Consider the following 55,049-nt stretch of genomic DNA (forward strand, 5'->3'; position numbering starts at 1 on the left):
ATGTCGCGATACCGCGCAATTCGCCGGCTGGCTGGCCAAGAGCGCGGCGCATGCAACGTCCGCAACCCGGTCCAGGCCACGCCGCTGATGTGACTCAGCCGAACAGCATCGCCACGCCAAACAGTCCGACCATCAGGAACGACAGCACCAGCTTGAGCAGGGTGCCGAACAGCAGGCCGAGCCAGGTGCCCACGCCGACGTGGGCGGATCGCAGCACGCTGGTACCCGAGGCCAGCTCGCCGAGGATGGCGCCGATGAACGGCCCGAACAGCAGGCCGGGAATGCCGAAGAACATGCCCACGAGGGTACCGATGGCGGCACCCCACAGCGCCCGCGGACTGGCGCCGACGCGTTTGGCGCCCAGCGTGCTGGCGACGAAGTCGACGATCACGCCGACCGCACCGATCGCGCCGATGATCAACAGCCACCACAGCCCAAGATGGCGGTAGTCGTCGACCGCCGCCGCCAGCCAGATCCCGCCGAACACCATCGGGATGCCCGGTAGCATCGGTAGCACCGAGCCAGCCAGGCCGCCTAGCATCAGCAGGGCGGCGAGCACATATAACGCGATATCGAACATGGGCGTTCCGCAAAAAAACAGGTAGGAGCCCGCTCGCGGGCGATGCCATGGCTGGGTGCACGATGGAAGATTAAACCAACAGCATCGCCCGCGAGCGGGCTCCTACTTCTCCACGAAGGCGCGTTCGACCACGTAGTCGCCCGGTTCGCGCGTGCGCGGCGAGGCCTGGAAACCGCGACCATCGAGCAGTGCGCACAGGTCGTCGAGCATGGCCGGGCTGCCGCACAACATCACGCGGTCGGTCTCCGGATTCAGTGGCGGCAGGCCGGTGGCGTTGCTCATCACGCCGTCGACGATGGCATCGGTGATGCGTCCCCGGTGGCGGAACGGTTCGCGCGTAACGGTGGGGTAGTAGATGAGCTTCTCGCGCACCAGCTCGCCGAGATATTCGTGTTGCGGCAGCTGATGCTCCAGGTAGTCGGCGTAGGCCAGATCGCTGATATGACGCACGCCGTGCGCCAGCACGACCCGGTCGAAACGCTCATACGTATGCGGGTCGCGAATGATGCTCATGAACGGTGCCAGCCCCGTGCCGGTGCCGAGCAGATAGAGATGTTTTCCAGGCTTGAGATCGTTCAGCACCAGGGTGCCGGTGGGCTTGCGCGTGACGATCAGCGGATCGCCCGGCCGCAGATGTTGCAGGCGCGAGGTGAGCGGGCCGTTGGCGACCTTGATCGAGAAAAACTCCAGGTGCTCCTCCCAGTTCGCGCTGGCGATCGAATACGCGCGCATCAGTGGACGCCCCTCCGTTTCCATTCCGATCATCACGAACTGCCCGCTGTCGAAACGGAAGCCGGGATCGCGCGTGGTGCGGAAGCTGAACAGCGTGTCGTTCCAGTGCTGCACGTCGATCACGTGCTCGGTTGCCATTGCCACCATCTTGCTTGGTCTCGTGAGTTTGCTGAACCCGGTTCGACGCCGGCACATGTGCTGCCACCTGGGGGCAGCCGCGGGTAGCCGTTGGTACGGTCTGGTCGCGATGCCGCGCAAGCACGGAGGCGGTCGCGGAAATCGGCCTGCAAGGATACGCCAGCAACGGCAGGCGCGTCCTGCCAGGACGACAGTCCCGATCGGCGAGGTTCCGGACATCGGCCCGGCACCCGCCCGGCGAGCGATCCATCGTGCATCTGGGCAAGCACAGCTTTGTGAAGACCGTGCACCCGGTGCTCGATGTCACGATCGATTCGATCAAATGCCCCTCGCTGCGTTTCACGCTCGAACTGGCGGCCAATTTCCGCGGCGTGGCGTTGTCGATAAGTGATGGCCGAATCGCCGGGGCAGGCGCCGGTGATGGTGACGTCGGCCTACAACTGAAATATGGCGAGGTGACCTTGCTCGACAAGGAAACGCGAAAGGTACCGTTTCCGGCCCGGATCGATTTCAAGGCGCCCGGACTGCTGATCGCCAGGACGCCGGAGACAAAGACGCAAGGTTCACGCTGACGCCCGCGATCGGCGACAATGGCGGGGTCATGACTCCCGCCATTTCCCGCATCCAGCCCGTCGCCTCGTCCTGGCAGCTTTCCGTCGCGCCGATGATGGACTGGACCGATCGGCACTGCCGCTATTTCCACCGGCTGCTGTCGCCGCGTGCGCGGCTGTACACCGAAATGGTGACCAGCGCGGCGCTGGTGCGCGGCGGCCAGCTGCGCCTGCTCGAGCACAGCCAGCAGGAGCATCCGGTGGCGCTGCAACTTGGCGGCAGCGATCCGGGCGAGCTGGCGCAGGCGGCGTGCCTTGGCGCGGCGGCGGGTTACGACGAGATCAATCTCAATGTGGGCTGTCCCTCGGACCGGGTGCAGTCGGGGCGTTTCGGCGCCTGCCTGATGTACGAGCCCGCGCTGGTTGGCGATTGCGTGAAGGCGATGCGCGATGCTGTGAGCGTACCGGTGACAGTGAAGTGCCGCATCGGCGTGGACGACCAGGACGACTACGCCGGGCTGCAGCATTTCACCGAGATCATGCTGGATGCCGGTGTCGAGGTGTTGGTGGTGCATGCGCGCAAGGCGTGGCTCAAGGGCTTGTCGCCGAAGGAGAACCGCGAGATCCCGCCGCTGGATTACGAGCGGGTGTATCGACTCAAGCGCGAGTTCCCCGCACTGGTGGTGGTGATCAATGGCGGCATCACTAGCGTGGCCGAGGTGCAGACGCATCTGGCGCAGCTGGACGGGGTGATGCTGGGTCGCGCGGCGTATCACGATCCCTGGCTGCTGGCCCGGCTGGAACATGCACTGCATGGCGAAGCGCTGCCGTCGCGCGATGAAGTGCTGCGGCACATGCGTCCCTACGTCGAGGCCGAGCTGGCGCGCGGCACCGCGCTGAAGCATGTCAGCCGCCACCTGCTCGGTCTGTACCAGGGCGAGCCGGGCGCCCGCGCGTTCCGCCGCACGATCAGCGAGGGTGCGCATCTGCCGGGTGTGGGGTGGAATCTGCTGGAGCAGGCGCAGAAGTCGTGCCTGCTGGCGGCGTGACAGGCACCGTCCATCCGGTCAGTATTCAGGCCTGATCGCCTAGGGTGGACGATTGAACCGAGGCCGGACAGGATATTCACGCATGCTCAGGTACAAGATCTTTCTGCTGGCTGCGCTGATCCCGTGGGCGGGCGTCGTGGCTGGCCAGTCGGCCAAACCGGCGGTGACGCTGGATCAGGCTGTGCTGAAGGTGCAGCGCGATACCGGCGGCAAGGTACTTTCGGCCGAATCGCGCGGCATCGGTCGCCGGTTCGAGTACAGAATCAAGGTGCTGACCCCGGACGGCCATGTGAAGGTGATGGCGATTTCCTCCGAGGCGAGCAAGAATCCGGCATCTGCCCAGTCAACCAAGAATTCGCCCGAACGGAACACGGGCAGCAAGGAGAAACATTGATATGCGCATCCTGTTGGTGGAAGACGAGGCACCGTTGCGCGAGACGCTGGCCGCGCGCCTGAAACGCGACGGCTTCGCCGTCGATGCTGCGCAGGATGGCGAGGAAGGCATCTACCTCGGCCGCGAGGTGCCATTCGACCTGGCGATCATCGACCTGGGCCTGCCGAAGATGTCCGGCATGGACCTGGTCAAGGCGCTGCGCGAGGCTGGCCAGCGCTATCCGATCCTGATCCTGACCGCGCGCGGCAGCTGGCAGGACAAGGTCGAGGGGCTGAAGCACGGCGCCGACGACTACCTGGTCAAGCCGTTCCACGTCGAGGAGCTGCTGGCGCGCATCAATGCACTGGTGCGTCGTGCCAGCGGCTGGTCCAAGCCGATCCTGGCCTGCGGCATGATCAAGCTCGATACCACCGCGCAGACGGTGACGGTGGAGGGCAAGGTGGTCGACCTCACCAGCTACGAGTACAAGGTGCTGGAATACCTGATGCTGCATGCCGGTGAGTTGGTCTCCAAGGCCGACCTCACCGAGCACATCTACCAGCAGGATTTCGACCGCGATTCCAACGTGCTTGAAGTGTTCATCGGCCGGTTGCGGCGCAAGCTCGATCCGGAAGGCACCCTCAAACCCATCGAGACGGTACGTGGACGCGGATACCGCTTTGCCATCCCGCGCACCGACGGCGACGACGAATGAGCTGACGCCGCCGCGCCGCCCGCTGTCGCTGGCGGCGCGCGCGGCGATCGCCACGGGTTTCGTGCTGGCCGGTTTTCTCGGGCTGGTCGGCCTGGTCCTGTCGCAGGCAAACAACGAGCGCGCCTTGAGTGCGCTGCACGAGCGCCTGTATAGCTTTGCGATCGCTTACATCACCAACTTCGACGTCAACCGCTACGGCAGGATCCTGCCACCGGATACATCGCCGGATCCGAATTTCTCGCCTCCAGGCTCCGGCCTCTACGCGGTGGCCGTGGGCGACAAGGGCTTCCACTGGCAGTCGCCCTCGGCGATCGGCCGCGATTTCAGTTTCCTCACGCCGCTGGCGCCGGGCGTGAGCCGTTTCGTCGGCCCGATCGATACCCGCATGGGGCGTCTGTACTACTACAGCTACGGCTTGACCTGGGATACCGAGGCTGGCAAGTCGGTGCCTTTCACGATCACGGTGGCGCAAACCGAGGATCAGCTCGAAGGCGGCAACGCGGCCTATCGGCGCGCGCTGGTGATCTGGCTGTCGATACTCGGCGTGATGCTGATCGTGCTGCAGATGCTGCTGCTGCGCTGGAGCCTGACGCCGTTGCGCAAGGTGGCCAGCGACATGAGCCGGGTCGAGCGCGGCGACAGCGAGCGGCTGGACAGCCAGTACCCGCTCGAGCTCACCGGTCTGACCGAGCGCATCAACGTCTTCATCACCAACGAACGCGAACAGCGCACGCGCTACCGGCACACCCTGGCGGACCTGGCGCACAGCCTGAAGACACCGCTGGCGGTGATCCGTTCGCAGCTTGAATCGACCACCGCCGACGAGGCCGCGCGACGCAGCAACGTGCTCGACCAGGTGCGCCGGATGAACGAGCTGGTGGCCTACCAGCTGGCACGTGCGGCCACATCCGGTCGCCAGACGTTTGCCAGCGCGGTGCCGATCGCAGCCCATGCCGAGGATCTGGTGCAAGGCCTGGAGAAGGTCTATGCCGGGAAAAATGTGCTGTGCGAATTCGATATCGAAGACGGCGCGGTGTTCTATGGCGAGCAGGGCGACCTGCTCGAACTGCTCGGCAACCTGCTTGAGAACGCCTTCAAATGGGCCAGCCATCGCGTGCTGCTGGTGGTGAAGGTGGAGCCCCGGTCCGGACGCCAGCGACCGGGCCTGTGGGTGAGCGTGGAAGATGACGGTCCCGGCATTGCCGCCGACCAGATCGAAAAGGTTCTGCAGCGTGGCGTGCGCGGCGACGAGCGTGTGCAGGGCCACGGCATCGGGCTGTCGATCGTGCAGGACATCGTGCATGCCTATCAGGGCGAACTGGTTGTCGACCGCTCGCCTGAGCTTGGTGGTGCGCGCTTCAGCGTGAAGCTCGCGGCGAGCTGATTCGCCATTTCAGCGGCGGCACGATCCGGCTGGCTCGTCGCCATCCGCGGGCGAGCGCCCGTAGAACGCTTCTAGCAAGTCGGCGACTGCCGGTTCGGCCTGGCGCAGCGAGGCCGGTTGCGAGTAGTGCAGTTCGCTTACCACGGCGAAGTACTCGCTGGCGCTTTCCGTGGCGTAGTGGTCGATCGGCGAATCCTGGTCGGGCGCAGCACCCGCCAGTCGGTCGTAGGCCAGCTGGAATTGCTCGATCCAGCGCCGGCGTGGAATCTCCACCAACGGTGGCACGCCGTCGGGTGGCCCGTCGAGCATGTCCAGCTTGTGCGCCATCTCGTGCACGACCACGTTGTAGCCGTCCCACGGCTGTTCCAGGTCGAGTTGCACGTCGGCCAGCGACAGCACCAGCGGCCCGTGTTCCCAGGCTTCGCCGATCAGGATCTCGTCGCCTTCGGTGACTACGCCGGTATGGTCGTCGTGATGGCTGCGCCGCACCTTGAACTCGCCCGGATAGATCAGCACTTCGCGCCAGCCACGCAGGCTGGCGGTGCCTTGTTGCAGGGCAGGCAGGCACGCCTGCATCGCGATCAGCAGGCGCCAGTAGTCGTCGAGTACCGCTCCAGCGAGGGCATGGAAGCGTTTGCGTGCCAGAAACAGCGCCGCCAGTTGGCGCAGACGCTGCTGGCGGTCGGGATCCAGTCGGCGCGCCAGCGGGCAGGCGAGCAGCGCGCGTCGCCACAACGGGTCGGCGACCGGTACAGGTTCAAAACGTGCTCGCAGCGATTGCCACCAATGGCCCGGCATGCCGCCGAACGCTTACTGGATCGAACCAGGCAGCAGGGATTGCCAGCCCAGATGTGGCCGGGGAGTGGGCGCCGGCGCCGACGCGGCGGCGCCTGAATGATCGTTGCCGTTGCGGGACGTGCCGGCAGCTGCCTCGCTGCTGTTGATCGTGCCGCTGTCGCGATTCAGCCCCACGGCGTCGCCGCCGCTGTTGTCGCCGTCATGCGAGGTTCGACTGGCCGCGGCGTGCGTGGCGCTGTCCGCATCCTGGGTATCGAGGTTGGCAGCCATCGCCGAGCCCATGAAGGCAAGGCACAGGGCGCAACCAAGGATACGATGGGTGGCACGCATGGCAGTCGAACTCCCCGAACCAGCAAGCGAAGGCCCTGATCCTCGCAGAAACAGGCCAGAGGTGCCAGTGCTGCCGACCAGCAGGCCGATGCCGCAGTGCAGCGGCCGCGGGCTAGAATCCGCGCATGGCCATTCCTGACGATTTTTCACCGCGCTGCTGTGCGCCGCACGCGAGCACCAGCACTCGCATGGGACGCTGATGCAGCCCTTGCAACTGCTGGCCCTGCTGGCTCCGGGTGAACCGGTATCCGGCGCCGCGCTCGCCGCGCAGGCCGGAGTGACCCGCGCGGCGATCTGGAAGCAGGTGGAGGCCTTGCGCGCACGCGGCGTACCGGTGGAAGCCCGCGGCCGTGCCGGGTATTGCCTGCCGTGGCCGGTGCAGATGCTCGATGCCACGCGGATTCGCGCCGCGCTGCCGTCGCCCTGGGTGCGATCGCTTGGCATGCTCGAGGTACATGGCGAGCTGGACTCCACCTCGAGCGAATTGCAGCGTCGTCTCGCCACGGCGGCGGACCTGAGCATGGTGCTGGCCGAAAGCCAGACCGCCGGGCGCGGCCGCCGCGGCCGCAGCTGGTTGTCGCCGCCGGGACTGAACCTCTACCTGTCGTGCCTGAAGCGTTTCGAACCGGGCTTTGCCGCCTTGGGCGGGTTGTCGCTGGCGATCGGGGTGATGGTGCTGCGCGCGCTGGATGAGCTGGGCGTCGCCGGTGCCGGTCTGAAGTGGCCCAACGACGTGCTGGCTGCGGCGAGCCACGGCGGGCGCGGCAAACTGGCCGGCATCCTGGTCGAACTGAGTGGCGAATACCAGGGTCCGTGTGCGGCGATCATCGGGGTCGGCCTCAATCTGCGCCTCACGCCGGCCCTGCTTCGCCAGGCCGGACAGCCGGCCTGCGATCTGGCCAGCCTGACTGCGGGGGCGCCGCCGGACCGCAACCGGGTGGGGGCAGCGCTAGTCGCTGCCCTCGCGCATGGCTTGTGCCAGTTCGAGCGCGAGGGGTTCGCCGCCTTCGTGGCCGACTATGCGCGGCACGACCTGCTGCGTGGCCAGACCCTGCAAGTGAGCGGTGCGTTGGGAAAGTTCGAAGGCATGGGTGCAGGCGTCGACGCACGTGGTGCCTTGCAGGTACGCATGTCCGACGGTGGCCTGCGCCGCATCGACAGCGCTGACGTCACGGTGCGGCGCACATGAAGCTGCTGCTGGACCTGGGCAATACGCGGCTGAAGTGGGCGCTGCAGGGCCAGCCTCCGGGATGGTTGGCACATGGCGCACTGGACTGGCAGGACGACCTCGCCGGGAAGCTGCCCGGTGCCTGGGCAGGCTTGCCGCGACCAGACCTGGTCGTGGCCGCGTCGGTGGTCGACGGCGCGCGCGAAAGCCGGCTCGCGGACATCGCGCAGCAAGTGTTTGCCCGTGCACCGCACTGGCTGCGTACGCCCGCCGTCGCCTGCGGTGTGCGCAATGCCTATGCCGAACCGCAACGGCTGGGCGTGGATCGGTTTCTGGCGATGGTCGCCGCCCATGCTGCGCATCGCACGCCGTGCGTGCTGGCCAGCGCCGGCACCGCGCTGGCGCTGGACGCGCTGGGCGCCGATGGCCGGCACCTCGGCGGGCTGATCGCGCCGGGCGTGCGGCTGATGCAGCAATCGCTGGTGGACGCGACGGCCTTGGTGCGCCCGCAGCGCGCCGGCGACATCCTGGAGCTGGCCGACAATACCGCCGACGCGGTGACGTCCGGCTGCTGGCAGGCTGCCGCCGCCCTGATCGAACGGTTCCACGCGCACATGTCGCGGCAACTCGGTGCGCCGCCGACGCTGATCCTGGACGGCGGGGACGCGCAGCAACTGGCGTCGATGTTGTCCGTGCCGGCCCTGCTGGTTCGTGATGGCGTGTTGCAAGGCCTGGCGCTGTGGGCGGAGGCGCATCTCGCGTCGCCACCAACCGTCTAGAATGGCGTCACCGATCGTGTCGATGGGGGTTCGATGTTTCTGCGTCTGCTGTTCATCCTGCTTGCTGCGCTGAATATCGCGGTGGGTGCGTGGCTGTTGCTGGGCCAGCCGTACGCGCACGTCGGCAGTCCCACCGATCCCGGCGTGCCGGAGCTGCGCCTGCTCTCGCAAATACCGGCATCCGCCGCCAGCTCACCGGGACCCGAGACACAGGACGCGGTGGCCGCCGACGCCACGCACAGCTACAGCTGCATCACGCTGGGGCCGTTCGACACGCCGCAGGACCTGCGCAATGCACGTCAGGCACTCGCCTCGCGAATCGCGCGCTCGCGCTCGCGTCAGGAGCAGACCAGCCAGACCACCGGCTGGTGGGTCTATCTGCCGGCGGCGGCGAGCCGGGGTCAGGCACTGGAGCAAGCCAGGCAACTCGGCGCGCACGACATCAGCGACTACTTCGTGGTCGGCTCGGGCGACCAGGCCAATACCATCTCGCTGGGCCTGTTCAGGGATCCGGCCAATGCGCGCAAACGCCTGGACCAGGTGCTCGCGGCCGGCTTCCCCGCGCGGATGAGCGAGCGCAGCGAAAGCGTGCCCGAATACTGGCTGGATCTGGTCGTCGCCGACGGCAACCACCTCGACTGGCGCAGATACGTCAGCGCCAGCGGCATCGGTTCGCGCAACGCGGGCTGTTTCTGAGCACAGCCGTTGGCGTGCCTGCTAGAATCCCGACGCTTCGCCGGCATAGCTCAGTTGGTAGAGCAACTGATTTGTAATCAGTAGGTCCCGGGTTCGACTCCTGGTGCCGGCACCAAGTCACGCTCCAACGTAGTCCAGCGAAGGCCGGTAAACCTAGCTACAGCAAAGGCTCCGGCCTTTTTTGTGTCCAATACCGTCCAATGCGGTGCATTGCAATCTGCCCCCAGCCGGGGGCATGATCGGGGGCATATCCCCTTTGCCGCAAAGGCGATGCCCCCAATGCCCCTGACTGACACCGCGATCCGCAAGGCCAAGCCCGCCGACAAGCCGCAACGCATGTTCGATGGCGGCGGTCTGTACCTGGAAGTCTCTCCAGCCGGGGGCAAGTTGTGGCGGTTGAAGTATCGCCATGGGGGCAAGGAGAAACGGCTGGCACTGGGGGTATACCCTGATACTGGCCTCAAGGATGCGCGCGGCAAGAGGGACGCGGCGCGCAAGCTGCTGGCCGAAGGCATCGACCCCGGCGAGGTGCGCAAGGCCAGCAAGGCAGCTGGTGAGGAGCGTACCGCGAACAGCTTTGCCGTCATTGCCGAGGAATGGCTCGCACAGCAAGCCCCTCGCATGGCGCCAGCCACGCTGGCCAAGGCCCGATGGACGCTGGACGATCTGGTCAACCCGTGGATTGGAAGTCGCCCAGTCAGCGAGATCGAGGCACCGGAGATGTTGAAGCTGCTGCGCCGGATCGAGGAGCGGGGCGCCCATGAAACGGCGCACCGCACAAAGCAGCGTTGCAGCCAGATATTCCGCTACGCCATGGCCACGGGACGCGCAAAAAGCGACCCCACGGCCGCCATGCGTGGTGCATTGGCTCCGGTAGTGAGCAAGTCCCGCGCTGCGATCACCGACCCGCTCAAGATGGGCGAGCTGCTGCGCTCCATTGACGGCTACAGCGGCAGCTTTGTCGTGCGCAGTGCCATGAAGCTGGCGCCGCTGGTGTTCGTGCGCCCCGGTGAGCTGAGAAAAGCCGAGTGGACGGAATTTGATCTGGACGGCGCTGTTTGGCGCATCCCTGCCGGCAAGATGAAGATGCGCGAGGAACACATCGTGTCGCTACCTGTGCAGGCCGTGGCGATCCTGCGTGATCTGCAGCCGCTGACCGGGCGCGGGCAGTACGTGTTCCCCGGCGAGCGCAGCACCAGCCGTCCGATGAGCGAGAACACAGTCAACGCCGCACTGCGCCGCATGGGTTTCGACAAGGACACCATGACCGGGCACGGCTTCCGCGCGATGGCGTCGACTCGCCTAAACGAAATGGGCTGGACGCCGGACGTTATCGAGCGCCAGCTAGCCCATGCCGAACGCAACAAGATACGTGCCGCCTACAACCGCGCGCAGTACCTGGACGAGCGCACACGCATGATGCAGGCGTGGGCCGACTACCTGGACGGTCTGCGCAAAGGATGCAAGGTCTTCGCGATCAAGCGAAAAGCTGGCTGATGGGTAAAAGTGCTGCACGGCTGGCACAGACGTTTACAGCCGATGCGGCGGATTCCATCGGGACAATCACAGAGGGGGCGTGACGATGCGAAAGCCTCATGAGAAGACCAGTAAACCGGCTGGCTGCAGTAGGGCACTGCCGCGCGCAACTGGCTTGCCGCCGCTTGAATCCGACGATTACAAAAAATTTTTGGAGTATTTGCAAAGTGGGGAACGCATCAAGTTCGCCAAGCCAACAGATCATCCCCCGGAAGCCGTGATGGCTCCGCTGCGCCTTGCCCACGTCATTTGTGCTTTGCGTGAAGGCAAAACCATCGAGCCATCGGCTGCTCACTGGTTAGCAGGCGCGCTAGAAAAGGCTGTAAAGAATCCGGCCAAGTCTGCGGAGGCGCTCGGTATCCATAGAAAACGAGGAAGGCCCGAGTCTCTCAATGACCGACGCCATCTCCAACTGGCACTCGACGTCCACTACTTGCATGTGGAAAAGGGGCTGACCATGAAGGACTCGAAAGTCGGACTCGATACAGCGTCACTGATATCCAAAGTCCGCCACGTTTCAGTCAGATCGGTTGAGCTGGCGTGGGAAAAATGGCGTGACACCATCGATATGTGGTTGGCCTTCCAAGCAAGCGAGTCGAAGGAATTGTCGGCTGAAAAATCTTGAATTAATTGCGCTGCCCTATCAATCCCATATGCGTCCAATACGTCCAGCTGAATTCATCGGACATTGGATATGCAAAATTCAAGCAATATGGATCTCTCGTATCGGGTACTTCGACTCCCTGACGTCCTCAACATTACCCGCCTTTCGCGTTCCCAAATCTATCGCATGGAAGCGGAGGGCAAATTTCCTAGCCGGATCAGACTCACGCCGAGGACGACAGCATGGTTGGCTCATGAGGTTGATGCGTGGCTCAGTAATCGCGTTAAACAGTCACGAGGGGAGGTTGCATGAGCTCCCTGAATCCGAAATTGGAAGGGCTACCCAGGCATGCGGCGTTTGCCAGCGCGCCAGAGTCACTACGCCGCCCGCTCCCTCCTGCGGCTAAATACCCGTTGAAGGCGCTTGGGTCACTGCTGGGCGGTGCAGCACAGCGGCTCCATTCTGTTGTGCAGGCGCCTGCCGGACTGTGCGGTCAAGCGATTCTGGCGGCGGCATCGTTGGCAGCGCAGTCGAATGCGGACGTTTCGATTTCCGGCAACGCGGAGCCATTGAGTTTATGGCACCTCACCATCGGAGCATCCGGCGAACGCAAGAGCGCAGTGGACCAGTGGGCACTGCGCGCGCACTTAGATATCGAGCGCGGGAGGACTGATGCACATCGCTTGGCGATGGCGTCCTATGAAGCCGAACTGACCGCTTACAAGGCAGCGACGAGGGCTGCAGAAAGGAAGAAAGACGCGACCGCGATACGCGGCGCCTTGCGGGATCTTGGCGCACCACCAGAAGCTCCGTTGCAACCGTGGCTGATCGCCAGTGATCCGACCATGGAAGGGTTGCACAAGGTCTTTCAGGGCGGGGGGCCGGCCATTGGCTTGTTCAATGATGATGCGGGCGATTTTCTGGGCGGATACGCCATGAACAACGAAAACCGCACAAAGTCCGCAGCAGGACTATCCAAGCTATGGGATGACGGGCGCTTTGATCGGGTACGCGCCGGTGATGGTGCAAGCAAGCATTGCGGGCGACGACTTGCGCTACACCTGATGATGCAACCGATCATTGCTGAGTCCGTCTTGTCTGATGACCTGTTGATAGGTCAAGGCTTTCTGTCTCGCTGCTTGCTAGCGTGGCCCGCATCCAGCATCGGCACCCGCAAGTATCTAGACGTCGACCTTCGTAGTGATCCTGATCTTGTCCGCTACTGGGCGCGCATGCGCGACCTAGTGGAAGCTCCGCCGCGCCTGCGCTATGGGACCCGCAACGAATTGGAGCCTCGTGCGCTGACTTTGACACCAAGGGCAATGGCTTATTGGATCGAGGTCAAGGACACGATAGAACGCGCCATGCTGGGTGACTATTCGGGCATACATGCTTGGGCGAGTAAGGGTGGCTCTCAAGTGGCTCGTATTGCGGGCGTCCTGACGTTGGTAGAAGACCCCGACGCGGACGTTATCGAACTGGATGCGATCGAACGTGCAACGGAGATCGTCACCTATCACTTGGACGAAGCAGCGCGGATCGTAGGCACGTCCAGTGCGCCGACCAAGATCAAGCATGCCGAACTGCTACTGAGGTGGTGCTGGGAAACTGGCCGCACATTGCTTTATTCCAGCGACGCCCTGCGTAACGGCCCGAACGCGATCCGCACTGCCGATGTTTTCACTGCCGCCGTCGAGCAGTTGGAGTCGGCCGGCTGGGCGGCACGGGTCAATGGTGGCTTGGTACTGGACGGCAAACACCGGGCGCGCGTCTGGCGTATCCGGCCGGAGAGCGACGCATGAACGCACTGGCAGAATTGCGAAAACGCGCGCATATCGCTGCGAACCCTGCGAATCCCGCGAATCAGGGAATACGAAGGTTGGCAAATTCGCAAGATTCGCAAACGGTAAAAGCAAAAAACCACTTTTCCCTCTCGGCCGCACTGGCCCCGTTGGCTGACACCAGGGAATCGCTCCGTGCGCAGTTGCTGACGCTGGCGACTGTAGGGAATATCGGCGCGAAGCATGTTCACCGTCTACAAGATGCTGACCTGACCGGCTGCATCGGTCTGGATGCGCGCCAGCTTGCTGTCTATCTGCAAATGCTGGCCGATACGGCCGACCGCCACGCCGGGCGTGTACCCGCAGGCGATACAGCAACGATCTACTGCCAGCGGTGTGGTCTGGTCTGTGTGCATCCAGATATTGCCAAGGTGTTGCCCGTGGTCGATGGCTGGCCGCGTGCGCTGGGCTGTCCTTGGTGTTCTGTGCGCAAGGCTGGCGGATCTATTCCACGCCCTGGACACGCCATGTCGCATCGAGCACAAACTGACGCTTGAACTCATGGAGGCTGCCAGATCGCGCTCGGTGTGCCGTCACACTTGTTCTGTGTGACGGGATGCGTAGGCTGTATTGCCCTGCAGGAATTTGTTGTCTCGCAATATGCGGCATTCGTAGCCAGTCACGCTACTAGCCGCATCGAACTTGCCTAATGATTTCGTATTCAGCGGAGACATCGCATGAGCGGTGGACGACGATTTGGAGCAGGTCGCCCGAGAGAGAGAGCCGAGACGACGGCGTATCCGTCCGCCAGTGTGCAAGACGTGAGAGCACGGCTTGGCTTACTGGACGACAAGATGGGTGTGGTGCTGATCTGCAATGGGAGCAGCGAGTCATTGACGTGCGAGGTTCGGTTGACTCGTACGTTATGTCACTTCGGCGGGCAAAGGGTCTGGTTTGTCTGTCCACGGTGCGAGCGTCGGGTTGCCGTGATCTATTTAGCAGATGCGCCTGGCTGCCGATGCTGCCTTCAACTTAGGTACCCATCGCAATCGAAGAACGCCATTGAATGCAGTTGGCGAAAGCGCACGAAGGTAGAGGAAAAGCTCGCCCGTGGTTCAATGCCTTGGGACCATCGGCGCCCTAAGGGGATGCACCGAAACACATACGGGCACCTGTTGGGGGAATTAATCCAAGCCCAGCAGCAGCAGACAAAATCCGTGTTGGCCTTCTTGGCGCGATATGAAAAGGAAGCGCGGCCTAGTCGGGGCTAATTCCCCTTCAAACGACGCGGCTTCCATCAAGAAATGTGCCTGAGCGGAACCTTCAGAACTGCCTCCAACTCTCCACGATGAACGTCCACTTACGCGCTGTGTCGGCGATGCCTTGGTTGCAGCCAAGCGAAGAAGCGGCTATCACGACGGCAAGCAGTAACTGGCCGTGCACTCAAAATCGGGCGTCGTCTGCGCCAAGAATCTGCTCTGGAAACATGAGGGCATGTTCAGCCATTGGGAGAGCCATCAACGCTACTGGAAACGGGTTCTTCAACCGATTGAGCCTGTTTGCCTGCTCGAAGCAGATCACCAGAATCTGGCGGCGCAACTCGGCGGCTTCCTCTGGGTAAGCCGCCTTGATCCTTTTATAGACTGAGTCCCCGAATTCCCGCAGCAGCCATACCAGGAAGCCGACATTGGAGCTGGTGTGTACATGAAGTCGGCGGACGGTTTGTCGCAAAGTTCCAGATGCATCCACCGCCGCAACAGTTCGACGGCCTCACCTGCATCTGTAGGTGAGGCGCGGGTCTTTGCCATGTTTTCCAATGCTGCGTGATCGTCGCTGTATTTGTAGCTGTCGATGCGTATGGTCGTTACTTCCGTGAGGCAACAGAATGATGGAGAACAATCGCCTGTGCTTCACCGCTCAGCTCGCTGACAGTGCCAACTCCGCGCGAAAGGTCGCGCAGTGTACTTTGCAGGCGGGCGTGACGTGCGGATTCGCGAAGCAGGAAATACTCGCGCTGAGTCGGCCTGAGGCTATGAATGAAATCAGCATCATTGAGAAGAGGTGTGCTCATCGCGAAACTCCTTGATGGGATACGGTCGGCTGCACGCACGGCAGTGCCGAATGTGGCGAATGCCAAAGCAGCACTCGACAAGGTCGCCCCAGGGAGTTCCGCTTTAGCAGCATTTTTACCCCGCCCTGCAAGCTGGATGCTCAACTCGGCGGCGGTGGAATCATATCACTTTATAAGTGATATGCAATGGACGTTTAGACGGCCATTTACTGTTCAGCAATGTCCTTGTATGTAGGGGCAAGGAAGCTTCTGATGAAGCTAATGCGTAACAGAAATGTTGCAGCGATGATGCGCCCATAAGCCTTGCAGGTTTGCGAAATCTCAGTGCCTCCCATGTCCAGGTAGACGTGAGATGATGCCCACGCACCCGATGAGGCGAGAGTCAATCATGACGACATACAGCTACAACCTGACGCTCAATGACGGCGAGGTCAGTGCTGTCAAAGAAGCCATGGAGCGGTATCAGGCTTTTTGCAGGGAGCAATTGTCAGATGGGCCGAAAAGTCCCTATTGGGCGCACCTTCGTTCGCTTGAAAGCGCGCTGCCGAAGCTATTCGCCAATGCAAAGATGATGAGTACAAGCTCGTCATGCTGGCCGGTAAAGACAGATCCCGAATAGCATGCGGTGCATGGATGCGGCGTGATTGTCAGGGTGAAGATGACTTCGGCAACGCCGCCGCCACATCACGGAACGATGCCAGCGCCGCCTCCAGATGCTCCACGATTTCCAGCGCCAGTACATCGGGCGGCGGCAGATCGTCGAGGTTGTCGAGGCTGTCGTCCTTCAGCCAGAAGATATCGAGGCTGGCCTTGTCGCGGGCAACCAGGGTCTTGTAGTCGAAGTACTTGAACCGCTCCGACTCCTTGCGCTTGTGCCGGTTGGCCGGGTGGTAGCAGTCGATGAAGTCCTGCAGATCGTCGCGTTTCAGCGTGCGGGTTTTCAGGGTGAAGTGCTTGTTGGTGCGCAGGTCGTAGATCCACACGCCCTTGGTGTGTACTTTACCGTCCTTCGGCTTGGCGTCGAAGAACACCACGTTCGCCTTCACGCCCTGCGCGTAGAAGATACCGGTAGGCAGGCGCAGAAGGGTATGCACGTCGCAGGTTTCCAGCAGCTTGCGGCGGATCTTCTCGCCGGCACCGCCCTCGAACAGCACGTTGTCGGGCAGCACCACCGCGGCCTGGCCGGTGGTCTTGAGCATCGAGACGATGTGCTGCAGGAAGTTGAGCTGCTTGTTCGAGGTGGTCTGCCAGAAGTCCTGGCGCTCGTACGTCAGAGCATCGCGGTCCTCGTCGCCGTCCTCGTTGGTGATGGTCATGCTGCTCTTCTTGCCGAAGGGCGGGTTGGCCAGCACGTAGTCGAAGGTCTTGATCGGCTCGGCGATCAGCGCGTCGGCACGGTCTACCGTGGGCGCGCCGTCGAGTTCGCCGATGTTGTGCAGAAACAGGTTCATCAGGCACATGCGGCGCGTGCTGGCGACGATCTCGTTGCCGTAGAACGCCTGGTGCCGCAGGAACTTCGCCTGCGCCTTGTTCAAGGTCACGCCGTCACGGGTCAGCCACTCGTGCACGCCGAGAAAGAAGCCGCCGGTGCCGCAGGCCGGGTCGGCCATCGTCTTCATCGGCTCCGGCTGCACGCACTCCACCATCGCCTGGATCAGCGCACGCGGGGTGAAGTACTGGCCGGCGCCGCTCTTGGTGTCCTCGGCGTTCTTCTGCAGCAGGCCCTCGTACAGATCGCCCTTGACGTCGGTCTCCAGGCTCAGCCAGTTCTCCGCATCGATCATCTGCACCAGCCGCGCCAGCTTGGCCGGGTCCTGGATCTTGTTCTGCGCCTTGAAGAAGATCGCGCCCAGCATGCCCGGCTCCTCGCCGAGCCTGCGCAACACGGTCAGATAATGCGCCTCCAGCGGCTCGCCAGTCTTCGATTTCAGACTGTTCCAGTCGCAGCTGCGTGGGACGTTCGTGTCGCGGCTGTGCGGCGGCTGCGCGTATTCATGCGCCAGCTTCAGGAACAGCAGGTAGGTCAGCTGCTCCAGGTAGTCGCCGTAGCCCACGCCGTCGTCGCGCAAGGTGTTGCAGAAATTCCAGAGCTTCTGGACGAGGGCGGAACTGTTCATGCGGTGGTCCTGGGTTTGCGGCCGCGCTTGCTGGCGGTGTCGCTTGTTGCGCGCTCGGCGCGGATTCGTTCCAGCAGCGCGTTGGCGGGTTCGTCGTTGGGGTCTTGTGGCACCAGTTGGCCGGCGAAGGCAGCTTTGAGGATGTTCTTTCTCTGAGCGGCGGACTGTCGGAGTCCGCTCTGCACGGTAGCCTCTTGTTGATCGACCGCTCTTAGAAATTCCACGAGCATTTCGTCGATAGCTATCTGTTCTTCCATCGGCGGGACAACTACTTGCAATGGGAAGAGGTCTTTGGCGTAAACAGCCGCCACGCTAGTAGTCGCCTTCTTGACCTTTTCCATGCGTCCGCGAAATACGACGGAGCACATTTGATGGCATGCAAATGCTGGCGTGATAGATCCATCAAACCTGAGCCGCATGAGGTTGTTGTTGTAGACGGTCGTCGGATCCACTTCTTGAATCATTCCGGTCTTGCCGACAAGCTCTCTGCTATTTCGTGTATTGAAGAGGAGATCTCCAGATGCAAGGGAGTAGCGGTCGATCTCCTCAGGCGAGGCATCAACCCTAACGAGGGCAGACGTGTCGACAGATCCCTCCATGGAAATGTTATTCATCTTGATGTAACTGGCGTTGCCATCGACGAGTGACTGATGCTCCTTGCCGCGATCAATCCCGAGCAAAGACTCAGCGACAACTTGATCAAGGCTTCCCCATACCCACCCACTCGGTAACACGGGCAGATTGGCAGTCTTGGGCGCCACCGGCTCCTTGTACTTGGCCTGCCAGTTCTTGGGCGGGGCTTTGCCCTGTTCGGCGAAGAGGGTGAGCTGGCTGGCTTCCCAGCGGGCGCGGCGTTCGGTGAGGATGCGTTGCAGCAGCTCGGCGCCGGTTTCCTGCGGCCCACCGGTCTGCGCGCGGGCAGCGCGCCAGTCGGCGGTGAGCGTGCCTTCCACCGCGGCCTTCAGCAGCGATTGGCGGTACTGCGCCAGCTTGCGCTGAGCCGCCTTCAGCTCGGCCACACCGGCATCGAGATCGGACAGCAGCTCTTCGAGCTTTTCAATGATTCGGGTTTGTTCGTTGAAAGGCGGAAGCAAAAGCGGCATGCGCTTCATGGCTGCGCTGGTCAACTTGAGCCGGGTTGAGCCGGAAACGAACTGCTGATAATCAGCAATGTTCAACTGATGTGCCAGAAGCCGGTTTTCCATTAAGCCGTCGAGGCCTCGAAGCACATGAGCGTGGTTGTTGACCCAATATCTGCCATCGACGAGATAGGCCTTGTCGCGATTCGGGTCGAGAAAAGGGGCGCCGTCCTCACCGAGCAGAACCTGCTGGCCTGCCGAGCGGTAAGCGTCGATCCAGCCCACTTGTCCTGTAGCTCCGTAGTAAGGGTACAAATCGGATTGGGACTTTCCGACAAGTCTTTGGTTGCGTTCAGTTGAGTTGATGGGGTCGCGTTCGAAGTCTCGAACCTCAACCACATCCTCCAATTTGACCTCGATCCAGCTGTCGGGCACAGAACTACTCAAGCCACCAACTCCTCATTCATTTCCTCAAGCAGCCCATCGAGCTGTTCGCCAAACACATTCCACGCCTTCTGCAGTCCACCCTTGCTGGCCAGCTGCGCATAGTCGAAATCCTCGCGACTGATCGAGCAGCTGGTGGCGATGTGATCCTTGATCAGGCGCAGCCACTGCGTCTGTTCGTCGCTGAACGCCGTGGCGCGCTGCGCATTGTGACGGAAGATCCATGCCTGGAACCGCTTGTCCACGCTATCGGCGAACGGGCGCAGTTCGTCGTCCATGCCAAGCGCAAAACGCACCAGTGCGACCAGGTCAGTGAGCTGGCGGCGCACGTCCGCACCGCCGATCTTGCTGGCCTGCACGCGGGCATAGGCGGACCACAGCCGTTCGGTGGTGAGCATCAACGGCGGGCGCGCCAGTGCGTCGTGCAGCTCCTCGATCATGGCAAAGGTGAGCGCGCGGCGGCGGTAGGGTTGCTGGTAGAAGAAATCCAGCGCGGCGATCTCGTTGCGATGGGTGGCGAGGTAGTCAGCAAACGCCTGCACGGTGGCCTGCGCCTGGCTCTCGGCCAGTGCGCTATAGCCGCTGAAGGTGACCTGGTCCGGGTTGACGTGGTCGATGAGCTGCTCGTGTTCGCGCCGCGCCGATTCGATCAGGTCGCGTAGCTTGGGATCGTCAAACGGCTTGCAGGCGCTGGCCACGCGTTGCTGGCGGGCGGCGTCCAGTTCGTCGGTGGTGAGCGTGTTGGCGTTGCGGGTGATGCCGGCGGCTTTGGCCGCGTCCAGCGCATCGGCGGCGATGCGGTCGGGGTCCACCGCCTGCACCAGTCCACGGGCGAGATCGTTGAGCGCAAACCCACCGGCGGTCTGCTTGATCCGCGCCAGCGCCTTGTCGTCGAGCTGCTTGGCCAGCCGTACCAGCCGGCTGCCGAGGCTGAGCACGGTGTCGTCGTCGCGGCTGCCGATGGCGACGCCTTTGAGCAGGCCGTCCAGGCTCACGCCGGGTTTCTTCTCCAGTGGGCGGCTTTCAGTCTTCAGTGACTTTTCCACGCCGACCGCGTCGATCAGCACGAAGTGGGTCTTGGCGCCGTCGGCGCTGTTGCTGACCTTCTTCAGCGATTCGCCGTCGAGGCTGCGCACGCCGCGGCCCTTCATCTGCTCGTAGTAGCCACGGCTGCGCACGTCGCGCATGAACAGCAGCACCTCCAGCGGCTTCACGTCGGTGCCGGTGGCGATCATGTCGACGGTGACGGCGATGCGCGGGTAGTACTCGTTGCGGAAATTGGACAGGATGGTGTCCGGGTCTTCGTCGGCCTTGTAGGTGACCTTCTTACAGAACGCATTGCCCTCGCCGTAGACCTCACGCACGGTCTGGATGATGTCGTCGGCGTGGCTGTCGGTCTTGGCGAAGATCAGGGTCTTGGGCACTTCCTTGCGCTGGGGGTAGATGGTGGTTTCCACCGCGGCTTTCATGGCCCTGATCACTTGGCGGATCTGGTCGGGATTGACTACGGAGCGGTCCAGCTCCTTGCCGGTGTAGGCGGTGTCCTCCTCGATCTCGGCCCAGCGTTTGGCGCGGGTCTGCCGCTCGCGGTGATCCACCCATTCGGTCGCCTTCAACTCGGCACCGGCGCGGGTGACCTCGGTCTCGATCTCGTAGACGTCGTACATCACGTTGACGCCATCGACCACCGACTGCTCGTAGCTGTATTCGGCCACCACGTTGCCGTTGAAGAAACCGTAGGTGCGATTGTCCGGCGTGGCGGTCAGGCCGATCAGGAACGCGTCGAAGTAGTCCAGCACCTGCTTCCACAGGTTGTAAATGCTGCGGTGGCACTCATCGATGATGATGAAATCGAATTCCTCGATTGGCACCGCTGGGTTGTAGCGCACCAGCTTGCCGGCGCCGGATTGCGGCACCTCGCCGGCCGAAATGTCCTCGGCCGACTCGTCGATCTCCTCGCCACTGAGGATCGAGTACATGCGCTGGATGGTGCAGATGCAAACCTGCGCGTGCGGGTCGATGCGGCTGCTGCTGAGGCGCTGCACGTTGTACAGCTCGGTAAACTTGCGGCCGTCATCCGGTGGCGAATAGGCCATGAATTCCTGATGCGCCTGCTTGCCCAGGTTGCGTGTGTCGACCAGGAACAGGATGCGCTTGGCCCCGCCGAACTTCAGCAGGCGATACACCGACGTGATCGCGGTGAACGTCTTGCCGGCACCGGTGGCCATGTGGATCAACGCGCGCGGTTTGGCCATCGCCAGCGACTTTTCCAGGCCGGTGACGGCGCTGATCTGGCAGTCGCGCAAGTTCTGGGTGGGCAACGGCGGCATCTGCTCGGCCAGCCGGGCGCGTAAGGTGTTCGGTTGTGCCACCCAAGCCGCCAGCGTCTGCGGCTGGAAGAAGCTGAACACCTCGCGGGCGCGGGGACGTGGGTCGCCACCGTCGGTGAAGTGGACGATCTGGCCGGTGCTCTCGTAGAGGAATCGCAGCGGCGTGCTGTCCTTGCGCCATTTCAGCTTGGCGCTGGCGTAGCGTTCCGTCTGCGTCTCGTGCGCGGTGAGGTTCTCGCCGGCCTCGTCGCGCTTTGCCTCGATCACGCCTACGGGCTGGCGATCAAAAAACAGCAGATAGTCGGCGGGGCCGGTGTCGGTCGGGTACTCGCGAACCGCGACGCCCGAGGCTGCGCCCAGATTGATCTGCTTCATGTCCTGCACGACCCAGCTTGCCGCGGCAAGTTTTTGGTCGATGATCTGCCTAGCCTTGGATTCTGGCGTCACGACTCCCCCTGAGTGGTCCACCAAGCGCCTGGCTTCAGTGCTTCTTGCCGCAGTTGTCGCGTCACTGTACCAATTGGGCGCCGGCAACCCAAACCTTCAGGGAATTACGTGCCACATGGGGCTTGTTGGAATGAAGGCCCCCAATATGGACGAGCTCGCGCGGTTTGGCGTTCTGGCACAGAGGGCGTACGGTAGCCAGCAGGACGAGGTTCCGACAAGCGCACGGCTACCGGAGCGACGTTTGTCTCTGCATCACCGGATCGCTTCATGGATGAAGTAGCGATGGGTGCACTCGGTCGCATCTACGGCTGGCCGGCGAATTAGGCGTGTTCGTGGCGGCGCGTGGGCATTCTTGTAGTCCGATGCTCACCCAGTGATAGCTGGAGTCTTCTGGGGGCATATTTGGGGGCATTGTCAATAGATATTCAGATTGAAATGGCTACATGAAGGGCTTTGAGTGGCATGATGTGATTCCTGGTGCCGCACCACCACATGATCGCGCGCCAAGGCCGTCCTTCGGGCGGCCTTGGCCATTTGTGATCCAGGCGGCCTGCGAATCGGGTTGGATTGCCTTGTCCGAGGGACTGCCCCGGTAGCGGCTTCAGCAAGCTGAATGTCGCACAAAAATTTGACAAGGGTATCGCGATCTCTCCACCCGCTGCTGCGCAACCTGACGCCTTCGAACCTCGAGGGTAAAGCCGTGGAAACACTTTACGTCGTGCAGGGTTTTTATGGAATGGGGCAGGGCATGGTTGCCGGCAAGCCCATCCTGCATGGCATGGAGCAACTGGCGCGCACGCGCGGCGAGGCGCTGGCGGGCCAATGCGATGGCGTGCTGGTGTATGCGCAAGGCGCAGATGTGGATCGAGGCGAGTATTCGGCGCCGGTGATCCTGGCGAAGTATGGTGAGGTGCCACACCCGGAAACGCAGAGTCTGCGCCAGCCGGTACCGGAATCTGCGCACGAGCGCGTGTCCTGGTGGGGTCTGCCGGGATTCCGCGGTAGCCACGCACAAGCGCTGTAGGCCGACACCGACATACCGGAGCCTGCGCGCGCTGCATATTGGTCAGGTTCGGAGTCGCCTGCATGCGCTTGCTGGATGCGCCAGGGGACTACCGGCGGTGTCTCCCGGCAGAGGGCTTGGCAATGGGTGTCGTCTTGACGATCAGGGAAAGCAGCCACGGCCTGTGGTGCATCTGCAGTGGCCCGGAGATCCTGTTCGACCGCCTGCACTTTGCTCATGCCATCCGCCTGGGTCGGGGCCTGGCTCGCGAGGAGCACGACAGTTCAGGCAGTGCGGCTTGTGTCGAGATGGTCTGCAGCGAGTTCAACATCCCGCTGGTGCAGTACGCCGATACTGCCGGGGTGCGGGCGGCGAGCGTGGCGTGACCGGATGACCCTCCGGGCCGGTGGCCCCGGAAGTTGGCTGCCTCGGGCTTCCGCGCGCGGAGAATCATCCGTTCCGCTCAGGATGGGGTCAACCGGCTGCGGCGAATGCGGCCCACGCTATCGAGGCAAGCGTGTCGCTGCTGCCTGGGCCTTGGTGCGTACAGGGATCCAGGATGCCCGAAGAAGACATGGACGTGTCGTAAAAATTTGCTACGATCAACCCGACGGCTGCACAGGGGCAGCCGGGAGAGATCGACATGCAGACGCCTTTCGCACATCCCGCCGTCTGGCGCGGACTGGTGCTGTTTGCAGGGATGCTGTTGGGGAAGTTCACCAGGGAAATGAAGCCCGATACCGCGCCGCCCCAGGTGGGCAACCTGGTGTCGTGGTCCCCCGGTGCACGATCACGCCGGGAGGATGAACTGGAGCGCATCCGCCAGGCGGAATCGAGCTAGCCGTGTAAACCCAGGATATCCGTGCGCGGCACGGCGCGACATGCCGATCCTGTCGTGGCCCAGTTTGTGTGCGGCGTGGGTTGACGAGGGCCATGGCCCAATCCGGTAAACTCCAAGGAGGCGTGGCGCTGTATGCCGCGCACGCTTTCTTGCGCCCGCCACGGCAAATTGCGCGGGATCCGGGCAGACTGCCATGGGCGCCGAACCATCATTGCGCCTCTGCGTCGGTTTCCATCGGTGCGGACCGGACGTCACCACAGGTACGACAACCATGAGCAAGCAGACCATTTCGTTGATAGGCGTGCCGACCGATATCGGCGCGGGACATCGTGGCGCCTCGATGGGGCCGGAGGCCATGCGGGTCGCCAACCTTGGCGCCAGGCTGGAGCAACGCGGCCTGACCGTGATCGACCGGGGCAATCTGCAGGGGCCGTTCAATCCCTGGCAGCCGCCGAAGGACGGCTACCGGCATCTGGATGAGGTGGTGGCGTGGAATATGGCCGTCTATACGGCTGTACACCAGGAGCTCCAGGCAGGGCGCCTGCCGATCATGCTCGGCGGCGATCATTGCCTGGCCATCGGTTCGATCAGCGCGGTGGCGGATCATTGCCGCGAGATGGGCAAGCAACTGCGCGTGCTCTGGCTGGACGCGCACTCGGACTTCAACACGGCCGAGGCGACGCCATCGGGGAACATCCACGGCATGCCGGTGGCCTGCCTTTGCGGCCACGGCCCGAAGGCCCTCGTCGAACTCGGCGCCCACGCGCCGGCGGTCACGCCGGACATGTTTCGCCAGATCGGTATCCGCTCGGTCGACTACGGCGAGAAGCAGCTGGTCCGCGAGGCCAACGTGGGCATCTACGACATGCGCCGGATCGACGAAGAAGGCATGAAGCGGGTGATGGAACAGGCGCTGGAAGGCGTCGACGAGAACACGCACCTGCATGTGAGCTTCGATGTCGACTTCCTCGATCCCGGCATTGCACCCGGCGTCGGTACTACCGTGCGTGGCGGCCCCACCTATCGCGAGGCGCAACTGTGCATGGAGATGATTTCCGACAGCGGGCGCATGGCTTCGCTCGATCTGGTCGAACTCAATCCCGCCTTCGACCGGCGCAACGCGACCGCCAAGCTGGCGGTGGATTTGATCGAGTCACTGTTCGGCAAGTCGACCCTGATCCGCTGAATTGTTCGCCGGGATCAGGGCGCGGGCCGACAAGATCGTTGAACACGGGTTCGCCGTTCGTGCCGGTGAAGATGACGAACTTGCCAGCCATCATGACGCCCCGTCCGCAGCACCGTCTTGCGCCATGGCTCCTTGTGGATTGCCTTGTCGATGGTATGCCGTAAACTGAGGCTTTACTTGCGCGACACAACATGCAGACCCGAGTCCTCACCGGCATCACCACCACCGGCACGCCGCATCTGGGCAACTACGTGGGCGCGATCCGCCCCGCGATTGTTGCCAGCCGGCGCGATGACGTGGACGCGTTCTTCTTCATGGCCGACTACCACGCGCTGATCAAGAGCGATGACGCGTCACGGATCGAGCGTTCGCGGCTGGAGATCGCGGCAAGCTGGCTGGCGGCCGGCCTCGATCCGGCGCGGGTCACGTTCTACCGGCAGTCGGATATCCCTGAAATTCCGGAACTGACCTGGTTTCTGACCTGCATCGCGTCCAAGGGCATGCTCAATCGGGCCCACGCCTACAAGGCGGCGGTGGATCGCAACCTGGAGGCCGGCGAGGATCCCGACGCGGGCGTCACCGCAGGCCTGTACATGTACCCGGTGCTGATGGCGGCCGATATCCTGGCGTTCGATGCGCACCAGGTGCCGGTGGGGCGCGACCAGATCCAGCACATCGAGATGGCGCGCGACCTCGGCCAGCGTTTCAACCACCTGCATGGCCGCGACTTCTTCGTGCTGCCGGAGGCGCTGATCGAGGAGCAGGTGGCCATGCTGCCCGGACTCGACGGCCGCAAGATGTCGAAGAGCTACGACAACACGATTCCGCTGTTCGCCGGTGGCAAGAAGCAGCTGCGCGAGGCGATCATGCGCATCGTCACCGACTCGCGGGCGCCCGGCGAGCCGAAGGATCCCGACAACAGTGCGCTGTTCACCATCTTCCGCGCGTTCGCCAGCGATACCGAGACCGAGGCCTTTCGTCGAGGCCTGCTGGACGGGCTGGGCTGGGGCGAGGCGAAGCAGGTGCTGTACGAGCGGATCGAGACCGATGTGGCGCCGATGCGCGAAAGTTACGAGGCCTTCATGGCCAACCCGGCTGCGATCGAGACCATCCTGCAGGAAGGCGCGCGCAAGGCGCGTGCGATCGCCACGCCAAAGCTGGCCATCTTGCGCGACGTGCTGGGCTTGCGTGCCATGCGGACCGCGCCGACTCCCGCGGCCAGGTCGGGCGCGGCGCCGAAACAGGGCCGTGTGCCACGCCTGGCCAGCTTTCGCGACGCCGATGGCAATTTCCGTTTCCGACTGTTTTCCGCCGAGGGCGAGGAGTTGCTGCTGTCGGTGTCGTTTGCTGATCCGAAGGCTGCCGGGGCGATGCAGAAGCGCCTGAAGAGCCCGGGCGCGGCCGGCGCGGTGGTGCAGACGCGGGCGCTTGGCATGGTGCTGGAGATCGACGGCGAAGCGGTGGCCAACACGCCCGACTATCGCGATGAAGCGGCGCGCGAACAGGCGTTGGCGCAGTTGCGCGATGCGCTGGATCAGCTCGCGGCGCAGGACTGACGTCGAAGCGAAATCGAACGGAGAACCTGGTGCGCTATCTGTCCATCCTGTTGCTTGCCCCGTGGTTGCTGGTGCTCTGCGGGATCTACTGGGCGTATCCGAGAGATCTGCCGCGAAGCGCGCGTCGGCGCAGTTTCGACGTGGTTGTCCTGCTGCTGGCGGCGGTAGCGACCACGCTTGCCGCCGTGGCAGGTTTCGACACGGCCGAGCTGCCACAGGTCGGCGAATTCGGTCGCTTCAGCGGGGGCATCTGGCAGCAGGTACTGCCGGCCCTGTATGGCTATGGCGCGTTTGTGGCGGTACTGCTGCCGGCGCTGTGGCTGCGCCAGCGTTGCTGGGGCCGGCGTCGAAACGCTGAAGGCGAACACTGACCGGTAGTGCCAGAATACGCCGCATGGTTCCGCTCAAATATCTCCAGGCCTACCCCGAGGTCCTGCAGCAGCAGGTGCGTCACCTTGTTGCGCAGGATCGCCTGGGCGAGCATCTGGCCGCACGTTATCCGGATCGTCATGCGGTGCAGAGTGACAAGGCGCTGTATGCCTACACGGTTGCCCTGAAGCAGCAGTTCCTCAGGAACGCCCCGGCCATCGACAAGGTGCTCTACGACAGCAAGCTCGACGTGGTGCAGCGCGCGCTTGGCCTGCACACCGCCATTTCGCGCGTGCAGGGAAGGAGGCTCAAGGCAAAGAAGGAGATTCGGGTGGCTGCATTGTTCAAGGCGACCGCGCCGGAATTTCTGCAGACGATCGTGGTGCATGAGCTGGCACACCTCAAGGAAATCGACCACAACAAGGCGTTCTATCAGCTGTGTACCCACATGCTGCCGGATTACCATCAGCGCGAGTTCGACCTGCGCGTCTATCTGACCTGGCGCGAACTGCCTTCGACACGAACTGCCGGGAGTCAGCATGGATAGTGCGGCACTCCAGAAACAACTGCTGCGCCTGTTCGAGCGCCACGACGTCGAGCTGGATCCGGACGAGGACGGCTGGCTGGTCACCGACGGCGACTTTCCGGCCATCCGCGCGGAGTGGCATGAAGGCAAGGCGGGCGAACCCGGGCGCCTGGACATCGACGTGGTGCTGGGCGAGGAACGTCGCATCGAGGAAAGCTTTGCTGGCCTCGGTGGCGGCGACGCCGGCTGTCGCGATGCGCTGCACACGTTCGAGCAGAATGTGTTCCACCTGCTGCTGGCCGCCTGCTGGTACGTCACCGACGATCGCAGGATGCGCATTGCCGCATGGGACATCGGCGTGCGCACGTGGGACGTGTTCATCGGTCCGTTCAGCGTGCGCGGCGGAGAAGTTGCGAGCATACCGGCCGACGCGCTGGTGTCGATCGAGGCGGCGCTGAAACGCGAAGCGCTTGCCCCTGAATTGCACTGGTTGCGACTGGTGCACAGCCATGCCGAACAGGGCGACTCGCGCTGCGAGGCCCTGCTCGATAACGAACTGTGGACGGCGGGGACGCTGGCCTTGAATGAAATTGCCTGGCCGCGTGGTGGCGACTACAGCGCCCGCTGCTTCATGCTGTTGGACGTGCGCGATTATTGATTGCTGATGACAGAAACAGACAGGGCGCCCGAAGGCGCCCTGTCGGATTCACGAGTGCAGCTGGATCAGTTCGGCAGGGCCAGATCGTCCAGCATCGCCTTGAGGAACCTTGCAGCCTCGCCACCGGTGGCGGCGCGATGGTCGAAGGTCAGCGACAGCGGCATGCGGCGATGCACTTCGATGCCGCCGATCACCGCGACCACGTCGTGGCTGAGCTTGCCGGCACCGACGATGGCGACGGTCGGCGGTACCACGACGGGCGTGGCGTAGCGGCCGGCGAACATGCCGAAGTTGCTGAGGCTGATGGTGTAGCCGGACAGCTCCGAGGCCGGGATCGAACGATCCTCGACCTGCGTGCGCAGGCGCTTGATCGCGGCGCGAATGCCGGTGCCGTCGAGCACGTCAGCATTGCGCAGCGCCGGCACGAACAGGCCGTCGTCGGTGTCGACCGCGATGCCGATGTCGACGTGCGGATGCAGGGTGCGGGTGAGGTTCTTGCCGTCGAACCAGGCGTTCAATGCCGGCACCGTCTTGCAGGCAAACACGATCGCGCGGATCAGGCGGGCGGTGATGTCCTGCTTGCCGATCCAGGCGTGCAGGTCGGCGTCGTCGACCAGGGTGGTCGGCACGACCTGGGCGTGGGCGTCAGCCATCACGCGGGCCATGTTGCGACGTACACCCTTCAATTGTTCCGGTTGGCCGCTGGCTTGCTGCGACGGCGGCGCAGTACGCACCGGTTTGCCGGCGAGCGATACCGGTGTGCGGGTGGCCTCCGGTTGCGGCAACTCGGGCGCCAGGTGGCGACCGGCGGAGGCCGGCACAGCACGTGCCGGCGCAGCGCCGAGCGCGGCCGAACCGTTCGCGGCGGCGTCCTTGACGTCCTTCATCGTGACCACGCCATCGGCGCCGCTCGGACGCACGCGGGTCAGGTCGACCTTGAGCTTCTTCGCCAGCGCACGCACGGCGGGCACGGCTTTCACGCCGCCGATGCTGGCAGCTTGCTCGACGTGCACGGTGTTGCCGCTGACCATCGCGCCGACCACGGTGCCTTCGTCTTCGCGATCGGCGGTGGCCGCGGCAGGCGCAGGTGCCGGCGCGGCTTCGGTCTTTTTCGGGCCATGCTGGTGGCCGGTGTCCTGCGACTCGGCGCGCTGCTTCGCGTTCGGATCGGGCTCGAACTCGGCCAGCGCAGCGCCGGTTTCGATGATGTCGCCCGGCGCGCCGTGCAGCTTGGTGACCTTGCCGGTGTACGGCGAGGGCACGTCGACCACCGCTTTGGCAGTTTCCATCGAGCACAGCGGCGCGTCGAGCTTGATGCTGTCGCCCACCTTCACGTGCCACTCGACCACGGTCGCGTCGGGCAGGCCTTCGCCGAGGTCGGGGAGGTAGAACGTCTTGATGTCAGCCATTTTTTTCGTCCGGGATTCGGGAGACGGGATTCGGGATTCGGAAAAGCGGGGCGGCCTATCGATTTTGGCGGTTCCCGCTCTTGCTCTTGGGCAAAAGCGCCAGGGAGTCGGTGAGACGAGCGGGCTTGCTTTGACGAATCCCGAATCCCGTCTCCCGATTCCCGGCGGTCAGCTCAGCTGACCGCCATCGTACGCTTCGCCGCGTCGACGATGCGTTTCACGCTGGGCATGTATTTCATTTCGAGGCGGAACAGCGGCGTGTGCACGTCGTAGCCGGTGACGCGCTCGACCGGCGCAAGCAGGTCGTACAGGCATTCCTCGGCCACGCGCGCGGCGATCTCGGCGCCGAAGCCGGCGCTCTTCGGCGCTTCGTGCACGATCACGCAGCGGCCGGTCTTCTGCACCGACTCGGCGATGGTGTCGAAGTCCAGCGGGGTCAGCGTGGCGACGTCGATCACCTCGGCGCTGATGCCCTGCGCGGCCAGTTCGTCGGCCGCTTCCAGCGCTTCCTTCACCTGCGCGCCCCAGGTCACCAGGGTCACGTCGGTGCCGTCGCGCAGCACGAAGCACACGTCCAGCGGCAGTGCTTCGCCATCGTCCGGCACATCTTCCTTGTACTGGCGGTAGATGCGCTTCGGCTCGAAGAACATCACCGGATCCGGATCGCGGATCGCCGCCAGCAGCAGGCCGTAGGCGCGCGCTGGCGACGACGGCATCACCACGCGCAGGCCGGGGATGTTGGTGAACAGGTGTTCGTTCGCTTCCGAGTGATGCTCCGGTGCGCGGATGCCACCGCCCCACGGCGCACGGAACACCGCCGGCACGGTGAGGCGACCGCGGGTGCGGTTGCGCATGCGTGCGGCGTGGCAGGCGATCTGCTCCATCATCGGATAGATGAAGCCCTCGAACTGCGCCTCGGCGACCGGCTTCATGCCCTGCACGGCGAGGCCGACGGTGACGCCGGCGATGGTGGTTTCGTCCAGCGGCGTGTCCAGCACGCGCAGTTCGCCGAACTTTTCCTGCAGGCCCTGGGTGGCGCGGAACACGCCGCCGTTGACGCCTACGTCTTCGCCCAACACCACGACGCTGTCGTCGTGCGCCATTTCGTAGGCGAGCGCCTGGGTGACTGCTTCGATGAGAGTGATTTGTGCCATGGCTTAGTGGGCCTTCTGATCGAGCGAAAGGACGTAGTCGCGCTGTTTGGCGAGGTCGGCGGGGACTTCGGCGAAGGTGTAGTCGAACATCGCCGTGACCGGCTGGGTCTTGGTCTCGAGGTAGGCGTTCACCTCGTTGTCCATCCACTCGTCGCACTCGGCCTTCCAGGCTTCTTCCCTGGCGTCGTCCCAAACTTTCTTTTTTACCAGCCAGTTGCGCAGGCGCTTCATCGGCTCCTTCGCCCAGCCGTCCTTCACTTCCTGCTCGCCGCGGTAACGGCGTGCATCGTCGGCGGTGGTGTGGTCGCCGAGGCGATACGTCACCAACTCCAGCACGCTGCCGCCCTGGCCGCTGCGTGCGCGCTCCAGCGCGTCTTCCATCGCCTTGCGCACCGCGATGATGTCGTTGCCGTCCACCTGGATCGAGAACAGGCCGGCGGCGATGCCCTTCTGCGCCAGTGTTGGCGCGCCGGTCTGGATCTTGCGCGGCACCGAGATCGCCCACTGGTTGTTGACGATCACCGCGACCAGCGGCAGGTTCTGCGCGCCGGCGATGTTGATCGCGCCGTAGAAGTCGCCCTTGGACGAACCGCCGTCGCCGATGGTGCACACCGCCACGCGCTTCTCGCCGCGGATCTTGAACGCCAGCGCGGAACCGGCCGCGTGCAGGCACTGCGTGGCGATCGGCACCGACCAGGCGAAGTCATGGCGTGCCGGCTCCTTCTGATAGTCGTTGCCACGCTCGTCGCCGCCCCAGTACATGTAGACCTCGCGCGGCTGCACGCCGCGGTACAGTTGCGCGCCGTATTCGCGATAGCTCGGCGCGTACACGTCTTCGGGCTTCATCGCGCTGCCAATGCCGACGTGCGCCGCTTCGTGACCGAGGCAGCTGGCATAGGTGCCCAGCTTGCCGGTGCGCTGCAGCGCGATCGACTTGGCGTCGAAGATGCGGGTCGACAGCATCAGTTTGTAAAGCTCGACCATGTGGTCGAGATCCTTGGCGAAGGCGGGCAGGTCCTTGCGGACTTCGTTGCCTTCGGCATCAAGGTATTGCAGGTATTCGATTTCAAACTTGGCGGCGATGGTCACGACTCGCTCCGGGGTGATTGCCAATGGGGAAACTGGTTGCACGTGCCCCGAGTGGATTTGCGGGGCACAAATGACTGCACAAGACCGCGCTTGATAACAGGCCGGCATGTTGCGCTGCAAGGTACAGCGCAGCATTCGAGGGCGTATGGGGAGCGATTTTTACCTGCGCTGCGAGAGCGCCAAAGCGCGCGCCACAACACTTTCTCGCCCGCAAGCGGGCTCCTACGCGGGGTGACCGACACGGTCTGGCGGGATCGGGATGCTTCTCTTGTCTCCAGCTTCTCCACACCCGCTCCCCGCCCCATGTCCTGGGTCAAGATTTGATCGGCGCTCAACCGTTACCATGACTGTTCTCGAAATTACGTGACGGAACAGCATGAGTGACAACCAGCGCGATCTCGAAGCGGGCATCCAGACCGACCTCAACGGGCAGATCACCTATGGCGGCTATCTGCATCTGGAGACGTTGCTGTCCGCACAGCAGCCGTTGAGCGATCCGCCGCATCACGACGAGATGCTGTTCATCGTGCAGCACCATGTGTCCGAGTTATGGATGAAGCTGCTGATCCACGAGCTGAAGGCCGCGGTGGCGCATCTGCAGCGCGACGATGTCGACGCCTGCCTGAAGATCCTGGCGCGGGTGAAGCAGGTGCAGCGGCAGCTGTTCGAACAGTGGGCGGTGCTGGAAACCTTGACGCCTTCGGAATACCTGGAATTCCGTGGCGTGCTGGGGCCGTCGTCCGGCTTCCAGTCGCTGCAGTATCGCAAGATCGAATTCCTGCTCGGCAACAAGAACGCCGACATGCTCAAGGTGTTTGCGCACGATCCGGTTGCCCAAGACGAATTGCGCGCGGTGCTGGAAGCGCCGAGCCTGTACGACGAATTCCTGCGTTACCTGGCGCGGCGTGGCCACGCGGTGCCGGCCGAACTGCTGCAGCGCGACTGGACCCAGGCATATCGGCGCAACGAGGCACTGTTGCCGGTGCTCAAGCGCATCTACCAGGAACGCGCGGCGTTCTGGCCCGAATACCACATGTGCGAGCAGTTGGTGGACGTGGAAGAGAGCTTCCAGTTGTGGCGCTTCCGTCACATGAAGACGGTGGAAAGGATCATCGGCCATCGCCGCGGTACGGGGGGGTCGTCCGGGGTGAGCTTCCTGAAGAAGGCGCTCGACCTGGAGTTCTTCCCCGAGCTGCTGGACGTGCGCACGGTGCTGGAGTGAGTGAACGTTTGCGCCGCGTCATGATCTGAGGGTCATCCAGTCGAGACACAGGGGAACGCGCATGAGCAACGCCGTCGCTGCGGGGCAGCCGCAACCAAGCACGGATGATCGCTGGGGCCATCCCCGCCAGTTGTGGATGCTGCTGGGCGTCACCGTCGGCCTCAATTTCGCGTTCTACGGCTTCCGCGCGTTCCTCGCGCCCTACATCGCGCAGAGTTTCTACGGGCATCTCGGTGCGGCCGAGGCGCAGCGGCAGGCGTACCTGCTGACCAGCGGCTTCCTGGCCTTGATGTACGCCACGCCGATCATTGGCGGCTACGTGGCCGACAAGATCCTCGGCGAGACGCGGGCGCTGGCGATCTCGCTCTGGCTCGGCATGCTGTCGCTGCTGTTGATGGCGCTGCCCAGCCTGTTCGGCTTCGAGCTGGGACTGGCGCTGTTCGCTCTGGCGGCTGGCCTGGGCATCCCGCTGACGGTGCTGGTGGGGCGCAACTATCCCGCCGGGGACTCGCGCCGCGAGGGCGGCTACACGCTGTTTTACCTGGCGATCAATCTGGGTGGCTTCGTCACGCCCTTCATCTGCGCGGATCTGATCGGCCATCGCTACGGCTATCGCTGGGGTTTTGTCGCGGCGGCGGCAGGCATGGCGGTGGCGGCGCTGCTGTTCCAGTGGCGCAAACCACGGCTGGATGCGTTGATGCCCGGTGCCGATCACCTGCATGGTCCGATGTCGACGGCCTGGGCGCTGCTGGTCATCGCCCTGTTGCTGTATCCCACCGCCTTGCTGCTGGCTCTCCCCGCCGTGCTGAGCTGGGCCATGTATGCGCTGATGGGTTTGCTGGTGCTGTATTTCGTGGTCAGTTGCGTACGCCGGCGCGAGCGGGTGCAGACTCACCGCTATCTGGCGCTGCTGCTGCTGTTCGTGGCGCTGGTGGTGTTCTGGGCGTTCAGCCTGCAAGGCGTGACCTCGCTCAATTTCCTGGCGCGCGATCACGTGGATGCGCCGTTCGACTTCAGCTGGTTCCAGTCGGCCAACCCGCTGTACATCCTGATCCTGGCGCCGCTGCTGGCGCTGCTGTGGCCGTGGCTGGAGCGGCGCGGCCGCGATCCTTCCACGCCGCGCAAGTTCGGCATCGGCCTGCTGCTGGTGGCGCTGAGCTATGGCGTGCTGGTGTACACGATCGGCCATCTGCAGCATGCCGACGGGCGCATCGGATGGTGGTCGCTGGCGCTGTGCTACCTGCTGCAGACGCTGGGCGAGCTGGCGCTGATGCCGATCGGCTATGCCCTGGTAGGCCAACTGGCGGCGCCGGAGGAGGCCTCGCTGGCGATGGGCGGCTGGTTCTTCGGGGTGGCCCTGGCCTACCAGCTGGCCGGCTGGATCGCCACGCTGACGATCCAGGTGCCCACCGCCGGATCGGCGCTGACCGGCCTGGCCGACTACGCCCACGTCTACGGCCGGTTGTTCGGCTGGGGCACCGCGGTGGCGCTGGTGTTCCTGCTCACCGCGCCATGGATACGCCGCCTGATGCACGGCCTGCACTGAGCCGTGCGCCGCGCGCGGGCGTGACCTTTCGCCGCAGCGTCCCCGCCCTGCGCCACGGTTGACGTGAGCCAGCGCTCCGGGTACATCTGGCTGTTCGCAATATCTTGCGACAGCCATCGAAGGGGCATGCATGAGCCAGCTCACCACCCGCGGCGCCACGGCGCCGCCCGAGTATCCGCAGCTGCTCGGCCATCCCCGGCCGTTGTGGATGCTGTTCATGTCGGAGTTCTGGGAGCGCTTTGCGTTCTACGGCATGCGCTGGGCGCTCACCCTGTACATCGTGGCGCAGTTCTTCGGTGGCGACGAAGCCGGCCAGGCATCGGCCAGCCGCACCTATGGCGCCTACCTGGCGCTGGTCTACGCCACCGCGGTGTTCGGTGGCTACGTCGCGGACAAGATCATCGGCTACCAGCGTTCGATTCTGCTCGGCGCGGTGGTGATGGCGGCCGGCCTGTTCATGGTGATGGTGCCGCAGCATGAAATCTTCATGCTCGGCCTGGCCACGATCATCGTCGGCAACGGCCTGTTCAAGCCGAACATCTCCTCGATGGTGGGCCAGCTGTACGCCACGGGCGACTCGCGCCGCGACCGTGGCTTCACCCTGTTCTACATGGGTATCAACGCCGGCGCGCTGATCGCGCCGGTGCTGACCAGCATGCTGGCGACCAAGGTGTTCGGTACGCCCGGCCACCAGAACTACCACGTGGTGTTCGCCGCCTCCGGCGTGGGCATGCTGATCAGCCTGGTGTGGTTCTGGTTCGGCCGGCGCCAGCTCGGCCCGGTGGGCATGCCGGCACCGGAAATCGCCAATCCGATGCGCGTGGTCTACGTGGCGCTCGGCGTGCTGGTGGCGATTCCGCTGGTCTACCTGCTGATGGACCGTGCCGGCGCGGTGGTATTGCAGTGGCTGCTGACGGCGCTGTTCCTGGGCGTGGGCGTGATGCTGGTGGTCGAGGCGATTCGCACCGGCCGGGTGCAGATCCAGCGGGTGATCGCGATGCTGATCATCTTCGTGTTCAACGTGCTGTTCTGGATGTTCTTCGAACAGGCCGGCAGCTCGTTCAACTTCCTCGCCCAGCACATCGTCGATCGCAACCTCGGCGGCTGGGAGTTCCCGATCGGCTGGTTCCAGTCGGTCAATCCGGTGGCCATCGTGTTGCTGGCGCCGCTGATCACCCTAGTCTGGGCGTGGCTGGACAAGCGCCGCGTCGAGCCGTCGATCCCGCGCAAGTTCGGCCTCGGCCTGATCGGCAATGCGCTGGGCTTCGCGGTGTTGATGTACGCACTGTCCAGCCTGGTCGACGGCAGCGGCATGATCCCGCTGTGGACGCTCGTGCTGTGCTACGTGCTGCAGACCGCCGGCGAGCTGTGCCTGTCGCCGATCGGCCTGTCGATGGTGACCAAGCTGGCGCCGGTACGACTGGTCGGCCTCGGCATGGGCGGCTGGTTTCTGTCCACCGCGATCGGCAACAACCTGGCCGGCCTGTTCGCCGGCCACGTCAGCGGCGAGGGCGGGATGACCGTGGGCTCGGCGCTTTCCGGCTACAGCATGGGGTTCTGGATCCTGCTCGGCGGCGGCGCGCTGTTGTTCCTGATCGCGCCGCTGATCAACAAGCTGATGCATGGGGTGAGGTGAGCCGGTCGGCGCGCGGCGCATCCATGCGTGCGCCGTCCGCTAGGAGCGTGGGCCGCAGAAACGTTCGAGGCGAAGAGCTTCACAACAGCGAAGCTGGTCAAAGTTGCCTGCGCCGGGGCAGTTTTTCGACGATTCGCCGGCCCATAGTCGTTCTATGGGCCAAGAATCGGCGGATAGTGAACCAAGCAGGCGACTTTGCAGCCCGGACGATTTCTGCGGCCCACGCTCCTAGGGGCCCTGGTCGATCTGCCGACAGGCTTCGAGGAAGTTGCGTCGTTCCGGCTCGCCATCGATTTCCGGCGCGAGCCGCAGCGCGATGGCATGCAGATCGCCGCCACCCCTCGCCGCACCCCGGACGAGATGTCCGGCCACCGGTCCGATGCAGCGCGCGAGTTCGGTCTCCAGACGCCGCAGCCGGACGGCGTCGACGGCGCCGGGCGGATGCATCGGCGCCGCTGCCAAGGACGCCCGGTGTTCGGTCGGCGGCGGCTGGGCGGCATGTTCGCCGAGGACGGCTTCGAGATGCTCGCACAGGCGGTCGATGTGCGGCTGCAGCGGCGGCGGGAACGCATCCATCCAGTGTTGCGCACTGAGGAAGTACTCCAGGCTTTTCGACGGCAGCACATCCTCGATCCGGAACGGCAGGATGCGCAGCCGCTTGTGCACGGCGCGCTCCACCTCGCGCCGCACCTGGTCCGAGTCGTTGCTGTTGCCGGAGAACACCAGCAGCATGAGTTTCGCGCCGGCGATCGCATCGATGATCTCGGCGGCCCAGTCGGCCGCGGGCGAGACGTCGCGCGGTGCGATCCAGGCACTGAGGCCGCGCGCTTCCAGCTGCTGCACCAGGGCGAACGCGCTGTCGCGATCCGGTTGCGAGTAGCTGACGAAGATGTCGCGGGCCATGGCTCAGTTGCCCAGCATCCGCAACGCCTTGTCCAGGCTCTTGCGCATGCGGTTGAGTGCAGCCGACAGCGCGGCGACCTCGCGCCCGCCGCCGCCAGGGAACTCTGCAGCGGTGGCATCGCCCAGGCTCACCTGGTCGGCGATCCGCGCGATTTTCCGCACCGGACGGATGACCAGCAGGTAGAGCGCGCCGTTGACGATCAGCAGCACGCCCGCGAACATCGCGGCGATCGCGATCAGCACCCCGTGGCGGATGCGGCTGGCGCTGGACTCGGCCGTGGCAAGCGGCACCGAGATGATCTGTGCACCGACGATTTCGTTGGGCTGCCAGCCGAATCCGTGGTCGCTTCCGTAGCGCGCAATCATCGTCGCCGGGGCTGCCGCCGGCAGGCTGTGGCATTGCAGGCAGCCTGGCTCGACGTGGATCGGGCGCGCCATGAACAGGCTTCTGCCGATCGGGGTGTCACGTATGCCGGTGACTTGCCGGGTAGTCGCGTCGTTGCGAAAGCGCTGCACGATATCGGCTTCCCAGTCGGTCGCGCGATCACGGGGATTGGTCGGGTTGAGTGTCGCTTCCTTGTAGGCGTAGTCCGGGTGTTCCGAGTGCAGCTTCAGGAAGTTCTGCGTCGCGGCGTAAAACGGCACGCTCTGCGGGCGGAACGCCGTTTTCATCTTCTCATCGAGCAACGGTCCGATCTCGGTCTCCGTGTAGGAGCGGATGGCCGCCGCACTGTCCAGCATCAGACCGGCCTGGGCCAGCACTTCGCGGGTCGCGTTCTCCTGCAACATCGAAGTCACGACCAGCGAGATCGCGAACATGCTGAACGCGAATGCGGCAAGCAATATCAGGTTGATCCGCAGCAGCACCCTGGTCTCCCGTAGCGGAGCGCAAGTCCACGGACCGCGGCCCGACTGTGTTGATTGCCGTTGGCGCCTGGATGACGTCCCGCATACGCCGGCCGTCCCGACGGGCGGAGTATGGCGCAAACACCGGAGAACCACTCGAAAGCAGCAGCATCAGCCTGGATGTTTCGGGGCCCGGGCGAGGCGGTGGAGTCCGCGTCGGAAGCCTGGCGCGACCGGCTTCGAGGTGCATTCGGAATTTCTCGCGCTGCCATGCGCCCAGACCAGCGTCGCCGCTAGGAGCGTGGCTCAGCCCTGCAGTTTGTCCAGGATCCGCTCCAGCCAGATCCGTTCCTCGGCATCGAGCCTGGCCAGTACTTCGCGTTCACGCGCCCGCGCCATGGGCGCCACTTCATCGTGCACGGCCCAGCCGGCGTCGGTGAGGCTGAGCACCGAGCGGCGCTTGTCGCCGCCATGGGTATCGCGGTTCACGCGCCCGGCCGCCACCAGCCGCGCCAGCGCACGGCTCACCGCCACCTTGTCCATCGCGGTGCGTTCGGCCACCTCGCGCGCCGACAGCCCTTCGAAGCGCGCCAGCACGGCCATCACCCGCCATTCCGTCATCGAGAGGTCGTAACGGCTCTGGTAGTCGCTGGCGATCGCCTGGCTGACCGTGTTGGACAGGATCGACAGGCGGTAAGGGAGGAAATGTTCCAGCTGCAGCGGCGCGTGTTCGGCGCTGGCGGAGGCTGGCTTGCGTCTGGCGGGCATCGCGGGTGGGCTCCTTGCAATTGGTTTCAATTGTAACTATAACGTGGGACTTACCTTGATGGTGGCACGCTTGGCAGCTGCCGACGTGCACCGACACACAGGAGAGCGCCATGAACGCCCAGCCCAATCTTGGCATGCAGGTCACCACCTTCGACAACCCGATGCGCATCGATGGTTTCGAGTTCGTCGAGTTCGCGGCACCCGCGGGGCGCGCCGGCGAATTGCATGATCTGTTCAAGCGGATGGGCTTCGCTGCAGTACTCAAGCACAAGACGCGGGCGATCACCGTGTACCGGCAGAACGGCGTGAACTTCCTGCTTAATGAAGATCCGGTTTCGTTCGCGGCCGAGTTCGCCGGAAAGCATGGTCCCAGCGCCTGCGGTTTCGCGATCCGTTTCAGGAAGCCATCCGCCGAAGTGCTGGCCACGGTGCTCGGCAATGGCGGCGAAGCGGTGACCGACAAGGCCGACAGCAAGGCAGTGAACGCGCCGGTGGTGAAGGGTATCGGCGACTGCATGCTGTACCTGATCGATCGCTACGGCGCAGCCGGCAGCATCTACGACGCCGATTACGCGCCGATTCCGGGCGCCGACCAGAACCCGCAGGGTTTCGGCCTGACCTTCATCGATCACCTGACCCACAACCTCTACTTCGGCAACATGCAGAAGTGGTCGGATTACTACGAGCGCTTGTTCAACTTCCGTGAGATCCGCTACTTCGACATCAAGGGCGCCAAGACCGGCCTGGTGTCGAAGGCGATGACCGCGCCGGACGGTGTCGTACGCATTCCGCTCAACGAATCCAGCGATCCGAAGAGCCAGATCAACGAATACCTCGACGCCTACCATGGCGAAGGCATCCAGCACATCGCCTGCTTCACCGACGACATCTACACCACGGTGGAGAAGATGCGCGCGGCGGGCGTGGAATTCCTCGATACGCCAGACGCGTATTTTGAAGTGATCGACGTGCGTGTGCCGAACCATGGCGAAGACGTGGCGCGGCTGGCGAAGAACAAGATCCTGATCGACGCCGACCTGGAGACCAAGCAGCGCAAGCTGCTGCAGATCTTCACCCAGAACGCGATCGGCCCGATCTTCTTCGAGATCATCCAGCGCAAGGGCAACGAGGGTTTCGGCGAAGGCAATTTCCAGGCGCTTTTCGAAAGTATCGAACGGGATCAGATGAAGCGCGGGTTCCTGTAATTGAAAGTTGGCTACAGCTCTTCGACTTCGCCTGCAGAAAGCGCAGGCTACGCTCAGAGTGAACGGTTCCATCGATGCCGTTTGCCCTAGAACGTAGATTCCCTCACCGTTCGCCCTGAGCGTAGCCGCGCAGCGGCGAAGTCGAAGGGCAGTCGGACGAGCAGGCCAAGGGTCGGCAAGGAAGCTTGAAAATGGAATTCACCCTGTACATCCCCGAATGCGCCGACGGGTCGTTCTACATCGGTCATGCCGACGACTTGGGCAAGCGACTCGCTCAGCACGATGAAGGCAAAGGCTGTATCTGTGCCTTGACGCGACGCCCGTTGAAATTGATCCATAGCGAAGGGTTCGAGACGCGCTACGAGGCATTGACCATGGAACGCAAGTTGAAAGGTTGGAGTCGGGCAAAGAAGTTGGCGTATATGGCAGGCGACTGGAAAGGCGTCGGTGTCCTGGCCAAAGGCAAACACCGGCATCAACGCTTGCCATGAGGCGCTTCGACTCCGCTTGCTGAGCAAGCTACGCTCAGCGCGAACGGTTGTCTGGAATGCATGATCAGGATCATTGACCGATGAATTACCAATCCGGTTTCGGCAACGAGTTCGCCAGCGAAGTGATCGCCGGTGTCCTGCCGCAAGGGCAGAACTCGCCACAGCGGGTCGCACACGGTCTGTACGCCGAACAATTGTCCGGCACAGCATTCACCGCGCCTCGCCACAGCAACCGGCGCAGCTGGCTGTACCGGATTCGTCCGGCGGCAGTACATCAGCCATTCGAGCCGCTGGCGCATGCCACGTTCCACAACCGTTTCGACGAGGCACCGGCCACGCCGAACCAGCTGCGCTGGAATCCGCTGCCGATGCCGTCGCAGCCAACGGATTTCGTCGATGGCCTGGTGACGCTGGCAGGCAATGGCGGCCCGGGCGAGCAGGCGGGCGTAGGCATCCACGTCTATACGGCGAATCGCTCGATGCAGGGCCGGTTTTTCTACGACGCCGACGGCGAGCTGTTGATCGTGCCGCAGCAAGGGGCCTTGCGACTGGCCACCGAGATGGGCGTGCTGGACGTCGAGCCGCAGGAGATCGCGGTGATTCCGCGGGGTGTGCGTTTTCGCGTGGAGCTGATCAGCGAGGCCGACGCACATGGAAGTGCGAGTGCCGCGAGCGCAGGGAGCGCAGGAGCGGCCCGCGGTTACATCTGCGAGAACTTCGGCGCACTGCTGCGTCTGCCGGATCTGGGTCCAATCGGCTCGAACTGCCTGGCGAACACGCGCGATTTCCTCACCCCGCATGCGGCATATGAGGATGTCGATGGCGCGTTCGAACTGATCGCGAAGTTCCAGGGCGCGCTGTGGTCGGCGAAGATCGATCATTCGCCGCTGGACGTGGTCGCCTGGCACGGCAACTACGCGCCGTACAAATACGATCTGCGCCGCTTCAACACGATCGGCTCGATCAGCTACGACCATCCGGATCCGTCGATCTTCACGGTGCTGACCTCGCCCAGCGACAGCGCCGGCACGGCGAATATCGATTTCGCGATCTTCCCGCCGCGCTGGCTGGTGGCGCAGCACACGTTCCGTCCACCGTGGTTCCACCGCAACGTGGCCAGCGAGTTCATGGGCCTGATCACCGGCGTCTACGACGCCAAGGCCGAAGGCTTCCTGCCCGGCGGCGCGTCGCTGCACAACTGCATGAGCGGGCACGGGCCGGATGCGGCCACGTTCGAGAAGGCGTCGAACGCCGACCTGTCCAAACCCGACGTGATCGGCGGCACGATGGCCTTCATGTTCGAGACGCGCAAGGTGATTCGCCCCACGCGGCAGGCCTTGGCCTCGCCACAGCTGCAGGACAACTACCACGAATGCTGGCAGGGCATCGCCAAGCATTTCGATCCGTCGCAGGCGTAAGCCGCCGCACCGTTCTGTCTGGAGAAACGCATGAAGCTGGGAAGTCTGAAAGAAGGCGGCCGCGACGGTACGCTGATCGTGGTCAGCCGGGATCTGACGAAGGCCGTGAAGGCCGGCGCCATCGCGCCGACGTTGCAGGCCGCGCTGGACGATTGGTCCAACAGCGCGCCGCGACTCAACGCGTTGTCGGATGAATTGAACGAGGACAAGGCGCGCGGCGCGTTTGCGTTGGACATGACCGCGCTCGCCTCGCCGCTGCCGCGCGCGTACGAATTCGTCGACGGCTCGGCCTACCTGCCGCACGTCGAGCGCGTGCGTCGCGCTCGCGGTGCCGAGGTGCCGAAGTCGTTCTACACCGATCCGCTGATGTACCAGGCGACCAGTGCTGGCTTCCTCGGTCCGCGCGATCCGGTGGTGGTGCCGAGCGAGGATTACGGCATCGACCTGGAAGCCGAAGTGATCGTGGTCACCGACGACGTGCCGATGGCGGTGACGCCGGCGCAGGCGTCGGAACACATCCAGCTGGTTGGTCTGGTCAACGACGTCAGTCTGCGTGGGTTGATCCCGGGCGAGCTGGCCAAGGGTTTCGGTTTTCTGCAGTCCAAGCCGCGTTCGGCGCTGTCGCCGGTACTGGTGACGCCGGACGAACTGGGCGAGGCGTGGCAGGGCGACAAGCTGCACCTGCCGATGCGCACCTGGTTGAACGATGCGTGGTTCGGCGCGGCCGAGTGCGGCGTCGACATGCAGTTCAGCTTCGCCGAGCTGGTGGCACACGTGGCCAAGACGCGTCCGCTGACCGCCGGCACGATCGTCGGCTCCGGCACCATCGCGAACGAGGACACCGGCAAGGGTGCTTCCTGCCTGGCCGAGCAGCGCACGGTGGAAACCCTGCGCGATGGCAAGCCGAGCACGCCGTTCATGAAGTTCGGCGACCGCCTGAAAATCGACGTCACCGACGCCGCGGGCGCCTCGATCTTCGGCTCGATCGAGCAGCATATCGAGCCGCTGGGAGGCTGAGGCAGCCCGGTCTGGGGCGTGCGCCGACGCAAGCGTCGGCGCAGGGTCGCTGCCTGGCCTGCGTATCCGTGCCGCGGCGCATGGCCGCGATCCTCGCGGGGCTTGATCGGGATCAAGGCGGCGCGGCAGCCTGGGCGACAGACTTGCTGCCATGACCCCTGCCATCGCTTCCCCCGAATTCGACGCGGCCCTGATCGCGCGCCATGACGTCGCCGGCCCGCGCTACACGAGTTACCCGACCGCGCCGCACTTCCGGGCGGACTTCGACGAAACGGTGTTGCGCGGTGTCATTCGCGCATCCAACGAGGAACCGATCCCGCGGGCACTGTCGCTGTATGTCCACGTGCCGTTCTGCATGAGTCCCTGTTTCTACTGCGGCTGCAACCGGATCATCACGCGCGATGTGACGCAGGCCGAACGCTATCTCGAGCGCCTGTATCGCGAGATCGAGCTGATCGCGCCGCTGTTCGATCGCGACCGGCCGGTGCGCCAGCTGCATTTCGGCGGTGGTACGCCGAATTTCCTCGATGCCGCGCAGATGGGCGAGCTGATGGAATCGCTGGCGCGGCACTTCAGCTTAAGTCACGCGACGGATCGCGAATACGGCATCGAGATCGACCCGCGCTTTGCCGACGGCGACTACGTGCACGCGCTGGGCGAGCTGGGCTTCAACCGCATCTCGGTGGGCATCCAGGATTTCGATCCGGTGGTGCAGAAGGCGGTCAATCGCATCCAGAGTTTCGAGCAGACCCGCGCGGTGCTCGACGCCGCCCGTGCCTCCGGGTTCCGTTCGGCGAGCGTCGACCTGATCTATGGTCTGCCGTTCCAGACCGTCGATGGCTTCAGCCACACGCTGGACCAGGTGGTGGCGCTGAAGCCCGATCGCGTGGCCGTCTACGGTTACGCGCACCTGCCGGAGATGTTCAAGGCGCAGCGGCAGATCGCCGCGGCGGATCTGCCGGATGCGGCGACGCGGCTGGCCTTGTTCGGCTGTGCTGTGGCGAAGCTGTCTACGGCGGGCTACGTCTATGTCGGCCTGGATCACTTCGCCAGGGCTGGTGACGAACTGGTGCAGGCGCAGTGCGCCGGCACACTGCAGCGCAACTTCCAGGGCTACTCGACGCATGGCGATTGCGACATCGTGGGGCTAGGCGTAAGCGCGATCGGGCGCATCGGCGACAGCTACAGCCAGAACGCGCGTGACCTGATCGGCTACTACGCGGCGCTGGATGCCGGGCGCCTGCCAGTGGTACGAGGCCTGGAACTGGACGAGGACGACCTGATCCGGCGCGAACTGATCGGCGAGTTGATGTGCCAGGGCCTGGTCGACAAGCGGCAATTCGGAGCACGCCACCGGCTACTGTTCGATGAGTATTTCGTGCGCGCACGGCAGCGGCTGGCGCCGCTGGTTGAGGATGGCCTGGTGCTCGAGAACGCCCGCGAAATCCGCGTAACCTCGCGAGGGCGGCTGCTGTTGCGTATCATCGCCATGTGCTTCGACGCCTATCTCGACGACGCGGCACAGGCGACGCGCTATTCGCGCGTGATCTGATCCACGCAGCCCCAACCAGGCAACCGACCAGCATCATGCAATCCAAGTACCCGGCAGGCCGCCTGCCCGAGCCGCCCAACCCGATTGCCGACGACGGCGACGAGACGCGTTTCTGCGGTACCTGCGCGTTCTCCAGCGCCTGCATCGCCGCCGGCTATGACAAGCCCGAGCTGGCGGAACTGCAGTGCCTGGTCGAGCATGTGGGACCGTTCCGCGCGGGCGAGCACATCTTCCGCACCGGCGACCCGTTCCGCGCGATCTACGCCGTGCGCGGCGGCACCGTGAAGACGCGCATGGTCGACAAGGAAGGCCGCGAACAGGTGCTGGGTTTCTACCTGCCCGGCGAGGTGATCGGGCTCAACGCGATCTACCCCGAGCATTTCCCCTGCGACGCGGTGGCGCTGGACACCGCCTTCTTCTGCCGCTTCTCGTTTCCGGCGATGAGCGCGCTGGCTTCGCGTGTGCCGGCGGTGCAGAAGCACCTGTTCCGCATGCTCAGCAAGGAACTGGGTACGGCCAGTCTGCTGGCCGGCGATCACAGTGCGGACGAACGCGTGGCCGCGTTCCTGATGGATCTGGCCGGGCGCTATGCCGCGCGCGGGTTCTCTCCCACGCGCTTCCACCTCAGCATGTCGCGCGGCGATATCGCCAACTACCTGCGGCTGGCCGCCGAAACCGTGAGTCGCGTGCTGAGTCGCTTCCGCGCACAGAAGCTGATTGGCATCGAGGGTCGCGAGCTGGAACTGCTCGACCCGGTTCGTTTGCGGGCGATCGGGCAGGCGTTGCTGCCGGATTGAGGCGGGTCTGCTTCCGCCCTGGCCGGCGTGTCGCCGAGGCATCAGTGACCACGGCGCGGCATCCTGCGTCGCCCCGACAAGTCGGGCGTAGCTATTCGGCAGCCATCGTTGCGATCACCACGGGTTGCGCGCGCGAGCGGCGATAGCTGGCGACGATGTGACCGTAGTGGATGACCCGGCCGATCGTGTAGGTGGTGATGCGGGTGACATCGCGCACCGGACTGAGGTGGCTGGGACGGAACGGGCCGTGGTAGCGCGAGGCGATCGGCACCGAGACGATGCCCAGATGCTTTTCGCGGGAGGCCGCGATCAGGATGGCCGCCTCGAACACGAAGTTCTCCGCCGGCAGCTCGACCAGTTCCAGTGCCGCTCTGGGGTACCAGCGCTGGCCGCTCTGAGTATCAGCGACCGGCTGTGCGCAGGCCCAGGAGATGCCCCAGTCGGCCACCGCATTGGCGCGGCGACGCCCCCTGGGTTGTTGCGCCTTGTCCAGCAGGCGTGCACCGATCACGATGTGATCCCGATGGCTCGTGGCCGCTGCCACGATGCGCGGAATGTCGCAGGCCAGGTGCTGGCCATCGCCGTCCATCGTGAGCACCGCGTCGTAGCCCTGGCGCGAGGCCTCGCGAAAACCGTGGCGCAATGCCTCGCCCTTGCCGCAGCGCCGGGCATGACGCAGCAAGGTCACCGGCAGCGCCGCGACGATGTCCGGGGTGCGGTCGTCCGAACCGTCGTCGATCACGATGACCGGCGCGCCGAGGGCGAGCACGGATTCGATCACGGACTGGATCGCCGCTTCCTCGTTGAGGCAGGGAATCAGCACGCACCAGCGAGTCACCGCGGCGCTCATGCCGCAAACTCCCGCTCGACATGCCGCACATCGATCTGCAGGCCGAGCGTGCCCGATGCTGCCAACCGGCAGCGACCGGAGCCCTGGCTCAGCGATGCGAGCAAGGCCAGGCTGGTGGCCGAGGGATTTCCATGGCGCCACCCGGCCAGCGGCTCGGGCAACGGCGTATCGGCGTGTTCGGCAAGCAGCTGCAGGTCGAGCGCCGCGATGCTCGATGGAGCGGCGGCCGGTGCCAGCACCAGGGCGCAGCCGAACACCTGCGCGCAGCCGGTGACTTCGCGCAGCGGTCCGCTGCCTGCAGTGTCGCTGCACACCAGCAGCACCGCGCACCGTTCGGCCAGCACCTGGCTTGCCGCTTCCAGCAGGCCGGCACCGAAGCTGGCGCGCTGCGCGGCGACCGCGGTGGATGGCGCATGGCAGCCGCTGGCCATCGTCCAGTAGCCGACCGCCGCGTTGTGCACCGAGTTGTGGAAGCGGATCGGCGACAACTCGGCTGGCGCTTGCGCCAGGGTGGCGCACATGTAATCGGTGATCGGCTGGTCGCCGTGCGAGGAGGCGAACACGCAAGCGAGGGTGGCCGCATCGCGCGTGCTCATCGTCACCGCCTGATCGGCGACCTCGACGGCCAGCAGCACGCTTTCCGGTGCTCGACGACGTTCATTCGGCGGCAATCTGGCGGCCGCGGGCCGCGCCGGCGGAGGCGTCGGCACGCCGCCGCCGAGCACGCTCCCCAACGCCGCGAAATCCGCCAGTTGCGGCGACCACAGGCCCACACCTTCGACCCACACCCGCAGCGTGCTCATGCGCCGAATCCCGCCCGTGCGAAAGCCAGACAGGCGTTGTTGCCGCCGAAGCCGAACGAATTGCTCAGCGCCACATCGATGCGTTGCCGTTCGTTGCGCCAGGCGAACGAGGCGCCACAGTCCGGATCGGGCGACTCGCCGCCGAGGTTGCCCGGCACCAGCCCATGCTCGATCGCAAGCAGTGCCACCACGGCCTCGACGATGCCGGCGGCACCGAGCGTGTGGCCGGTGTAGCCCTTGGTGGAACTGGCCCGCGTGGTAACCGGAAAACTGCGGTTGACCAGCGCCGCCTCGACCTCGTCGTTCTTCCGGCTCGCCGTGCCGTGCAGGTTGATGTAGTCGACCTGGGCCGCTTCCAGTCCGGCGCGCGCCAGCGCGTCGCGCAGCGCGAGTTCCGCGCCGAGTCCCTCCGGGTGCGGCGTGGACATGTGGTGTGCGTCGCTGGCTTCGCCGTAGCCGAGCAGTTGCGGCGCATCGGCAGCCATCCCGCTGCGCTCGAGCAGGGCAAAACCGGCCGCCTCGCCGATCGAGATGCCATCGCGCGCGACATCGAAGGGCCGGCACGGCGCCGTGGAGACCAGCTCCAGCGCGTTGAAGCCGAACAGCACGCTGTCGCACAAGGTGTCGACGCCGCCGACCACCGCCGCATCGACCAGGCCGAGCCGGATCATCCGCGCGGCACTGGCGAATACCTTGGCACTCGACGAGCAGGCGGTGGAAACGGTCAGGCACGGGCCGGTCAGTTCGAGTGCGGCGGCCACGAAGGCGCTCAGCGAGTGCGGCGTGTGGATCGCCGGTCGCAGCATGTCATCGGGCAGGCCGCCGTCGGCATCCAGCCGTCGATAGGCTTCCTCGGTGGCGCCGATGCTGGCGGTCGACGTGCCCAGCAGCAGGGCGATGCGGGCGGCGCCATAACGTGCGCGGGCGATCTGTATTTTTTCGATGAAACCGTCCTGTTGCAGGCCAAGCCAGGCAAGCCGGTTGTTGCGGCAGTCCCAGTCGGCGAGGGCCGGCGGCAGGGCGGTGGTCTCGACGCCCTCGACACGGCCGATCCAGCATGCCAGCGGTGCGCTGCCGATGTCGTTCGGGCGCAGGCCGCTGCGACCGTGGGCAAGCGCATCGAGTTGTGCCGTCAGGCCGTGGCCGAGCGCGGAAGTGGCGGTGTACGCAGTGACCGCGAGTGGTGTCGTCAACATGGGCATCATGAAAGCCTAGCGGGCGTATCCGGGATTGCCTAGCCTGGCGGCAGGCACCCGGGCATCGTCCGCAGCGCGGCATGAAGATGCCGCGAACGGCGCGGCACCGCGCCGCAGCGATCGGCCGGGTCGATCTTGCTAAGCTCGCGGCATCGAACCGACCGGATCCACGATGAGCCAGCAAGCCGATCTTGCCGAGAGCTTCCTGCGCGAGCTGCAGGAGCGCATCTGCGCCGCCATCGAGCAGGCCGATGGCGGCGCGCGTTTCGTGGAGGATGCATGGACGCGGCCCGCCGGTGGTGGCGGGCGTACCCGCGTGCTGCGCGACGGCGCCGTGTTCGAGCAGGCCGGGGTCAATTTCTCGCGCGTGTCCGGCGATCAGTTGCCGCCCAGCGCCACCGCGCACCGGCCCGAAATGGCTGGCGGCAGCTTCATCGCCACCGGCGTGTCACTGGTATTGCACCCGAGGAATCCGCAGGTGCCAACCACGCACGCCAACGTGCGTTATTTCGAAGCGAGCAAGGAAGGTGTGGAACCGGTCTGGTGGTTCGGCGGCGGTTTCGATCTGACCCCGTTCTATCCGCACGACGAGGACGTGCGGCACTGGCATGCGGTGGCGCGCGACCTGTGCGCGCCGTATGGTGCCGACGTCTATCCGCGCTACAAGCAGTGGTGCGACGAGTACTTCTACCTGAAGCACCGCAACGAGACCCGCGGCGTGGGCGGGCTGTTCTACGACGACCTCAACGAGGGCGGCTTCGAGCGCTGCTTCGCGTTCACCCGCGACGTCGGCCAGGGTTTTCTCGACGCCTACCTGCCGATCGTCGAGCGTCGCAAGGAAGCCCCGTTCGGCGAACGCGAACGCGAGTTCCAGCTGTACCGGCGCGGCCGCTACGTGGAGTTCAACCTGGTCTACGACCGCGGCACGCTGTTCGGCCTGCAATCGGGCGGGCGCACCGAATCGATCCTGATGAGCCTGCCGCCGCGCGTGCGTTTCGAATACGCATACACGCCCGAACCCGGTTCCGAAGAGGCCAAGCTGGACGCATACCTGAAACCGCGCAACTGGCTGCCGTAGGAGCCCGCTCGCGGGCGATGCTTTTGCGTCGGGATGACCAGACATTCGTCTGTTGAAAACCGGGATTCGGGATTTGCAAAAGCATCGCCCGCGAGCGGGCTCCTATGGGGAGTTGCCGCGTTACGGATTCGCGCCGCTGAACTTCACCACCGTGGCACCCTTCACCGGGCCGATCTGCGCGCTGTCGCTGACCTTCAGCACCACCTCGCGCCGGAATTCCAGGGTCCCCTGCACCACGGCGTGCGGGCCGATCACGATCACCGGCGTGCGCTCACTGCCCCAGTGGAACCTGCCCTGATTCGGCTTGTCGACCAGGATGCCACCCTCGACATGCGAGTTCGCGCCGACCGTGATATCGCCGGCGACCGTCGCGATGCCGCCGGCGACGTGGGCCCCGTCCAGCACGATCGCGCCATTGACGTTGTCGAGTTTGCCGCCGACCTCGGCACCGTTGCCCAAATGGATGCTGCCGTTGACGGTGCTGACTTCGCCGCTGACCTTGCTGTAGCTGCCCAGGCTGATCGAGCCGTTGACGGTGCCCAGTTTGCCGGCCTGGGCCTTGTCGCCCAGCTCCACCGCGCCGTTCACGGTGCTGGCCTTCTGCACGGTCGCGCCGTCGTCGATGTGCAGCGCGCCGTTGACCGAACTGACGTTGCCCGCCTGCTGGCCTGCTTCGACGTGCACCGAGCCGTTGACCTTGTCGATGTTGCCGTCCCGCGCAGTGGCCAGCAGCGGCAGGCCCAGGGCGAGGGTGGCGAGCATGAGTACCGTGGGGAGTCGACGCATGGGAATCTCCTTGGATGGCTGGTTGGTGGTGATCAGGGCATCTGATGCAGCAGCGGCCCGATCGGTTTAGCGTGACCTGTGGCAGGGGGTGCATTTGACGCTGGCGGCAGCGCGCTTCACCATTCCCGTTCTGTCGCCCGCGATGAACGTCAACATGCACAAGCTCGTACTGATCCGCCACGGCCAGTCGCAGTGGAACCTCGACAACCGCTTCAGCGGCTGGGCCGACGTTGATCTCACCGAACAGGGCATGGCCGAGGCGCGCGAGGCCGGCCGGCTGCTGCAGGCGGAAGGTTTCAGCTTCGACGTGGCACACACGTCGGTACTCAAGCGCGCCGTGCGCACCTTGTGGGGCGTGCAGGATGAAATGGGCCTGATGTGGCTGCCGGTGCTCACCGACTGGCGCCTCAACGAGCGCCACTATGGTGGGTTGACCGGCCTCAACAAGGCCGAGACGGCGGCGAAGTACGGCGAGGACCAGGTCAAGATCTGGCGCCGCAGCTACGACATTCCGCCACCGCCACTGGCGCGCAGCGCGAACGAGTCGGTGCACGATCCGCGCTATGCCAGCCTAGATCCGAAGGAGATTCCCGACACCGAGTGCCTGAAGGACACCGTGGCCCGCGTGCTGCCTTACTGGCACGGAGTACTGGCCCCGGCGATCAGGGCTGGCCAGCGGGTGCTGGTCGCGGCGCACGGCAACTCGCTGCGCGCCCTGGTGAAATACCTCGACAGGATTTCCGACGAGGCGATCGTCGAGCTGAACATCCCGAACGGCATCCCGCTGGTCTACGAATTCGACGACGAGCTGAAGCCGCTGCGCCATTACTACCTCGGCGATGCCGACGCGATCGCGGCGAAGATGGCCGCGGTGGCCAACCAGGGCAAGGCGAAGTAGGCCATGCCGGCGGCGATTTCTCCCCGCCAGGCGGCCGCGGCGCTGACCGAGTACTGGTCGCCGCGCGTGATTGGCGAACTCGACGACAGCTATCTCAAGGTCGCCAAGGTGCTGGGCACGTTCGGCTGGCATTGCCATGACGACGAGGACGAACTGTTCGTGATCCTCGCCGGTCACCTGCGCATCGAGCTGGAAACGGGTGCGGTCGAGCTGGGCGAGGGCGAGCTGTTCGTTGTGCCCAGGGGCGTGCGCCACAATCCGGTGGCCGCCGCCGAATGCCTGGTCCTGCTGATCGAGCGCAAGTCGACCCTGCACACCGGAAGTGAAGTGACTGCACGCACACGTTCGATCGCACAGCAGCTTGGTGGCGTCGACCCGGCCGACGCTCCGGTGCAGGGGTGACCAACGCGCGTCGCGGGCATCCGTCGGGCCGTGTTGCGCGGCAGCGGCAAAGCAGTTCCCACCAAGGTCACCATCCATGCCTACATCATTGATCATCGCCGACGACTTCCTCGAAAACGCGGATGAATTGCGTCGCGCCGCGCTGCGGATGACGTATCCACCCCAGGAGGGTCCATATCCGGGGCGAAATTCGCAGGAGCGCATCGACATCACCGGGCTCGCGCAACAGGTCTCCCACCTCGTCGCCGAGCCTCTGAAAATCAGGACGCCGTTGGAATCGCATGCCAAATGCCGGATCGCGCTGGCGGGAGACAAGGGGCACGCGAAAGTGCACATCGATCCGGGTACCTACTGGTCAGGCATTCTGTATCTCAGTCGGCCGGAGGATTGTGTCGGTGGCACCGAGTTCTTCCGGCATCGCCGCACCGGCACCGATCACGCGCCCATCGACCCGGCGGAACGCGCACGGTTGGGTTATGCATCGGATGAGGAGATGCATCGCGACATCATCGAGAAGGACAGCAGCGATGACTCGAAATGGGAACTCACCATGCGCGTACCCATGCGATTCAATCGACTCGTCCTGCTGCGGCCATGGCTGTGGCATACCGCCGGGTCCTCGTTCGGCGACAGCATGGAAAACGGACGCCTGGTCTACCTGATGTTTTTTTCGTCGGCCAGGTCGTAGCGGAAACCGCCATTGCCGACCAGGGCGTTCACCCTTGAACAGGGTGACAATCGTCAGTCGCAAGCGACCATCCACCAGGCTAGGCTGAAGGCTGTTCATCGACGCGACCACGCCATGCCTGCCCATCTGAACCAGTACCTGATCATGCTGCCGCTGCTCGCCCTGATCGTGTGGCGACGGGTCAGCCGCAGCTTCGGGCGGCAGCCGATCCGGCGCAAGCGGATGATCGCGCGCATCGTGATGTTCGCGGTCATCGGTGGCCTGCTGGCGCTCGGCGGATTCCACCAGGTGGCACTGGCCGAGGGTTTGTTCGGCGGCATCCTCATCGGCGGCGCGATCGGGTTGCTCGGCCTGCAGCTGACCCGCTTCGAGGTCGACCCGGTCAAGGGCGACTGCTACGTGCCGAACCCGTGGATCGGCGCCCTGCTCACCGTGCTGCTGCTGGGGCGGCTGGCCTGGCGTCTGCTGGTCGTGTGGCCGCAGATGCAACAGGCCTCTGCGCTGGCTGCCGCCCACGGCCCGGGCATGCAGATGCAGCCGATGGGCTACGCGTCGAGCCCGTTGACGATGCTGGTGATCGGCCTGCTGGTGGGTTACTACATCGTCTACTACAGCGGCCTGCTGGTTCACCACCGGCGTTTCCAGCGTACGCATCCGGCCGCCAGCGCTGCCCACATCGAGTGACGTCTGCGGCATCGACCAGGCAAAGGAGGCGTCCCCGGTGGTGATCGCGGTGATCTACATACTCACCGTGCTGGTGCTCGAAACCCGCTGGCGCGCATTGCGTCGCAGCTGATCCGCGTCGCGCATCGGGTGCTGCCGCAGATGCCGGCATCGCTCCCCACCGACCAGTGCGGCGGTCACGACGCCGCGTGATGCGAATGCTTGCCGAGTGGTGCGCCAGGGTCGCGCAGGCACGCCTCGGTCAGCGATCTCACCAGCTGGGCGGCGATCACGGTCGTGCTGAAATGCCGCTGCACGAATTGCCGCGCCTCCGTGCCCATCGCTTGCCGGGTGGCGGGGTCGCACAGCGTGAGGATCGCTTCCCGCCACGCCTGGCTGTCGCCAGGCGGCAGCAACAGGCCGGTGACGCCAGCCTGCATGGTTTCCGGAATGCCGCCGATATTGCTGCCCAGTACCGGCACTTCCGCCGCCTGCGCCTCCACCGAGACCCGCCCGAACGTCTCCGGCGCAAGCGACGGGAATGCCAGCATCGACATCGCGCTGTACCAGGGATGGACTTCGTTGATCCAGCCGGTGAAGTGGTGCCGTGACGCGAACGGGCCAGCGGCGGCCTGTTCGCGCAAGGCCGGCGCATCCGGGCCGTCGCCGAGCCAGAGGCAGTGCAGTCCGGGTTCCTCGGCCATTGCCGCGGTAACCGCCTCGAGCAGGGTGAATATCCCCTTGCTCGCGTGCATACGGCCGGCATATCCCAGCACGATCGCATCCTCGCCGATCCCCAGATCGCGCAGGATCATGGCACGTCGTTGCGCGTCGGGCTGGCAACGCGTCATGTTCACGGGGTTGTACAACACTTGAACCCGCGCGGCGGCGATGCCGCGGTCGAGGTAGGCCTGGCGGGCATGATTCGACACGGCGAAAAAACGCCGCGCCAGCCGCGGCAGCAACCACGCCGACAGCTTCTTCATCGGCGGCGTGCGATGGCGGAACAGTGCCACCGGAATGCGGAGCAGGCGCCCGACGACGATCAGTGGCCAGTATTCCTTGCCGAAGTTGCCGATCAACCAGTCGGGGCGCAGCTGCCTGGCGGCCACGTAGACTTTGGCGTAGCCGCGCAGATCAAGGACGTTGCGGAACCTGCCGTGGTGCAGGCGCACGCGGGTACCGGCCAACTCCTGCGCGATCAGGCTGCCCGGAGAAGCCACCACATCGACTTCGTGGCCGGCTTCCACGAGTGCTTCGGCCAGCGCCACGAAGTGGGTGGCGGCTCCGGTGTTCTCGGGATTGGTTCCGACCAGCAGGAATTTCATGCGCGCCGATCCTCGTAACCGGTCAGGGCGCGCATGGCGAATTGCGGCAGCAGGTGATGCCGCGCAATTTGCACGCGGGGCAGGCGCCACAGGTCGGTGCCGGGTACCGCGCGGCCGCGCCGTGTGCTGGTAGCCGCGGCGTAACCCGCCGCGCGGGTGGCGGTGACCACCCGATCGTCAAGGGCGCCGTAGGGGTAGCAGAACTGCGTTACCGGCGTGCCCACCAGGTCCTCCAGCTCGGCCTTGCTGCCGCGGATTTCGTCGTGCAAAGCAAGGTCGTCGCAGCCGGTGAGTCGCGGATGGCTGCGCGTATGCGCACCGATCTCCATGCCGCCGTCCGACCATTGGCGCAGTTCTGCTGCCGTCATCAGGCGCTTGCGGATACCCAGCTTCTGCGCATCCCAGGTGTTGAACCGGCCGATGTTTCCGCTGACGGCATAGACCGTGGCGGTAAAGCCGAACTTCTGCAGCAGCGGCAGTGCGGACTCGAGATTGTCGGCATAGCCATCGTCCAGCGTGATCACCGCCACGCGGCCTTCGCGTTCGCCGCGGAGATAGGGCATGGCTGCCGACATCGACAAGCCGGTGTAGCCGAGCCGATGCAGCAGCCACAGCTGCCGCGAGAAGGCGTCCGGACTGACGTACAGGCTCCGATACACGGACAGGTTGCGCGGCGCCCGGGCGATGTTGTGATACATCAGGATGGGCAGCCGGTTGGCAGGCTGCGCCGGTGTCGTGTCCATGTTCCGCTTCCGTGGTCGCTGGCAATGACCAGGCAAGTCGATCAGGCAGGGAGCTGCCTGCTCCCGCCATGGCGGGATTCCCCGAGTTCGCCCGAGTACTCAGGTGGTGCACTCTGGATGAGCCAGTCTTTCAGGACGCTGTTGGATGGCTCAGGCGAAAGGCGGGTGTTAAGCGAGTGGACAGCTATACCCGGGCGTCCAGGAACGAACCGGTCGGGCGTGTCCGCGTGTCATTCCGCCCGATGCGCCAGCGCGAGGTATTCCTCGCTCTGCATCTCGATCAGGCGCGACTCGGTGCGGCCGAATTCGGCGCGCAGGCGCTCGCCGTCGTACAACTCGGTGATTGGCGCGGCGGCGCTGAGCACCAGTTTGACCCGGCGGTCGTAGAACTCGTCCACCAGTTGCACGAAGCGCTTGGCGGCGTCCTCGCTGTAGATGGTGAATTGCGGCACGTTGGCGATGATGATGGCCGGCCCGGCCTTGGCCAGCGCGATGTAGTCGGCGACCGCGCGCGGGCCTTCGCACAGCGCGGCGAACTCGAACCACAGGATGCTTTCGGCGCGCTTGTGGAACGGGATGTCGCGCGCATTGATGTGCAGCACACCATCCTGCTCGATCGTGCCGCTGGCCTGGCTGGCGAAGATCCGCTCCAGCGCGCGATGCGCCTCGGCGCCCGGCGGAGTCAGATAGACCGGCGCCTGGGTCAGTGCGCGCAGGCGC

General features: G+C 64.6%; 58 protein-coding genes and 1 tRNA gene (2 of these 59 only partly in view). 38 read left to right on the forward strand and 21 right to left on the reverse strand.

Annotated elements, in window-relative coordinates; genetic code table 11:
* Window positions 1-88, forward strand: the final stretch of a protein-coding gene (locus B0E47_RS12650) for a TfoX/Sxy family protein (protein WP_254422934.1). The gene continues 272 nt to the left of window position 1, outside the view; only the last 88 of its 360 coding nucleotides appear in the window; the start codon falls outside the window, past its left edge; the stop codon is at window positions 86-88.
* Window positions 89-94: 6 nt separating this feature from the next.
* Here B0E47_RS12650 and B0E47_RS12655 read toward each other — a convergent pair whose 3' ends face one another.
* Complete coding sequence (locus B0E47_RS12655) at window positions 95-580, reverse strand: DUF456 domain-containing protein (RefSeq protein WP_077514609.1); 486 nt, start codon at window positions 578-580, stop codon at window positions 95-97.
* Between the two features lie 102 nt (window positions 581-682).
* Complete coding sequence (locus tag B0E47_RS12660; protein WP_077514610.1) at window positions 683-1,459, reverse strand: ferredoxin--NADP reductase; 777 nt, start codon at window positions 1,457-1,459, stop codon at window positions 683-685.
* A gap of 242 nt (window positions 1,460-1,701) precedes the next feature.
* Between B0E47_RS12660 and B0E47_RS12665 the strand changes: the two genes are divergently transcribed.
* The 5 genes from B0E47_RS12665 (at window position 1,702) to B0E47_RS12685 (ending at window position 5,522) form a co-directional block, all read left to right on the forward strand.
* Entirely contained in the window at window positions 1,702-2,022 is a 321-nt protein-coding gene (locus tag B0E47_RS12665; protein ID WP_077514611.1) for a hypothetical protein, read from the forward strand.
* Window positions 2,023-2,051: 29 nt separating this feature from the next.
* A complete protein-coding gene (gene dusA, locus B0E47_RS12670) occupies window positions 2,052-3,050 on the forward strand; it encodes a tRNA dihydrouridine(20/20a) synthase DusA (protein ID WP_077514612.1) in 999 nt (332 codons plus the stop codon).
* A gap of 82 nt (window positions 3,051-3,132) precedes the next feature.
* The gene (locus B0E47_RS12675) at window positions 3,133-3,444 is read left to right on the forward strand and encodes a hypothetical protein (protein WP_077514613.1); all 312 of its coding nucleotides are present in this window, start codon (window positions 3,133-3,135) and stop codon (window positions 3,442-3,444) included.
* A gap of 1 nt (window position 3,445) precedes the next feature.
* A complete protein-coding gene (locus tag B0E47_RS12680; RefSeq protein WP_077514614.1) occupies window positions 3,446-4,138 on the forward strand; it encodes a response regulator transcription factor in 693 nt (230 codons plus the stop codon).
* Window positions 4,104-5,522 carry an ATP-binding protein gene (locus tag B0E47_RS12685; RefSeq protein ID WP_077514615.1) on the forward strand — a complete coding sequence of 473 codons (1,419 nt, stop codon included), beginning with the start codon at window positions 4,104-4,106 and terminating at the stop codon, window positions 5,520-5,522. Before B0E47_RS12680 ends, B0E47_RS12685 begins: the two co-directional genes overlap by 35 nt.
* A gap of 9 nt (window positions 5,523-5,531) precedes the next feature.
* On the opposite strand, the gene B0E47_RS12690 is transcribed toward B0E47_RS12685, so the two are convergent.
* Both B0E47_RS12690 and B0E47_RS12695 read right to left on the reverse strand, forming a co-directional pair.
* Window positions 5,532-6,320 carry a M90 family metallopeptidase gene (locus B0E47_RS12690; protein WP_077514616.1) on the reverse strand — a complete coding sequence of 263 codons (789 nt, stop codon included), beginning with the start codon at window positions 6,318-6,320 and terminating at the stop codon, window positions 5,532-5,534.
* A gap of 12 nt (window positions 6,321-6,332) precedes the next feature.
* Window positions 6,333-6,650 carry a hypothetical protein gene (locus tag B0E47_RS12695; RefSeq protein WP_077514617.1) on the reverse strand — a complete coding sequence of 106 codons (318 nt, stop codon included), beginning with the start codon at window positions 6,648-6,650 and terminating at the stop codon, window positions 6,333-6,335.
* Window positions 6,651-6,849: 199 nt separating this feature from the next.
* On the opposite strand from B0E47_RS12695, the gene B0E47_RS12700 reads away from it, so the two are divergent.
* The 9 genes from B0E47_RS12700 (at window position 6,850) to B0E47_RS17040 (ending at window position 14,861) form a co-directional block, all read left to right on the forward strand.
* Window positions 6,850-7,839 (forward strand): biotin--[acetyl-CoA-carboxylase] ligase, encoded by a 990-nt coding sequence (locus tag B0E47_RS12700; RefSeq protein WP_077514618.1) that lies wholly within the window; start codon window positions 6,850-6,852, stop codon window positions 7,837-7,839.
* Window positions 7,836-8,597: a type III pantothenate kinase gene (locus B0E47_RS12705; RefSeq protein WP_077514619.1), complete on the forward strand. Its 762-nt coding sequence runs from the start codon at window positions 7,836-7,838 to the stop codon at window positions 8,595-8,597. Before B0E47_RS12700 ends, B0E47_RS12705 begins: the two co-directional genes overlap by 4 nt.
* A 33-nt stretch (window positions 8,598-8,630) precedes the next feature.
* Window positions 8,631-9,293, forward strand: coding sequence for an SPOR domain-containing protein (locus B0E47_RS12710; RefSeq protein ID WP_077514620.1), 663 nt, complete (start codon window positions 8,631-8,633; stop codon window positions 9,291-9,293).
* 39 nt (window positions 9,294-9,332) lie between these two features.
* Window positions 9,333-9,408 (forward strand) — tRNA-Thr (locus tag B0E47_RS12715).
* Between the two features lie 164 nt (window positions 9,409-9,572).
* Window positions 9,573-10,790 carry an integrase arm-type DNA-binding domain-containing protein gene (locus tag B0E47_RS12720; RefSeq protein WP_174566990.1) on the forward strand — a complete coding sequence of 406 codons (1,218 nt, stop codon included), beginning with the start codon at window positions 9,573-9,575 and terminating at the stop codon, window positions 10,788-10,790.
* Between the two features lie 154 nt (window positions 10,791-10,944).
* Window positions 10,945-11,454: a hypothetical protein gene (locus B0E47_RS16905; RefSeq protein WP_139351458.1), complete on the forward strand. Its 510-nt coding sequence runs from the start codon at window positions 10,945-10,947 to the stop codon at window positions 11,452-11,454.
* 287 nt (window positions 11,455-11,741) lie between these two features.
* The gene (locus tag B0E47_RS12735) at window positions 11,742-13,235 is read left to right on the forward strand and encodes a YfjI family protein (protein WP_077514624.1); all 1,494 of its coding nucleotides are present in this window, start codon (window positions 11,742-11,744) and stop codon (window positions 13,233-13,235) included.
* Entirely contained in the window at window positions 13,232-13,771 is a 540-nt protein-coding gene (locus B0E47_RS16910) for a hypothetical protein (protein ID WP_139351459.1), read from the forward strand. Before B0E47_RS12735 ends, B0E47_RS16910 begins: the two co-directional genes overlap by 4 nt.
* Window positions 13,772-14,708: 937 nt before the next feature.
* The gene (locus tag B0E47_RS17040) at window positions 14,709-14,861 is read left to right on the forward strand and encodes a hypothetical protein (protein WP_168171066.1); all 153 of its coding nucleotides are present in this window, start codon (window positions 14,709-14,711) and stop codon (window positions 14,859-14,861) included.
* 217 nt (window positions 14,862-15,078) lie between these two features.
* On the opposite strand, the gene B0E47_RS16915 is transcribed toward B0E47_RS17040, so the two are convergent.
* A complete protein-coding gene (locus tag B0E47_RS16915) occupies window positions 15,079-15,285 on the reverse strand; it encodes a hypothetical protein (protein ID WP_139351460.1) in 207 nt (68 codons plus the stop codon).
* A gap of 388 nt (window positions 15,286-15,673) precedes the next feature.
* On the opposite strand from B0E47_RS16915, the gene B0E47_RS16920 reads away from it, so the two are divergent.
* Entirely contained in the window at window positions 15,674-15,904 is a 231-nt protein-coding gene (locus tag B0E47_RS16920; protein WP_139351461.1) for a hypothetical protein, read from the forward strand.
* Window positions 15,905-15,932: 28 nt separating this feature from the next.
* On the opposite strand, the gene B0E47_RS12750 is transcribed toward B0E47_RS16920, so the two are convergent.
* From B0E47_RS12750 to B0E47_RS12760, 3 genes are read right to left on the reverse strand one after another with little or no spacing between them, the layout of a single operon-like run.
* Window positions 15,933-17,402 (reverse strand): class I SAM-dependent DNA methyltransferase, encoded by a 1,470-nt coding sequence (locus B0E47_RS12750; protein WP_077514627.1) that lies wholly within the window; start codon window positions 17,400-17,402, stop codon window positions 15,933-15,935.
* Window positions 17,399-18,928: a restriction endonuclease subunit S gene (locus tag B0E47_RS12755; RefSeq protein ID WP_077514628.1), complete on the reverse strand. Its 1,530-nt coding sequence runs from the start codon at window positions 18,926-18,928 to the stop codon at window positions 17,399-17,401. The genes B0E47_RS12750 and B0E47_RS12755 overlap by 4 nt, the downstream gene beginning before the upstream one ends.
* Window positions 18,925-21,702: a type I restriction-modification enzyme R subunit C-terminal domain-containing protein gene (locus tag B0E47_RS12760; protein ID WP_174566986.1), complete on the reverse strand. Its 2,778-nt coding sequence runs from the start codon at window positions 21,700-21,702 to the stop codon at window positions 18,925-18,927. Before B0E47_RS12760 ends, B0E47_RS12755 begins: the two co-directional genes overlap by 4 nt.
* Window positions 21,703-22,402: 700 nt before the next feature.
* Here B0E47_RS12760 and B0E47_RS12770 point away from each other — a divergent pair.
* The 8 genes from B0E47_RS12770 to B0E47_RS12805 all read left to right on the forward strand — a co-directional run bounded on the left by B0E47_RS12770 (window position 22,403) and on the right by B0E47_RS12805 (window position 27,841).
* Window positions 22,403-22,726: a hypothetical protein gene (locus B0E47_RS12770; RefSeq protein WP_254422919.1), complete on the forward strand. Its 324-nt coding sequence runs from the start codon at window positions 22,403-22,405 to the stop codon at window positions 22,724-22,726.
* 134 nt (window positions 22,727-22,860) lie between these two features.
* A complete protein-coding gene (locus B0E47_RS12775) occupies window positions 22,861-23,091 on the forward strand; it encodes a hypothetical protein (protein ID WP_254422920.1) in 231 nt (76 codons plus the stop codon).
* 257 nt (window positions 23,092-23,348) lie between these two features.
* Window positions 23,349-23,546: a hypothetical protein gene (locus tag B0E47_RS12780; protein WP_077514632.1), complete on the forward strand. Its 198-nt coding sequence runs from the start codon at window positions 23,349-23,351 to the stop codon at window positions 23,544-23,546.
* A gap of 271 nt (window positions 23,547-23,817) precedes the next feature.
* Window positions 23,818-24,732 carry an arginase gene (gene rocF, locus B0E47_RS12785; protein WP_077514633.1) on the forward strand — a complete coding sequence of 305 codons (915 nt, stop codon included), beginning with the start codon at window positions 23,818-23,820 and terminating at the stop codon, window positions 24,730-24,732.
* A gap of 191 nt (window positions 24,733-24,923) precedes the next feature.
* On the forward strand, window positions 24,924-26,288 hold the full coding sequence (locus B0E47_RS12790; protein ID WP_077514634.1) for a tryptophan--tRNA ligase: 1,365 nt from the start codon (window positions 24,924-24,926) through the stop codon (window positions 26,286-26,288).
* Window positions 26,289-26,317: 29 nt separating this feature from the next.
* On the forward strand, window positions 26,318-26,659 hold the full coding sequence (locus B0E47_RS12795; protein WP_077514635.1) for a hypothetical protein: 342 nt from the start codon (window positions 26,318-26,320) through the stop codon (window positions 26,657-26,659).
* Window positions 26,660-26,682: 23 nt separating this feature from the next.
* The gene (locus B0E47_RS12800) at window positions 26,683-27,204 is read left to right on the forward strand and encodes a YgjP-like metallopeptidase domain-containing protein (protein ID WP_077514636.1); all 522 of its coding nucleotides are present in this window, start codon (window positions 26,683-26,685) and stop codon (window positions 27,202-27,204) included.
* The gene (locus B0E47_RS12805) at window positions 27,197-27,841 is read left to right on the forward strand and encodes a DUF6348 family protein (RefSeq protein ID WP_077514637.1); all 645 of its coding nucleotides are present in this window, start codon (window positions 27,197-27,199) and stop codon (window positions 27,839-27,841) included. The genes B0E47_RS12800 and B0E47_RS12805 overlap by 8 nt, the downstream gene beginning before the upstream one ends.
* Window positions 27,842-27,906: 65 nt before the next feature.
* Here B0E47_RS12805 and B0E47_RS12810 read toward each other — a convergent pair whose 3' ends face one another.
* The 3 genes from B0E47_RS12810 to pdhA all read right to left on the reverse strand — a co-directional run bounded on the left by B0E47_RS12810 (window position 27,907) and on the right by pdhA (window position 31,493).
* Window positions 27,907-29,250, reverse strand: a complete 1,344-nt coding sequence (locus tag B0E47_RS12810) for a dihydrolipoamide acetyltransferase family protein (protein WP_077514638.1) — start codon at window positions 29,248-29,250, stop codon at window positions 27,907-27,909.
* Between the two features lie 173 nt (window positions 29,251-29,423).
* Window positions 29,424-30,404: an alpha-ketoacid dehydrogenase subunit beta gene (locus B0E47_RS12815; protein ID WP_077514639.1), complete on the reverse strand. Its 981-nt coding sequence runs from the start codon at window positions 30,402-30,404 to the stop codon at window positions 29,424-29,426.
* A gap of 3 nt (window positions 30,405-30,407) precedes the next feature.
* Window positions 30,408-31,493 (reverse strand): pyruvate dehydrogenase (acetyl-transferring) E1 component subunit alpha, encoded by a 1,086-nt coding sequence (gene pdhA / locus B0E47_RS12820; RefSeq protein ID WP_077514640.1) that lies wholly within the window; start codon window positions 31,491-31,493, stop codon window positions 30,408-30,410.
* Window positions 31,494-31,869: 376 nt separating this feature from the next.
* Here pdhA and B0E47_RS12825 point away from each other — a divergent pair, with 376 nt between their 5' ends.
* The 3 genes from B0E47_RS12825 (at window position 31,870) to B0E47_RS12835 (ending at window position 35,897) form a co-directional block, all read left to right on the forward strand.
* Window positions 31,870-32,715 carry a tryptophan 2,3-dioxygenase family protein gene (locus B0E47_RS12825; protein ID WP_077514641.1) on the forward strand — a complete coding sequence of 282 codons (846 nt, stop codon included), beginning with the start codon at window positions 31,870-31,872 and terminating at the stop codon, window positions 32,713-32,715.
* A gap of 61 nt (window positions 32,716-32,776) precedes the next feature.
* Complete coding sequence (locus B0E47_RS12830) at window positions 32,777-34,261, forward strand: oligopeptide:H+ symporter (protein ID WP_077514642.1); 1,485 nt, start codon at window positions 32,777-32,779, stop codon at window positions 34,259-34,261.
* 130 nt (window positions 34,262-34,391) lie between these two features.
* The gene (locus B0E47_RS12835; protein ID WP_077514643.1) at window positions 34,392-35,897 is read left to right on the forward strand and encodes a peptide MFS transporter; all 1,506 of its coding nucleotides are present in this window, start codon (window positions 34,392-34,394) and stop codon (window positions 35,895-35,897) included.
* A gap of 228 nt (window positions 35,898-36,125) precedes the next feature.
* Here B0E47_RS12835 and B0E47_RS12840 read toward each other — a convergent pair whose 3' ends face one another.
* The 3 genes from B0E47_RS12840 to B0E47_RS12850 all read right to left on the reverse strand — a co-directional run bounded on the left by B0E47_RS12840 (window position 36,126) and on the right by B0E47_RS12850 (window position 38,414).
* Window positions 36,126-36,800 carry a toll/interleukin-1 receptor domain-containing protein gene (locus B0E47_RS12840; protein ID WP_077514644.1) on the reverse strand — a complete coding sequence of 225 codons (675 nt, stop codon included), beginning with the start codon at window positions 36,798-36,800 and terminating at the stop codon, window positions 36,126-36,128.
* A 3-nt stretch (window positions 36,801-36,803) separates the two neighbouring features.
* Window positions 36,804-37,667 carry a DUF3365 domain-containing protein gene (locus B0E47_RS12845; protein ID WP_217318932.1) on the reverse strand — a complete coding sequence of 288 codons (864 nt, stop codon included), beginning with the start codon at window positions 37,665-37,667 and terminating at the stop codon, window positions 36,804-36,806.
* A 285-nt stretch (window positions 37,668-37,952) separates the two neighbouring features.
* On the reverse strand, window positions 37,953-38,414 hold the full coding sequence (locus tag B0E47_RS12850) for a MarR family transcriptional regulator (protein WP_077514645.1): 462 nt from the start codon (window positions 38,412-38,414) through the stop codon (window positions 37,953-37,955).
* Between the two features lie 110 nt (window positions 38,415-38,524).
* On the opposite strand from B0E47_RS12850, the gene hppD reads away from it, so the two are divergent.
* The 6 genes from hppD to B0E47_RS12880 all read left to right on the forward strand — a co-directional run bounded on the left by hppD (window position 38,525) and on the right by B0E47_RS12880 (window position 44,894).
* A complete protein-coding gene (hppD, locus tag B0E47_RS12855; protein ID WP_077514646.1) occupies window positions 38,525-39,619 on the forward strand; it encodes a 4-hydroxyphenylpyruvate dioxygenase in 1,095 nt (364 codons plus the stop codon).
* Window positions 39,620-39,810: 191 nt separating this feature from the next.
* Window positions 39,811-40,110, forward strand: coding sequence for a GIY-YIG nuclease family protein (locus B0E47_RS12860; RefSeq protein WP_077514647.1), 300 nt, complete (start codon window positions 39,811-39,813; stop codon window positions 40,108-40,110).
* 80 nt (window positions 40,111-40,190) lie between these two features.
* On the forward strand, window positions 40,191-41,528 hold the full coding sequence (gene hmgA / locus B0E47_RS12865; protein WP_077514648.1) for a homogentisate 1,2-dioxygenase: 1,338 nt from the start codon (window positions 40,191-40,193) through the stop codon (window positions 41,526-41,528).
* Window positions 41,529-41,558: 30 nt separating this feature from the next.
* The gene (locus B0E47_RS12870) at window positions 41,559-42,545 is read left to right on the forward strand and encodes a fumarylacetoacetate hydrolase family protein (protein WP_077514649.1); all 987 of its coding nucleotides are present in this window, start codon (window positions 41,559-41,561) and stop codon (window positions 42,543-42,545) included.
* A gap of 151 nt (window positions 42,546-42,696) precedes the next feature.
* On the forward strand, window positions 42,697-44,097 hold the full coding sequence (gene hemN, locus B0E47_RS12875; RefSeq protein WP_077514650.1) for an oxygen-independent coproporphyrinogen III oxidase: 1,401 nt from the start codon (window positions 42,697-42,699) through the stop codon (window positions 44,095-44,097).
* A gap of 35 nt (window positions 44,098-44,132) precedes the next feature.
* Window positions 44,133-44,894: a helix-turn-helix domain-containing protein gene (locus tag B0E47_RS12880; protein WP_077514651.1), complete on the forward strand. Its 762-nt coding sequence runs from the start codon at window positions 44,133-44,135 to the stop codon at window positions 44,892-44,894.
* A 91-nt stretch (window positions 44,895-44,985) separates the two neighbouring features.
* On the opposite strand, the gene B0E47_RS12885 is transcribed toward B0E47_RS12880, so the two are convergent.
* The 3 genes from B0E47_RS12885 to B0E47_RS12895 are packed head-to-tail and all read right to left on the reverse strand — an operon-like array spanning window position 44,986 to window position 47,749.
* Complete coding sequence (locus B0E47_RS12885) at window positions 44,986-45,744, reverse strand: glycosyltransferase family 2 protein (protein WP_077514652.1); 759 nt, start codon at window positions 45,742-45,744, stop codon at window positions 44,986-44,988.
* A complete protein-coding gene (locus B0E47_RS12890; protein WP_077514653.1) occupies window positions 45,741-46,547 on the reverse strand; it encodes a beta-ketoacyl synthase chain length factor in 807 nt (268 codons plus the stop codon). Before B0E47_RS12890 ends, B0E47_RS12885 begins: the two co-directional genes overlap by 4 nt.
* A complete protein-coding gene (locus B0E47_RS12895; protein WP_077514790.1) occupies window positions 46,544-47,749 on the reverse strand; it encodes a beta-ketoacyl-[acyl-carrier-protein] synthase family protein in 1,206 nt (401 codons plus the stop codon). Before B0E47_RS12895 ends, B0E47_RS12890 begins: the two co-directional genes overlap by 4 nt.
* 166 nt (window positions 47,750-47,915) lie before the next feature.
* Between B0E47_RS12895 and hemF the strand changes: the two genes are divergently transcribed.
* The gene (hemF, locus tag B0E47_RS12900; RefSeq protein WP_077514654.1) at window positions 47,916-48,821 is read left to right on the forward strand and encodes an oxygen-dependent coproporphyrinogen oxidase; all 906 of its coding nucleotides are present in this window, start codon (window positions 47,916-47,918) and stop codon (window positions 48,819-48,821) included.
* A gap of 120 nt (window positions 48,822-48,941) precedes the next feature.
* Here the strand turns inward: hemF and B0E47_RS12905 are convergent, their stop codons facing one another.
* Window positions 48,942-49,583: a hypothetical protein gene (locus tag B0E47_RS12905; RefSeq protein ID WP_174566991.1), complete on the reverse strand. Its 642-nt coding sequence runs from the start codon at window positions 49,581-49,583 to the stop codon at window positions 48,942-48,944.
* Window positions 49,584-49,761: 178 nt separating this feature from the next.
* Here B0E47_RS12905 and gpmA point away from each other — a divergent pair, with 178 nt between their 5' ends.
* The 4 genes from gpmA to B0E47_RS12925 all read left to right on the forward strand — a co-directional run bounded on the left by gpmA (window position 49,762) and on the right by B0E47_RS12925 (window position 52,279).
* The gene (gene gpmA / locus B0E47_RS12910; protein ID WP_077514791.1) at window positions 49,762-50,505 is read left to right on the forward strand and encodes a 2,3-diphosphoglycerate-dependent phosphoglycerate mutase; all 744 of its coding nucleotides are present in this window, start codon (window positions 49,762-49,764) and stop codon (window positions 50,503-50,505) included.
* Window positions 50,506-50,508: 3 nt separating this feature from the next.
* Window positions 50,509-50,907, forward strand: coding sequence for a cupin domain-containing protein (locus B0E47_RS12915; RefSeq protein WP_077514656.1), 399 nt, complete (start codon window positions 50,509-50,511; stop codon window positions 50,905-50,907).
* 76 nt (window positions 50,908-50,983) lie between these two features.
* Window positions 50,984-51,595 (forward strand): DUF6445 family protein, encoded by a 612-nt coding sequence (locus B0E47_RS12920; RefSeq protein ID WP_077514657.1) that lies wholly within the window; start codon window positions 50,984-50,986, stop codon window positions 51,593-51,595.
* Between the two features lie 114 nt (window positions 51,596-51,709).
* A complete protein-coding gene (locus B0E47_RS12925) occupies window positions 51,710-52,279 on the forward strand; it encodes a DUF1453 domain-containing protein (protein WP_077514658.1) in 570 nt (189 codons plus the stop codon).
* 176 nt (window positions 52,280-52,455) lie between these two features.
* On the opposite strand, the gene B0E47_RS12930 is transcribed toward B0E47_RS12925, so the two are convergent.
* The 3 genes from B0E47_RS12930 to zapE form a co-directional block, all read right to left on the reverse strand.
* A complete protein-coding gene (locus B0E47_RS12930) occupies window positions 52,456-53,586 on the reverse strand; it encodes a glycosyltransferase family 4 protein (RefSeq protein ID WP_077514659.1) in 1,131 nt (376 codons plus the stop codon).
* Window positions 53,583-54,329, reverse strand: coding sequence for a polysaccharide deacetylase family protein (locus B0E47_RS12935; protein ID WP_077514660.1), 747 nt, complete (start codon window positions 54,327-54,329; stop codon window positions 53,583-53,585). Before B0E47_RS12935 ends, B0E47_RS12930 begins: the two co-directional genes overlap by 4 nt.
* Window positions 54,330-54,559: 230 nt before the next feature.
* Window positions 54,560-55,049: the 3' portion of a cell division protein ZapE gene (zapE, locus tag B0E47_RS12940; protein ID WP_077514661.1), read on the reverse strand. It continues 629 nt past the right edge of the window; 490 of the gene's 1,119 nt are visible here — the last part of the coding sequence; its start codon lies off the right edge, out of view — the gene reads right to left on this strand; the stop codon is at window positions 54,560-54,562.

It is taken from the genome of Rhodanobacter sp. B05 (genome assembly GCF_002001085.1).
Taxonomy (GTDB): Bacteria; Pseudomonadota; Gammaproteobacteria; order Xanthomonadales; family Rhodanobacteraceae; genus Rhodanobacter.

Bases quoted from the DNA above. Each gene is read 5' to 3' on its own strand.
- B0E47_RS12920 (WP_077514657.1), top strand. From the start codon at position 50,984: ATGCCTACATCATTGATCATCGCCGACGACTTCCTCGAAAACGCGGAT.
- B0E47_RS12830 (WP_077514642.1), top strand. From the start codon at position 32,777: ATGAGCAACGCCGTCGCTGCGGGGCAGCCGCAACCAAGCACGGATGAT.
- B0E47_RS12895 (WP_077514790.1), bottom strand. From the start codon at position 47,749: ATGCCCATGTTGACGACACCACTCGCGGTCACTGCGTACACCGCCACT.
- B0E47_RS12780 (WP_077514632.1), top strand. From the start codon at position 23,349: ATGCAGACGCCTTTCGCACATCCCGCCGTCTGGCGCGGACTGGTGCTG.
- hemN (WP_077514650.1), top strand. From the start codon at position 42,697: ATGACCCCTGCCATCGCTTCCCCCGAATTCGACGCGGCCCTGATCGCG.
- dusA (WP_077514612.1), top strand. From the start codon at position 2,052: ATGACTCCCGCCATTTCCCGCATCCAGCCCGTCGCCTCGTCCTGGCAG.
- B0E47_RS12675 (WP_077514613.1), top strand. From the start codon at position 3,133: ATGCTCAGGTACAAGATCTTTCTGCTGGCTGCGCTGATCCCGTGGGCG.
- B0E47_RS12690 (WP_077514616.1), bottom strand. From the start codon at position 6,320: ATGCCGGGCCATTGGTGGCAATCGCTGCGAGCACGTTTTGAACCTGTA.
- B0E47_RS12880 (WP_077514651.1), top strand. From the start codon at position 44,133: ATGCAATCCAAGTACCCGGCAGGCCGCCTGCCCGAGCCGCCCAACCCG.
- B0E47_RS12840 (WP_077514644.1), bottom strand. From the start codon at position 36,800: ATGGCCCGCGACATCTTCGTCAGCTACTCGCAACCGGATCGCGACAGC.
- B0E47_RS12720 (WP_174566990.1), top strand. From the start codon at position 9,573: ATGCCCCTGACTGACACCGCGATCCGCAAGGCCAAGCCCGCCGACAAG.
- B0E47_RS16910 (WP_139351459.1), top strand. From the start codon at position 13,232: ATGAACGCACTGGCAGAATTGCGAAAACGCGCGCATATCGCTGCGAAC.
- hmgA (WP_077514648.1), top strand. From the start codon at position 40,191: ATGAATTACCAATCCGGTTTCGGCAACGAGTTCGCCAGCGAAGTGATC.
- B0E47_RS12680 (WP_077514614.1), top strand. From the start codon at position 3,446: ATGCGCATCCTGTTGGTGGAAGACGAGGCACCGTTGCGCGAGACGCTG.
- hemF (WP_077514654.1), top strand. From the start codon at position 47,916: ATGAGCCAGCAAGCCGATCTTGCCGAGAGCTTCCTGCGCGAGCTGCAG.
- B0E47_RS12815 (WP_077514639.1), bottom strand. From the start codon at position 30,404: ATGGCACAAATCACTCTCATCGAAGCAGTCACCCAGGCGCTCGCCTAC.
- B0E47_RS12825 (WP_077514641.1), top strand. From the start codon at position 31,870: ATGAGTGACAACCAGCGCGATCTCGAAGCGGGCATCCAGACCGACCTC.
- B0E47_RS12750 (WP_077514627.1), bottom strand. From the start codon at position 17,402: ATGAACAGTTCCGCCCTCGTCCAGAAGCTCTGGAATTTCTGCAACACC.
- B0E47_RS12930 (WP_077514659.1), bottom strand. From the start codon at position 53,586: ATGAAATTCCTGCTGGTCGGAACCAATCCCGAGAACACCGGAGCCGCC.
- B0E47_RS12800 (WP_077514636.1), top strand. From the start codon at position 26,683: ATGGTTCCGCTCAAATATCTCCAGGCCTACCCCGAGGTCCTGCAGCAG.
- B0E47_RS12655 (WP_077514609.1), bottom strand. From the start codon at position 580: ATGTTCGATATCGCGTTATATGTGCTCGCCGCCCTGCTGATGCTAGGC.
- B0E47_RS16915 (WP_139351460.1), bottom strand. From the start codon at position 15,285: ATGAGCACACCTCTTCTCAATGATGCTGATTTCATTCATAGCCTCAGG.
- B0E47_RS12660 (WP_077514610.1), bottom strand. From the start codon at position 1,459: ATGGTGGCAATGGCAACCGAGCACGTGATCGACGTGCAGCACTGGAAC.
- B0E47_RS12710 (WP_077514620.1), top strand. From the start codon at position 8,631: ATGTTTCTGCGTCTGCTGTTCATCCTGCTTGCTGCGCTGAATATCGCG.
- B0E47_RS12905 (WP_174566991.1), bottom strand. From the start codon at position 49,583: ATGCTCGCCACCCTCGCCCTGGGCCTGCCGCTGCTGGCCACTGCGCGG.
- hppD (WP_077514646.1), top strand. From the start codon at position 38,525: ATGAACGCCCAGCCCAATCTTGGCATGCAGGTCACCACCTTCGACAAC.
- B0E47_RS12890 (WP_077514653.1), bottom strand. From the start codon at position 46,547: ATGAGCACGCTGCGGGTGTGGGTCGAAGGTGTGGGCCTGTGGTCGCCG.
- B0E47_RS12915 (WP_077514656.1), top strand. From the start codon at position 50,509: ATGCCGGCGGCGATTTCTCCCCGCCAGGCGGCCGCGGCGCTGACCGAG.
- B0E47_RS17040 (WP_168171066.1), top strand. From the start codon at position 14,709: ATGTTCAGCCATTGGGAGAGCCATCAACGCTACTGGAAACGGGTTCTT.
- B0E47_RS12790 (WP_077514634.1), top strand. From the start codon at position 24,924: ATGCAGACCCGAGTCCTCACCGGCATCACCACCACCGGCACGCCGCAT.
- B0E47_RS12835 (WP_077514643.1), top strand. From the start codon at position 34,392: ATGAGCCAGCTCACCACCCGCGGCGCCACGGCGCCGCCCGAGTATCCG.
- B0E47_RS12885 (WP_077514652.1), bottom strand. From the start codon at position 45,744: ATGAGCGCCGCGGTGACTCGCTGGTGCGTGCTGATTCCCTGCCTCAAC.
- B0E47_RS12870 (WP_077514649.1), top strand. From the start codon at position 41,559: ATGAAGCTGGGAAGTCTGAAAGAAGGCGGCCGCGACGGTACGCTGATC.
- B0E47_RS16920 (WP_139351461.1), top strand. From the start codon at position 15,674: ATGACGACATACAGCTACAACCTGACGCTCAATGACGGCGAGGTCAGT.
- gpmA (WP_077514791.1), top strand. From the start codon at position 49,762: ATGCACAAGCTCGTACTGATCCGCCACGGCCAGTCGCAGTGGAACCTC.
- B0E47_RS12700 (WP_077514618.1), top strand. From the start codon at position 6,850: ATGCAGCCCTTGCAACTGCTGGCCCTGCTGGCTCCGGGTGAACCGGTA.
- rocF (WP_077514633.1), top strand. From the start codon at position 23,818: ATGAGCAAGCAGACCATTTCGTTGATAGGCGTGCCGACCGATATCGGC.
- B0E47_RS12735 (WP_077514624.1), top strand. From the start codon at position 11,742: ATGAGCTCCCTGAATCCGAAATTGGAAGGGCTACCCAGGCATGCGGCG.
- B0E47_RS12810 (WP_077514638.1), bottom strand. From the start codon at position 29,250: ATGGCTGACATCAAGACGTTCTACCTCCCCGACCTCGGCGAAGGCCTG.
- B0E47_RS12850 (WP_077514645.1), bottom strand. From the start codon at position 38,414: ATGCCCGCCAGACGCAAGCCAGCCTCCGCCAGCGCCGAACACGCGCCG.
- B0E47_RS12860 (WP_077514647.1), top strand. From the start codon at position 39,811: ATGGAATTCACCCTGTACATCCCCGAATGCGCCGACGGGTCGTTCTAC.
- B0E47_RS12925 (WP_077514658.1), top strand. From the start codon at position 51,710: ATGCCTGCCCATCTGAACCAGTACCTGATCATGCTGCCGCTGCTCGCC.
- B0E47_RS12705 (WP_077514619.1), top strand. From the start codon at position 7,836: ATGAAGCTGCTGCTGGACCTGGGCAATACGCGGCTGAAGTGGGCGCTG.
- B0E47_RS12935 (WP_077514660.1), bottom strand. From the start codon at position 54,329: ATGGACACGACACCGGCGCAGCCTGCCAACCGGCTGCCCATCCTGATG.
- B0E47_RS12695 (WP_077514617.1), bottom strand. From the start codon at position 6,650: ATGCGTGCCACCCATCGTATCCTTGGTTGCGCCCTGTGCCTTGCCTTC.
- B0E47_RS12805 (WP_077514637.1), top strand. From the start codon at position 27,197: ATGGATAGTGCGGCACTCCAGAAACAACTGCTGCGCCTGTTCGAGCGC.